Source organism: Deinococcus depolymerans (assembly GCF_039522025.1).
GTDB lineage: Bacteria > Deinococcota > Deinococci > Deinococcales > Deinococcaceae > Deinococcus > Deinococcus depolymerans.
On sequence record NZ_BAAADB010000003.1, the window covers coordinates 365,443 to 422,172 of the forward strand.

General features: G+C 70.0%; 50 protein-coding genes (2 of these 50 cut by a window edge). 28 read left to right on the forward strand and 22 right to left on the reverse strand.

Translation table 11 applies throughout. The features are described 5' to 3' along the window. From ABDZ66_RS02095 to ABDZ66_RS02135, 9 genes are all read left to right on the forward strand, one after another. Nucleotides 1-98, forward strand: the 3' portion of a protein-coding gene (locus tag ABDZ66_RS02095) for an acetylornithine/succinylornithine family transaminase (protein ID WP_343755515.1). The gene continues 1,171 nt to the left of window position 1, outside the view; 98 of the gene's 1,269 nt are visible here — the last part of the coding sequence; its start codon lies beyond the left edge, outside the window; it ends in the stop codon at nt 96-98. A 454-nt stretch (nt 99-552) separates the two neighbouring features. Beyond that, nucleotides 553-2,193 carry a VanW family protein gene (locus ABDZ66_RS02100; protein WP_343755517.1) on the forward strand — a complete coding sequence of 547 codons (1,641 nt, stop codon included), beginning with the start codon at nt 553-555 and terminating at the stop codon, nt 2,191-2,193. A 368-nt stretch (nt 2,194-2,561) separates the two neighbouring features. Further along, entirely contained in the window at nt 2,562-4,262 is a 1,701-nt protein-coding gene (gene ilvB / locus ABDZ66_RS02105) for a biosynthetic-type acetolactate synthase large subunit (RefSeq protein WP_343755843.1), read from the forward strand. Continuing rightward, nucleotides 4,259-4,885 (forward strand): acetolactate synthase small subunit, encoded by a 627-nt coding sequence (ilvN, locus tag ABDZ66_RS02110; RefSeq protein ID WP_343755519.1) that lies wholly within the window; start codon nt 4,259-4,261, stop codon nt 4,883-4,885. The genes ilvB and ilvN overlap by 4 nt, the downstream gene beginning before the upstream one ends. Nucleotides 4,886-5,000: 115 nt before the next feature. Then, nucleotides 5,001-6,011, forward strand: coding sequence for a ketol-acid reductoisomerase (gene ilvC, locus ABDZ66_RS02115; protein ID WP_343755522.1), 1,011 nt, complete (start codon nt 5,001-5,003; stop codon nt 6,009-6,011). 291 nt (nt 6,012-6,302) lie between these two features. Continuing rightward, nucleotides 6,303-8,627: a hypothetical protein gene (locus ABDZ66_RS02120; protein WP_343755524.1), complete on the forward strand. Its 2,325-nt coding sequence runs from the start codon at nt 6,303-6,305 to the stop codon at nt 8,625-8,627. A 315-nt stretch (nt 8,628-8,942) separates the two neighbouring features. After that, complete coding sequence (locus tag ABDZ66_RS02125; protein ID WP_343755526.1) at nt 8,943-10,502, forward strand: 2-isopropylmalate synthase; 1,560 nt, start codon at nt 8,943-8,945, stop codon at nt 10,500-10,502. 608 nt (nt 10,503-11,110) lie between these two features. After that, a complete protein-coding gene (locus ABDZ66_RS02130) occupies nt 11,111-11,434 on the forward strand; it encodes a hypothetical protein (RefSeq protein ID WP_343755528.1) in 324 nt (107 codons plus the stop codon). 20 nt (nt 11,435-11,454) lie between these two features. After that, a complete protein-coding gene (locus ABDZ66_RS02135; RefSeq protein WP_343755530.1) occupies nt 11,455-12,156 on the forward strand; it encodes a metallophosphoesterase family protein in 702 nt (233 codons plus the stop codon). Nucleotides 12,157-12,174: 18 nt separating this feature from the next. Here the strand turns inward: ABDZ66_RS02135 and ABDZ66_RS02140 are convergent, their stop codons facing one another. The 3 genes from ABDZ66_RS02140 to ABDZ66_RS02150 form a co-directional block, all read right to left on the reverse strand. Beyond that, nucleotides 12,175-12,582 (reverse strand): META domain-containing protein, encoded by a 408-nt coding sequence (locus ABDZ66_RS02140; protein ID WP_343755532.1) that lies wholly within the window; start codon nt 12,580-12,582, stop codon nt 12,175-12,177. A gap of 341 nt (nt 12,583-12,923) precedes the next feature. Next, complete coding sequence (locus tag ABDZ66_RS02145) at nt 12,924-14,720, reverse strand: DEAD/DEAH box helicase (RefSeq protein ID WP_343755534.1); 1,797 nt, start codon at nt 14,718-14,720, stop codon at nt 12,924-12,926. A gap of 295 nt (nt 14,721-15,015) precedes the next feature. After that, the gene (locus ABDZ66_RS02150; RefSeq protein ID WP_343755536.1) at nt 15,016-16,005 is read right to left on the reverse strand and encodes an RluA family pseudouridine synthase; all 990 of its coding nucleotides are present in this window, start codon (nt 16,003-16,005) and stop codon (nt 15,016-15,018) included. A gap of 209 nt (nt 16,006-16,214) precedes the next feature. Here ABDZ66_RS02150 and ABDZ66_RS02155 point away from each other — a divergent pair, with 209 nt between their 5' ends. The 5 genes from ABDZ66_RS02155 (at nt 16,215) to ABDZ66_RS02175 (ending at nt 19,618) form a co-directional block, all read left to right on the forward strand. After that, a complete protein-coding gene (locus tag ABDZ66_RS02155; RefSeq protein WP_343755538.1) occupies nt 16,215-16,946 on the forward strand; it encodes a ferritin-like domain-containing protein in 732 nt (243 codons plus the stop codon). Between the two features lie 28 nt (nt 16,947-16,974). Beyond that, the gene (locus ABDZ66_RS02160; RefSeq protein WP_343755540.1) at nt 16,975-17,694 is read left to right on the forward strand and encodes a ferritin-like domain-containing protein; all 720 of its coding nucleotides are present in this window, start codon (nt 16,975-16,977) and stop codon (nt 17,692-17,694) included. A gap of 232 nt (nt 17,695-17,926) precedes the next feature. Beyond that, nucleotides 17,927-18,187, forward strand: coding sequence for a twin-arginine translocase TatA/TatE family subunit (locus tag ABDZ66_RS02165; protein ID WP_343755542.1), 261 nt, complete (start codon nt 17,927-17,929; stop codon nt 18,185-18,187). 78 nt (nt 18,188-18,265) lie between these two features. Further along, the gene (locus ABDZ66_RS02170; RefSeq protein ID WP_343755544.1) at nt 18,266-18,811 is read left to right on the forward strand and encodes an RNA polymerase sigma factor; all 546 of its coding nucleotides are present in this window, start codon (nt 18,266-18,268) and stop codon (nt 18,809-18,811) included. Between the two features lie 63 nt (nt 18,812-18,874). Further along, nucleotides 18,875-19,618 (forward strand): anti-sigma factor, encoded by a 744-nt coding sequence (locus ABDZ66_RS02175; protein WP_343755546.1) that lies wholly within the window; start codon nt 18,875-18,877, stop codon nt 19,616-19,618. A 361-nt stretch (nt 19,619-19,979) separates the two neighbouring features. Here the strand turns inward: ABDZ66_RS02175 and ABDZ66_RS02180 are convergent, their stop codons facing one another. From ABDZ66_RS02180 to ABDZ66_RS02200, 5 genes are all read right to left on the reverse strand, one after another. Beyond that, entirely contained in the window at nt 19,980-21,767 is a 1,788-nt protein-coding gene (locus ABDZ66_RS02180; RefSeq protein WP_343755845.1) for an ATP-binding protein, read from the reverse strand. Nucleotides 21,768-21,814: 47 nt separating this feature from the next. After that, nucleotides 21,815-22,837: a nuclease gene (locus ABDZ66_RS02185; protein ID WP_189065572.1), complete on the reverse strand. Its 1,023-nt coding sequence runs from the start codon at nt 22,835-22,837 to the stop codon at nt 21,815-21,817. A gap of 123 nt (nt 22,838-22,960) precedes the next feature. Continuing rightward, nucleotides 22,961-23,587 (reverse strand): Crp/Fnr family transcriptional regulator, encoded by a 627-nt coding sequence (locus tag ABDZ66_RS02190; RefSeq protein ID WP_343755550.1) that lies wholly within the window; start codon nt 23,585-23,587, stop codon nt 22,961-22,963. 499 nt (nt 23,588-24,086) lie between these two features. Continuing rightward, on the reverse strand, nt 24,087-25,022 hold the full coding sequence (locus ABDZ66_RS02195) for a histone deacetylase family protein (protein WP_343755552.1): 936 nt from the start codon (nt 25,020-25,022) through the stop codon (nt 24,087-24,089). A gap of 236 nt (nt 25,023-25,258) precedes the next feature. Next, nucleotides 25,259-25,435 carry a hypothetical protein gene (locus ABDZ66_RS02200; RefSeq protein WP_168174535.1) on the reverse strand — a complete coding sequence of 59 codons (177 nt, stop codon included), beginning with the start codon at nt 25,433-25,435 and terminating at the stop codon, nt 25,259-25,261. 68 nt (nt 25,436-25,503) lie between these two features. Between ABDZ66_RS02200 and ABDZ66_RS02205 the strand changes: the two genes are divergently transcribed. The 7 genes from ABDZ66_RS02205 to ABDZ66_RS02235 all read left to right on the forward strand — a co-directional run bounded on the left by ABDZ66_RS02205 (nt 25,504) and on the right by ABDZ66_RS02235 (nt 32,771). Continuing rightward, nucleotides 25,504-26,178: a hypothetical protein gene (locus ABDZ66_RS02205; protein WP_343755556.1), complete on the forward strand. Its 675-nt coding sequence runs from the start codon at nt 25,504-25,506 to the stop codon at nt 26,176-26,178. A 221-nt stretch (nt 26,179-26,399) separates the two neighbouring features. After that, on the forward strand, nt 26,400-27,707 hold the full coding sequence (gene purB, locus ABDZ66_RS02210) for an adenylosuccinate lyase (protein ID WP_343755558.1): 1,308 nt from the start codon (nt 26,400-26,402) through the stop codon (nt 27,705-27,707). Nucleotides 27,708-27,805: 98 nt separating this feature from the next. Then, nucleotides 27,806-28,174: a phage holin family protein gene (locus ABDZ66_RS02215; RefSeq protein ID WP_343755560.1), complete on the forward strand. Its 369-nt coding sequence runs from the start codon at nt 27,806-27,808 to the stop codon at nt 28,172-28,174. A 127-nt stretch (nt 28,175-28,301) separates the two neighbouring features. Beyond that, nucleotides 28,302-29,120 carry a pantoate--beta-alanine ligase gene (panC, locus tag ABDZ66_RS02220; protein WP_425544392.1) on the forward strand — a complete coding sequence of 273 codons (819 nt, stop codon included), beginning with the start codon at nt 28,302-28,304 and terminating at the stop codon, nt 29,118-29,120. Continuing rightward, nucleotides 29,117-30,193, forward strand: a complete 1,077-nt coding sequence (locus ABDZ66_RS02225) for a type IV pilus twitching motility protein PilT (protein WP_343755562.1) — start codon at nt 29,117-29,119, stop codon at nt 30,191-30,193. The genes panC and ABDZ66_RS02225 overlap by 4 nt, the downstream gene beginning before the upstream one ends. A 248-nt stretch (nt 30,194-30,441) precedes the next feature. Then, nucleotides 30,442-31,614, forward strand: coding sequence for an ABC transporter ATP-binding protein (locus tag ABDZ66_RS02230; RefSeq protein ID WP_343755564.1), 1,173 nt, complete (start codon nt 30,442-30,444; stop codon nt 31,612-31,614). A gap of 401 nt (nt 31,615-32,015) precedes the next feature. Then, complete coding sequence (locus ABDZ66_RS02235) at nt 32,016-32,771, forward strand: ABC transporter substrate-binding protein (RefSeq protein WP_343755566.1); 756 nt, start codon at nt 32,016-32,018, stop codon at nt 32,769-32,771. Between the two features lie 500 nt (nt 32,772-33,271). Here ABDZ66_RS02235 and ABDZ66_RS02240 read toward each other — a convergent pair whose 3' ends face one another. The 3 genes from ABDZ66_RS02240 to ABDZ66_RS02250 form a co-directional block, all read right to left on the reverse strand. Continuing rightward, a complete protein-coding gene (locus ABDZ66_RS02240) occupies nt 33,272-34,477 on the reverse strand; it encodes an AI-2E family transporter (RefSeq protein ID WP_343755568.1) in 1,206 nt (401 codons plus the stop codon). Nucleotides 34,478-34,708: 231 nt separating this feature from the next. After that, nucleotides 34,709-36,862 carry a TRAP transporter permease gene (locus ABDZ66_RS02245; protein ID WP_343755570.1) on the reverse strand — a complete coding sequence of 718 codons (2,154 nt, stop codon included), beginning with the start codon at nt 36,860-36,862 and terminating at the stop codon, nt 34,709-34,711. Between the two features lie 464 nt (nt 36,863-37,326). After that, entirely contained in the window at nt 37,327-38,295 is a 969-nt protein-coding gene (locus tag ABDZ66_RS02250) for a TAXI family TRAP transporter solute-binding subunit (protein ID WP_343755572.1), read from the reverse strand. A gap of 242 nt (nt 38,296-38,537) precedes the next feature. Between ABDZ66_RS02250 and ABDZ66_RS02255 the strand changes: the two genes are divergently transcribed. Then, on the forward strand, nt 38,538-39,329 hold the full coding sequence (locus ABDZ66_RS02255) for an amino acid ABC transporter ATP-binding protein (RefSeq protein ID WP_343755574.1): 792 nt from the start codon (nt 38,538-38,540) through the stop codon (nt 39,327-39,329). Nucleotides 39,330-39,550: 221 nt separating this feature from the next. On the opposite strand, the gene ABDZ66_RS02260 is transcribed toward ABDZ66_RS02255, so the two are convergent. Next, nucleotides 39,551-40,792, reverse strand: coding sequence for an MFS transporter (locus tag ABDZ66_RS02260; RefSeq protein ID WP_425544386.1), 1,242 nt, complete (start codon nt 40,790-40,792; stop codon nt 39,551-39,553). 209 nt (nt 40,793-41,001) lie between these two features. Continuing rightward, complete coding sequence (locus ABDZ66_RS02265; protein WP_343755578.1) at nt 41,002-42,657, reverse strand: chloride channel protein; 1,656 nt, start codon at nt 42,655-42,657, stop codon at nt 41,002-41,004. Nucleotides 42,658-42,879: 222 nt separating this feature from the next. On the opposite strand from ABDZ66_RS02265, the gene sodA reads away from it, so the two are divergent. Beyond that, on the forward strand, nt 42,880-43,503 hold the full coding sequence (gene sodA, locus ABDZ66_RS02270; protein WP_343755580.1) for a superoxide dismutase [Mn]: 624 nt from the start codon (nt 42,880-42,882) through the stop codon (nt 43,501-43,503). Between the two features lie 60 nt (nt 43,504-43,563). Here sodA and ABDZ66_RS02275 read toward each other — a convergent pair whose 3' ends face one another. The 3 genes from ABDZ66_RS02275 to ABDZ66_RS02285 all read right to left on the reverse strand — a co-directional run bounded on the left by ABDZ66_RS02275 (nt 43,564) and on the right by ABDZ66_RS02285 (nt 46,634). After that, entirely contained in the window at nt 43,564-45,054 is a 1,491-nt protein-coding gene (locus ABDZ66_RS02275; RefSeq protein WP_343755582.1) for a tripartite tricarboxylate transporter permease, read from the reverse strand. After that, nucleotides 45,054-45,590, reverse strand: coding sequence for a tripartite tricarboxylate transporter TctB family protein (locus tag ABDZ66_RS02280; protein ID WP_343755584.1), 537 nt, complete (start codon nt 45,588-45,590; stop codon nt 45,054-45,056). The genes ABDZ66_RS02275 and ABDZ66_RS02280 overlap by 1 nt, the downstream gene beginning before the upstream one ends. A gap of 93 nt (nt 45,591-45,683) precedes the next feature. After that, the gene (locus ABDZ66_RS02285; protein ID WP_343755587.1) at nt 45,684-46,634 is read right to left on the reverse strand and encodes a Bug family tripartite tricarboxylate transporter substrate binding protein; all 951 of its coding nucleotides are present in this window, start codon (nt 46,632-46,634) and stop codon (nt 45,684-45,686) included. A 208-nt stretch (nt 46,635-46,842) separates the two neighbouring features. On the opposite strand from ABDZ66_RS02285, the gene ABDZ66_RS02290 reads away from it, so the two are divergent. From ABDZ66_RS02290 to ABDZ66_RS02300, 3 genes are all read left to right on the forward strand, one after another. Further along, nucleotides 46,843-48,456, forward strand: coding sequence for an ATP-binding protein (locus ABDZ66_RS02290; RefSeq protein WP_343755589.1), 1,614 nt, complete (start codon nt 46,843-46,845; stop codon nt 48,454-48,456). After that, a complete protein-coding gene (locus ABDZ66_RS02295; RefSeq protein ID WP_343755591.1) occupies nt 48,453-49,145 on the forward strand; it encodes a response regulator in 693 nt (230 codons plus the stop codon). Before ABDZ66_RS02290 ends, ABDZ66_RS02295 begins: the two co-directional genes overlap by 4 nt. 70 nt (nt 49,146-49,215) lie before the next feature. Further along, nucleotides 49,216-50,109, forward strand: a complete 894-nt coding sequence (locus ABDZ66_RS02300) for a hypothetical protein (protein WP_343755593.1) — start codon at nt 49,216-49,218, stop codon at nt 50,107-50,109. 25 nt (nt 50,110-50,134) lie between these two features. Here the strand turns inward: ABDZ66_RS02300 and ABDZ66_RS02305 are convergent, their stop codons facing one another. Genes ABDZ66_RS02305 through ABDZ66_RS02315 form a run of 3 tightly spaced genes read right to left on the reverse strand, consistent with a single transcriptional unit; the run spans nt 50,135 to nt 51,844 of the window. Then, the gene (locus tag ABDZ66_RS02305) at nt 50,135-50,545 is read right to left on the reverse strand and encodes an inorganic diphosphatase (protein ID WP_343755596.1); all 411 of its coding nucleotides are present in this window, start codon (nt 50,543-50,545) and stop codon (nt 50,135-50,137) included. Further along, on the reverse strand, nt 50,542-50,916 hold the full coding sequence (locus ABDZ66_RS02310; RefSeq protein ID WP_343755598.1) for a hypothetical protein: 375 nt from the start codon (nt 50,914-50,916) through the stop codon (nt 50,542-50,544). The genes ABDZ66_RS02305 and ABDZ66_RS02310 overlap by 4 nt, the downstream gene beginning before the upstream one ends. Before the next feature lie 31 nt (nt 50,917-50,947). After that, nucleotides 50,948-51,844, reverse strand: coding sequence for an alpha/beta hydrolase (locus tag ABDZ66_RS02315; protein ID WP_343755600.1), 897 nt, complete (start codon nt 51,842-51,844; stop codon nt 50,948-50,950). Nucleotides 51,845-51,986: 142 nt separating this feature from the next. Here ABDZ66_RS02315 and ABDZ66_RS02320 point away from each other — a divergent pair, with 142 nt between their 5' ends. Together ABDZ66_RS02320 and sdaAB are read left to right on the forward strand one after the other, a co-directional pair. Continuing rightward, nucleotides 51,987-53,258, forward strand: coding sequence for a lycopene cyclase family protein (locus tag ABDZ66_RS02320; RefSeq protein WP_343755602.1), 1,272 nt, complete (start codon nt 51,987-51,989; stop codon nt 53,256-53,258). Continuing rightward, nucleotides 53,255-53,920, forward strand: a complete 666-nt coding sequence (sdaAB, locus tag ABDZ66_RS02325; RefSeq protein ID WP_343755604.1) for an L-serine ammonia-lyase, iron-sulfur-dependent subunit beta — start codon at nt 53,255-53,257, stop codon at nt 53,918-53,920. Before ABDZ66_RS02320 ends, sdaAB begins: the two co-directional genes overlap by 4 nt. Before the next feature lie 238 nt (nt 53,921-54,158). Here the strand turns inward: sdaAB and ABDZ66_RS02330 are convergent, their stop codons facing one another. The 3 genes in view from ABDZ66_RS02330 to ABDZ66_RS02340 are tightly spaced (at most 53 nt apart) and all read right to left on the reverse strand, a layout consistent with a single transcriptional unit that may run on beyond the window. Then, the gene (locus tag ABDZ66_RS02330; protein WP_343755606.1) at nt 54,159-54,929 is read right to left on the reverse strand and encodes an IclR family transcriptional regulator; all 771 of its coding nucleotides are present in this window, start codon (nt 54,927-54,929) and stop codon (nt 54,159-54,161) included. 53 nt (nt 54,930-54,982) lie between these two features. Continuing rightward, nucleotides 54,983-56,233 (reverse strand): glycosyltransferase, encoded by a 1,251-nt coding sequence (locus ABDZ66_RS02335; RefSeq protein ID WP_343755608.1) that lies wholly within the window; start codon nt 56,231-56,233, stop codon nt 54,983-54,985. Next, nucleotides 56,230-56,730: the 3' portion of a TetR/AcrR family transcriptional regulator gene (locus ABDZ66_RS02340; protein ID WP_343755610.1), read on the reverse strand. It continues 132 nt past the right edge of the window; 501 of the gene's 633 nt are visible here — the last part of the coding sequence; the start codon falls outside the window, past its right edge — the gene reads right to left on this strand; the stop codon is at nt 56,230-56,232. Before ABDZ66_RS02340 ends, ABDZ66_RS02335 begins: the two co-directional genes overlap by 4 nt.

Genomic DNA, 56,730 nt, shown 5'->3' on the forward strand with positions numbered 1-56,730 from the left:
CGTTTGAACGCGTGCTCAGCGGCGTGAACCCCCGCGCCGGGCGGCAGGCCCAGCTGGCCGCGCAGGCCGCCGCGGGCGAGGCCACCCAGACCGAGTAATCCGGACCCCGGTTGAACGGCCTGCAAAAGCTGTCAACCCGAGCGCCCGCAACTTGCAGAGCGGCCCCGCAGAGCAGGAGAGGAACGGGGTCCGGGCCTGGGGCTGGTTACCCGGCGTCCTTCCGGGTGAAGGGCAGAGCAGACGGATCGGTGTTCTTGCGGTCCGTCAACCGCACACCCGGCGGGCCGCCGAAGTTCCACGCGCCTCCGCTCGGGGTGGTCCTGCCGCCGCGTCCCCCATTGACCCCGGCCCTGGAGGCAGCCGGCGCCTTCTGTGGCGGTGCCTGGAGGCGTACACTGGGCGAACGTCTTCAGGAACTTAATGAACGTGGGTGTGTTCGGGGGAAGGTGACTTTCTTCAAGCACAGCGGCGTGAATTTCCTTACACTGTGCAGCGATGAAGTACTGGGTGGCAGGGATAACGGCAGTCGCACTCCTCGGCGGAGCGCTGGCCATGGGCGTCGCAACGCAACCGGACGGCACCATCGCGCCGGGCATCCGGATCGCCGGCGTGGACGTGGGCGGCATGAACCGCGAGCAGGCCCTCGCCGCGCTCGGGGAACGGACGGCCGCCGCGCCGCAGGTCACCGTCAGCGCCGGCAAGAACAGCTGGACCGTCAGCGCCGCGAAACTCGGCTGGCGGGCCGACGCGGCCACCAGCGTCGAGGCCGCGCAGAAGATCACGGCCGAGCGGGGCGTCCTCGAACGCCTGCAGGGCATGGTCGGCGCGGCGCAGGTGCAGGACATTCCCCTGACCGCCGCCGTGGACGCCACGCAGGCCAGGGCGGCCCTGACCAGCCTGACCGCCGGCCTGAACGCGGCGCCCAGGAACGCCAGCGTGTACTTCGACAAGACCACCCGCAAGTACGCCGTGAAACCCGCCGTGACCGGCGTGAAGGTGGACGTGGCCGGCGCCGTGAACACCTACGTCGCCAACCCCGCCCTGACCGCCCTGACCGTCGCCACGGCCGAGCAGGCACCCCAGTACACCACCGAGGCCCTGGGCGCCTACGTGAAGCAGGGCAACGCCCTGGCCCGCCCGTTCACCGTGAAACTCGCCGGCACCAACCGCACCGCCGCCCTGAGCGCCCTGCAGGTCGCGGACCTGTACTGGGTGCGTGAGACCGGCATCGTTCCCGATGAAGCCACCCTGAAAGCCGCGTTCGGCCGCCTGACCAGCGCCGTGGACCAGCCCGCCCAGAACGCCCGCTACGCCCTGCAGGGCGGCAAGCTCGTGAAGGTCAGGGAGAGCGCCGGGGTGGTCACGGACCGCGCCGCCGCGTACGCCATCTTCCGCAAGACTGTTCTGGACATCACGCAGAAGGCGGCCGTGTTCCCCAGCCGGGCCGACAAGCCCACCCTGACCCTGGCGAGCCTGCCGGACGCCGGCAAGCTGCAACTGATCGCCGTCGGCAAGAGCACCTACTACCACTCCAGCGCCGCTCGGCGCACGAACGTCGCGAACGCCGCCGCGAAGATCAACGGCGCGGTCGTTCCGGCCGGCGAGGTCTTCTCGTTCCTGAACGCCCTGGGCGGCATCAACGCCGAGAACGGATTCGTGGGCGGCCTGATCATCAGCGGCGGCCGCACCGTGGACGGCCTGGGCGGCGGCGTGTGTCAGGTCAGCACGACCACCTTCCGGGCGCTGTACCAGGCGGGCCTGCCGGTCGTGGAGCGTAACCAGCACTCCTACCGCGTCGGGTACTACGAACCGCAGGTGGGCTTCGAGGCGGCCGTGTACGATCCGGGCCTGGACCTGAAGATGAAGAACGACACCAGCGCCCCCATCCTGATCAAGACCGTGAACGACAACAGCCGCAGCACCCTGACCGTGGAGGTCTGGGGCGTGAAACCCCAGCGGACCGTCACCATCAGCCCGGCCGTCATCACGGCCCGCGTACCCCACCCCGGCCCGAAGTACGTCGTGAATCCTGGCCTGCGCCCCGGCACCATGCGGCAGGTGGACTGGGCCGCCGACGGGTACAGCCTGTACATCTCCCGCACCATCAGGGACGCCAGCGGTACCCGCACGGACCGGGTCAGCACCGTGTACAAACCCTGGCAGGCGGTGTACGAGACCGGCCCCAGGAGTTGATGGTCGACAGGTGATGGGTGATGGAATCGAACTCCATCACCCATCACCTTTTGACCTTCAACCCTCCACACGAACGCCCGTTTGTTCCCGGCGCCGGAACGCCCCGCGGTCTAGACGCTCCTTGCGCCGGGTTCAGGTGGGGGCCTATGGTGGGAGCCATGAGTGCGCAGATTGTGGTGGTACTTCTTAGCATCGGGGGTTTCCGAGGCTAGGCGTCCGCGCCACTTCGCACACCCCCGCCCACCAGCGGGGGTTTTTCATTCTCGACAGGGCACGGCAGTCCAGCAGGCAGGTAAGGAGGAGTCATGAGTTCAGACAGCGCGAACGACCAGACGAAGCAGGAACCCGGCCAGTCCGGGCGCGGTGACATGAACGGCGCCAGGGCCCTGTGGGCCACGCTGGCCAGCCACGGCGTCAGCACCGTGTTCGGCTACCCCGGCGGGGCGATCATGCCCGTGTACGACGCCCTGACCTACTACCCGGAAGTCCGGCACGTCCTGACCCGCCACGAGCAGGGCGCCGCGCACGCCGCAGAAGGGTGGGCCAAGGCGACCGGCGAGATCGGCGTGTGCATGGCCACCAGCGGCCCCGGCGCCACGAACCTCGTGACCGGACTGGCCGACGCCATGCTCGACAGCGTGCCGCTGCTGGCCATCACCGGGAACGTCGCCTCGCACCTGATGGGCACCGACGCCTTCCAGGAAGCCGACATCACCGGCATCACGCTGCCCATCACCAAGCACAACTACGTGGTCCGCGACGTGCAGGACCTGCCGCGCATCGTGGCCGAGGCGATCCGCATCGCCCGTTCGGGCCGGCCGGGCCCCGTGCTGGTGGACATTCCCAAGGACATCCAGCTTGCCCCCTACCACGGCGAGATTCCCGTCCCGCACGCCCGCCCGGAAATCCCGGCGCCCAGCCAGGACGCCATCGACCGCGCCCTGGAACTGATCCGCGCGGCGCAGCGGCCCGTGATCATGGTGGGTGGCGGCAGCCTGGACGCCGCCGCCGAGGTCACCGCCCTGGCCCGCGCGTGGGACATCCCGGTGATCACGACCCTGATGGGCCTGGGCGCCTTCCCCAACAGCGATCCCCTGTGGCTGGGCATGCCCGGCATGCACGGCAGCGTCGCCGCGAACCGCGCGATCAGCGAGGCGGACGTCCTGATCGGCATCGGCCTGCGCTTCGATGACCGCGTGACGGGCCGCGTGAACGGCTTCGCGCCGAAAGCCAGCATCATTCACGTGGAGCTCGACGCGGCCGAGATCGGCAAGATCATCCGCACGCACGTCCCGGTGCGCGGTGACGCGAAGGTGGCCGCGCAGATGCTCGCGCAGGGCGCCTCCCCCCTGGACCGCCCCGAATGGAAGGCGCAGCTTGAGGAGTGGAAGTCCCGCACCCAGCTGCCCGACCACTGGGGCGCCGGGTACGCCGTGAAATCGGTCGTGGACCGCCTGCGCCCGGACGACATCCTGAGTTCCGACGTGGGCCAGCACCAGATGCTCGCCGCGCAGCTCGCCCGTTTCGAGAAACCCCGCCGCTGGATCAACTCCGGCGGGCTGGGCACCATGGGCTTCGGGTTCCCCGCCGCGATCGGCGCCGGCATGGCCGAACCCGGCGTGCGCAGCGTCGTCATCGCCGGGGACGGCGGGTTCCAGATGACCGCGCAGGAACTCGCGACCCTCAAGATGTACGACGTGCGGAACGTCAAGATCTGCATCATCAACAACTCGTTCCTGGGCATGGTCCGCCAGTGGCAGGAGATGTTCCACGGCAAACGCTACTCCGAGGTCTGGCTGGGCGACAGCAACCCGGACTTCATCAAACTGGCCGACGCGTACGGCGTGCCCGGCTACCGCGCCAGCAGCGCCGAGGACCTCCCGGCCGCCATCGACGCGTGGCTGGCCGACCCGAACAGCGCCCTGCTGGAAGTCGTCGTGCCGCACGAGCACGCCGTGTTCCCCATGGTCCCGGCCGGCGCGGCGCTGTACGAGATGCTGGAAACCGAACCCGCCCGCACCCCCCAGCCTGAGATGGCCGAGGTGGCCGAGGAGGCCCGCAACGCATGACACAGGCAACCATTCCCCACCAGCGCGAACCGAACCCCGAGCAACTGCTGTCCATCCTGGTCCGCGACGAACCCCGCGTCCTGACCCGCATCACGGCCCTGTTCGGCCGGCGCGGCTACAACATCAAGAGCCTGTCGGTCGGCAGCACCGAGCACCCCGGCGTGTCCCGCATGACCATCGTCGTCAGCGGTGACCGGGGCGTGGTCGAGCAGGCCATCCGGCAACTGGAGAAACTGCACGACGTGGTCCGCATCATCGACCACAGCCTCGAGAAGTACGTGGACCGCGAACTGGTGCTCGTGAAGGTCGCCATCACGCCCGAGAACCGCGTCGAGGTCCGTCAGATCGCCGAGGATTTCCGCAGTCGCATCGTGGACGTGGGCCGCCACGCCCTGACCTTCGAGGTCACGGGCGACGAGGGCAAACTGACCGCCTTCATCGAGCAGATGCGTCCCTTCGGCATCCTGGAAACCATGCGTACCGGCCGCATCGCCCTGACACGCGGCAGCAACGCCGACATTCCCGGCCACGTGTACCACGGCGAGACGCAGGCCCTCCGGCCCGCCGTGCAGATCGAACAGCCCCGCGAGGAACGCGCCCGCGAAGTCCCCAACCTGTTCTAGCGATGGTCGATGGTCGAAAGAAAACCCATCCACCTTCAACTATCAACCATCTCCCCCTTGAACCCGCCTAGCCCACACCCTGCCCCCACCCACTTTCTGTAGGAGAATCCCCAACATGGCTGCAAAAATGTACTACGACCGCGACGTGAGCACCGCCCCCATCGAGAACCGGCTGATCGCCATCATCGGCTACGGCAGCCAGGCGCACGCGCACGCGCAGAACCTCCGGGACAGCGGCTTCAATGTGGTCGTGGGCCTGCGTGAAGGCAGCGCCAGCCGCGCCAAGGCCGAGCAGGCCGGACTGCGCGTCGCCAGCATCGAGGACGCCACGAAGGAAGCGGACGTGGTCATGCTCCTGATCCCCGACGAGCAGCAGCCCGCCGTGTACGAGCAGAGCATCGCCCCGAACCTCGCGGACGGCAAGGCGCTGGCCTTCGGGCACGGCTTCAACGTTCACTTCGGCCGCATCACGCCCCCCGCCGGCGTGGACGTGTTCCTCGTGGCGCCCAAGGGCCCCGGTCACATGCTGCGCCGCGTCTACGCCGACGGTGCGGGCATGCCCGGCATCTTCGCCGTGCAGCAGGACGCCACCGGCAAGGCGCGCGACATCGCCCTGGCGTACGCCAGCGGCATCGGCTGCACCCGCGCCGGCGTGCTGGAAACCACCTTCAAGGAAGAGACCGAGACCGACCTGTTCGGCGAGCAGGCCGTGCTGTGCGGCGGCGTCACCCACCTGATCCAGGCGGGCTTCGAGACGCTCGTCGAGGCCGGGTACCAGCCCGAGATCGCGTACTTCGAGACGCTGCACGAGGTGAAGCTGATCGTGGACCTGATCTACGAGAAGGGCTTCGAGGGCATGCGCCACAGCATCAGCAACACCGCCGAGTTCGGTGACTACGTGACCGGCCCCCGCGTCGTGACCGCCGAGACGAAAGCCGAGATGGGCCGCGTCCTCCAGGACATCCAGACCGGCAAGTTCGCCGAGCGCTTCATCGCGGACGCCGAGGCCGGCTTCCCGTTCATGGAGGAGCAGCGCGGCAAGATGCGCGGCCACACCCTGGAAGTCGTCGGGAAGGAACTGCGCGACCAGATGCCCTTCATCACCAAGAAAGCACTCGAAGTCTAGGCGTCATCAGGGTGGGCCGGGCACTCCGTGAGGGGAGGCCCGGCCTCCTTCTGCTGCGCCACCGTGCCCCCGGCGGGGGAGTGCTCATACGGACTGCCGTTTGTTTCATTCACAGATCGGAACACCACCGATCTGTCAACTCCACGTCCGGAACCCGCCCAGCTCCTGCTCGCTCTGCTGCGCAGCTCTACGGGTCCGCTCGGATTGAACGGCCTTTGCAGCCCATTCAATCGGAGTCCGTATCGGATGTGAGGAATTCGACATGCGCCGCCGCTTAAGGTGAGAGCCACCATGCGACCGCCACCACGCCTCCCGAGGACCCTGCCGCCCCTGCTGGGAACGCTGCTGAGCCTTCTGGCCCTGCTGGGAGGTGCGTCGGCGCAGCAGGCCTTCGGGACCCGATACGCGAACACCGCCACGAACGGCGACATCGTCCTGATCGGGAACGTGAACTTCCACTGCCTGACAGTCGCGCCCGCCACAGCCACGCAGATCACGGCCTGCAACACGGCCCGGTCGGGCGGAACCGCCACCAACAACGGCGTGTACATGCAGGCCATCGACACCGACACCGACGCCGCCACCAGCAACTCCAGTTCCGCCACCCTGACCCTGGGCAGCGGCAGCAGCGTCCTGTTCGCCGGCCTGTACTGGTCGGGCATCAGTACCAGCGCCACCAACCGCGCCGCCGTGCGCCTCGCCACGCCCGTGACCGCCGGGAGCAGCGTCGCCCTGACCGCCACGCGCACCAGCGTCATCGGCAGCAACTACCAGTCCTTCGCGGACGTCACTGCGCTCCTGCAGGCTGGTGGCAGCGGCACGTACACCGTCGGGAACATCGCCAGCACCGCCGGAACGAACAGCTGGGCCGGGTGGACCCTGGTCGTCGCGTACCGCAACGCCACGCAACCCACCCGCAACCTCGCCGTGTTCGACGGCTTCCTGCAGGCCAGCGACCCCGCCGCCCCCGTGGACATCGCCGTGAGCGGCTTCATCACGCCCAGCGTCGGCACGGTCAGGAGTACCATCGGCGTCGTCGCGTACGACGGCGACCGCGGCTCTCAGGAAGGGTCGGCCGCGACCCCGCAGGGCAGCCTGCGCTTCGGGCCGACCACCGCCACCCTGAACACCGTGTCGAACACCGTCAACCCGGTCAACGACGTGTTCAACTCCACCATCTCCACCACCACGGGCGTGGCGGGTGGCGGCACCGACGTCACGGGCGGCCGCACCCCCGCCTTCACGAACACGCTGGGCGTGGACACCGACACCTTCACGCCGAACACACCCCTCCCGAACGGCAGCACCTCCGCCGTGGTCCGCGTGATCGGCACGGGTAACGACGTGATCTTCCCCGGCGTGATCACCCTCGCCACCGAGATCTTCGTCCCGAACATCAAAGACGCCCTGACCAAGACCGTCACCGACCTGAACGGCGGCCCCCTTATTCCCGGTGACACCCTGGAATACGAACTGGTGATCCGCAACCAGGGCAACGACGGCGCGCTGAACGTCATCCTCACCGACCCCATCCCGGCCGGCACCACCTACCTGCCCGGTTCCATGACCGTGACCGGTGCGAACGCCGGCACGAAAACCGACCTGGCCGGCGACGACCAGGCCGAATTCGACGCTGCCGGCAACCGCGTGGTGTTCCGGGTGGGGACCGGCGCGAACGCCACCCTGGGCGGCTCGGTCCTGCCGAACGAGGAGAGCCGCGTGCGCTTCCGCGTCACCGTGAACGCCGGCACGCCCGGCGGCACGGTCATCGACAACACCGGCACCGTCAACTACCGCCAGCAGACCCTCGGGACGGCCGTGTCGGACACGAGCGACAGCGACCCGGTCGCCGCCGGGGACCAGCCGGCCCGCGTGACCGTCGCCGGCCCGGACCTCGGCCTCGACAAGAGCCACACCGGGACCTTCCGCACCGGCCTGCCCGGCACCTTCACGCTGCGCGTCTCGAATGCCGGTCCCGCGCCCACGGCCGGCACCGTCACCGTGACCGACACGCTCCCCGCCGGCATGACCGCGCAGGGATTCACCGGCAGCGGCTGGACCTGCACCCTGTCGCCGCTGAGCTGCGTCCGCAGCGACCCCCTGAGTGCCGGAAGCAGCTACCCGGACCTCACGCTCAGGGTACTGGTCAACGCGGCCGGCACGTACACCAACGCGGCCAGCGTGTCCGGCGGCGCAGAGATGGCCGCGCAGACCGGGAACAACGGCGACACGGACGCCGTGACCGTCACGGCCCTGCCGCCCGAGGTGCTGCTCAGCAAGACTGTCCGGAACGTCACGCGCGCCGACCCCTCCGGCACCACGTCCGTCGCGTTGCCGGGCGACACGCTGGAGTACTGCATCGCCTACCGTGTCAACGGTGGGGACGCCGTGAACTTCGTCCTGCGGGACACCGCGCCCGCTCAGACCGACCCGCTCGCCGACGCCTACGGTGCGGGCCGCAGCCTCCGCCTGACCCGCGCGGGCGTCGTGACCGACCTGACCGGCGCGGCCGACACCGACGCCGGCAGTCTCGGCGGTCAGAACGTCACCGTCACGCTGGGCAGCGCCGCCAGCGGCGAGACCGGCAGCCTGTGTTTCCAGGTGCGGGTCCGCTGAGGTGCGTGGCGCTGGCCCCTGCGGTTCCGGCCGTCACGCGGTCCGACGCGCCCCCCGCTCCGGGCTGTGAACGCAACAGACGGAATCCGCGTCACCCAAACGCCCGTATTCCAGACAACTCTTGCACCGGGCCTCGGCGGACGCTTACACTCCGGGTCATGAACGCGTTCGGTCTGCTTCTTCTTACCCGTCCTCCGGTGGAGTGAACGGCAAGCAGCACATGCCTGGAACGCCCCCGGAGGAACGCCCTCCGGGGTTTTTTCATGCCGCCCCCCGTCGCCCACGCCCCGCCCGCCACCCCACAGGAGCCGCGCCATGACCCAGATCACCGACCCGAACCGCATCATCATCTTCGACACCACCCTGCGCGACGGCGAACAGTCGCCGGGGGTCGCCCTGAACCACTCGCAGAAACTGGAGATCGCGCACCAGCTGGCCCGCCTGGGCGTGGACGTCATCGAGGCCGGATTCCCCATCGCCAGCCCCGGCGACCTGGAAGGCGTGAGCCGCATCGCCCGCGAGGTGCGCGGCCCCATCATCACCGGACTGGCCCGCGCCGCCCGGCCCGACATCGAGGCCGCCGCGAAAGCCGTCGAGGCCGCCGCTAAACCCCGCATTCACACGTTCATCGCGACCAGTCCCATTCACATGCAGAAGAAACTGCAACTGGAACCCGACGCGGTCGTGGAGCGCGCCGTGCAGGCCGTGACCTACGCCCGCACCTTCGTGGACGACGTGGAATTCAGCGCCGAGGACGCCACCCGCAGCGACATTCCCTTCCTGATCCGCATCTTCAGGGCGGCCGTGGAGGCCGGCGCGACCACCCTGAACATCCCCGACACCGTCGGCTACACCACCCCCGAGGAGATCCGCGCGATGTTCAGCGAGATCCGCGCCGCCATTCCCGCCCACATCATTCTGAGCGCCCACTGCCACGACGACCTGGGCATGGCCGTCGCGAACTCCATCGCCGCGGCCGAGGGGGGCGCCCGGCAGATCGAATGCACCATCAACGGCATCGGGGAACGCGCCGGGAACGCCAGCCTGGAAGAACTGGTCATGGCCTTCCACACCCGCCGCGACCACTACGGCCTGGAGACCGGCATCCGCACCCGCGAACTGTACCGGGCCAGCCGACTGGTCAGCCGCCTGAGCGGCATGCCCGTGCAGCCCAACAAGGCCATCGTCGGTGACAACGCGTTCGCGCACGAGAGCGGCATCCACCAGGACGGCGTGATCAAGGCCCGCGAGACGTACGAGATCATGAACGCCGAACTGGTCGGCCGCGAGGCCGCCGTGCTGGTCATGGGCAAACACTCGGGCCGCGCCGCGTTCCGCAAGGCCCTGACCGACCTGGGGTACACGGACCTGCCCGACGACAAGGTGCAGCACCTGTTCACCCGTTTCAAGGACCTCGCCGACCGCAAGGGCCAGATCTTCGCCGAGGACCTGCGCGCCCTGGTCGACGCCCGCACCGACGTCCCGCAGACCTTCACGCTGGAAGCCTTCCAGATCACCAGCGGCATGAACATGACCCCCGTCGCCTTCGTGCGCCTCACCACCCCCGACGGATCCGTGGAGGCCACCGCGCACGGCGACGGTCCCGTTGAGGCGGCCGTGCAGGCCATCAACCGCATCACGGGCATCGCCCCCACCATGGAAAGCTACCGGATTCAGGCCGTCACGGGCGGCGGCGACGCACTCGGCGAGGTCAGCATCAGCGCCCGCCACGGCGAGACCCTGCTGCACGGCAGCGGCGTCTCCACCGACGTCGTCGAATCCAGCGCCCGCGCCTGGATCCGCATCCAGAACATGATCGTCGCCGGCATGGGCGCCGAACGCCGCCAGGGCGAATTCGCCCCCGGCCGCATCTGACACGGACTCCGATTGAATGGGCTGCAAGGCCCGCTGGGTCCGAGCGGATGCGACTCGGAGAGCTGCTCCGCAGAGTAAGAGAGAGACGGGTTCCGGACGTGGAGCCGGCAATCCGGTGAAGTTCCGGATTGTTGGCGAAACAAACGGAATCCGTATGAGGTGATGGTAGAAGGGTGATGGGTTCGCCGCTTCGCGGCTGAAGGACGGGGAGACCGGGTGCACTGGTCTCCCCGTGGTATGCAGGAGGTCACATGATCCTGGAAATCGCCATGCTTCAGATCCGCCCCGGCCGGACCTCCGCGTTCGAGCTTGCCTCCGCGCAGGCGCAGGCCATCATGGCGGGCACGGGCGGGTAATCCAGCTTCCGGTTGCAAGGGTTGCAACTCTTCCCGGGCGGAATTGCAGAGCGTGCAGGAGAGAAACGCTCCTCCGGGCGTGGAGTTGACAGATCGGTGGTGTGTTCCGATCGCTTGACGAACCAGACGGCAGTCCGGATACAGGTGTCTTTATCCCGGCGGGTCGTTTGGTGCGGCCGGGCGTGGCAGCATGGGCTCGTGAAGACTCCGCTCCTGAGGACTGCATTGATCACGGGTCTGGTGATCGCTGCTGTGAATATCGTGTTTGCCGCGCTGGATTACGGTCTGGACCGGCTGCCGTGGTGGTTCTACGCCGCGCAGTTGCTGCTGCTGCCCGCCATGCTGCTGCCCATGCGGTACTTCCCGCAGGCGAGCGTCACCCCGGATTACCTGCGGCGCACGGGCCTGTTCGCGCTTGGGTGGGCGGTGCCGTACGCCATCTACAAGTTCGCGGATGACGTCCTGAGCCCGGTGTTCAGTCCCGGTGCGTCCCTGGTGGGGTACGTGGTGACGGTGGCGCTATTCTCGCTGATCTTCGCGGCGGTGCGGCGTCCCGGCGCAGGTGGTCGGCGCTGAGAATCGCCGTCCTGTCCGACGTGCACGGCAACGCCTTCGCGCTGCGGGCCGTGCTGAACGACATTCGCGCGGCCTCGCCGGACCTGATCCTGAACCTGGGGGATACGGTGTGGGGGGCTGCCGATCCGGCCGCCGCGTGGGCGTTACAGGCGCAGTTCGCGCCGCCCAGCGTGCGCGGCAACACCGACGAGCGCGTGGCGGGCCTGCGGGACGGGCGGGAGGGCATGCGTGAGTGGCTGCGTTCGCAACTGCCCCCGGACCTCCCCGTGCGACTGGCCGACCTGCCTGTGCGACTGGACGTGGCCGGAGGAGAGGTGCGCGCCGCGCACGGCAGTCCCCGCAACCCCTGGGAGGACCTGATGCTGACCGGGACTCCGGCTGGCCGGACCCGCCCGGCGCGGTTCGCGGAGTTGCGCGAGCGACTGGACGGCTTCACGGCGGACGGGGGAGGGCAGGTCTGCGTGGTGGGTCACACGCACCGCGAGATGCTGACGGTCGTGGACGGCGTGACGGTCATGAATGTCGGTCCGGTGTCCCGTCAGAAGGACGGGCTGCCGCTGGCCCGCTGGGGGCTGCTGACCCGCCGCGCCGGGTGCTGGACTCCGGAGTTCCGCCGCGCTGCGTACGACGTGGCCGGGGCGGCCGCCTGGGCGCGGGCGCACGCGCCGCAGCCGGTGGGTGCGTTCGAAGCGGCGTGGCTGAGTGCTGGCCGGGAACCCTGAGCCCTGCCTGACCGGCGTTCAGGGGGCCTGGATGGTCATGCGGCGGATGTTCAGCATGCCGGCCCCGGTGTCGAGGGTCAGGCTGTCCTGCACGCGCGTGGCGGTCAGGGTGCGGCCGGAGAGCGCCTTGAGCAGCGCCTGTTCCTGGGCGGCGACCGCTTCTGGGCAGGCCATGCGCGTGGTGTTGATGGCGCTGAAGGTGAGCCTGTTGCCGTTCAGGCGCAGCGTGCCGTTCAGGCGGTTGCAGCCGGTGGTTCCGGTCAGCCGACTGCCCTGGATGTTCAGCTGCGGCAGGCGGTTCTTGACGGGTACGGCGTCGGGGAGGGTCCAGCCGACGATCTTCCAGCTGCCGTTCAGGTCGGGGCTGAGGGCGATCTGGGCGGTGCTGGAGCCCAGCAGCAGCAGCGCGAATGTGAGTTTCTTCATATTGCCAATTGTCCTTCTCTGATGGCGGACGAAAGTGGCGGCCACTGCTTTTGCGGCTGCCGGGACTCCGGGCACCGAATAATACGGACTCCGATTGAATGGGCTGCAACGCCCGTTCAATCCGAGCGGATGCGACTCGGAGAGCTGCTCCGCAGAGAAGGAGAGAAACGCCCCTCCGGACGTGGAGCTGGCAATCCGGTGAAGTTCCGGATGGTCGGCGAAACAAACGGAATCCGTATAAGCCCCTGTTCTCCACAGGGAAGAACAGGGGCTTGCAGATTCGGGTTTTCAGGTGCGGGTCATACGGATTCCGTCTGTCCCGTTCACAACATCAGCGGAACTCAGCGTCCGGCAGGAACGAATTCGCGGTCCGCGAAGTCCTCGCGGGGACGGCCACCACGGTCGTCACGGTCACGGCTCCAGCGACCCTGGCCGCCTCCGCCACCCTGACCGCCACGGTTGCCGCCCTGGTACCCGCCACGGCCGCCGCCCTGACCCTGGTACCCGCCACGGCCGCCGCCACGGTAGCCGCCCTCGTCGCGGCCGCTGCGGCCGCCGCCCTGGTAGCCGCCTTCACGGCGTTCACGGGTGGGCTGCTCGAACAGTTCCGGCAGTTCCTGCGCGATCTCGACGGTCACTTCGCCTTCCAGCGGGCTGGCGCTCATCAGCTTCTGCACGAGTTCGCTGGGCACGTCGGCCACCGCGCCGCCACGCCACTGACGGATCTTGCCCAGTCGGCGGGTGTCGATGTCGGCGTTGCGGGCCAGCAGCGCCACGGCGCGGGCCACGCTCATGCGCTCGGCGTGCAGGATGATGGTCGTCTGGCCTTCCTCACCGCTGAGGAGGCTGGCGGCCTTCACGGGTTCGGTCACGCCGCTGATCTTGGCCAGCGCGCGGGCCAGGGCTTCCAGGCCCAGTTCGCTGAACAGACGCTCGGCTTCCGCCTGGAAGGTCTGCGCGACGCCGCTGTCGACCTTGCGGACCATCTCGGCGCTGCTGCGGGCGCTCGCACCCTGCACTTCCTTGGGGGTGGGCAGGGGACGCTCGATGAAGCGCACGCCGGTCACGCGTTCCAGGCCCATCACCTCGCGCTGTTCGCGGTCGCCGTACATGATGATCGCGGTGCCGGTGCGGCCCGCGCGGCCCGTGCGGCCGGAGCGGTGCACGTAGCTCTCGGGATCCTGCGGCAGGTGGTACTGCACGACCAGGTCGACTTCCGGGATGTCCAGGCCGCGGGCGGCCACGTCGGTGGCGACCAGCACGTTGGCGCGGCCGTTGCGGAAGGCACCCAGGGCGCGTTCACGCTGGCTCTGCGCGAGGTCGCCGTGCAGCGCCTCGGACTCGATGCCGCGGTGGATCAGTTCGTTCGCCAGTTCGTCGGCTTCACGCTTGGTGCGGGTGAAGACGATGGCCTTTTCCGGGTTGTAGATGGTGAGCAGGTCGGCCAGCACGCGGGTGCGGGCGCGGCCCACGCGGATCTTCAGGTGCTCGACGGTCTGCGCGGCCTGGCTCTTGCCCTCGCCGACCATGTCGATCACGATGGGGTTGTTCAGGTACTTCTTCGACAGGCGGTGAATGTCGTTCGTCAGCGTGGCGCTGAACAGCAGCGTCTGGCGGCCCTCGGGGGTGCGCTGGAGGATCGTCTCGATGGCGTCGGCGAAGCCCACGCTGAGCATCTCGTCGGCCTCGTCCAGCACCGCGAACTCGACGGCGGTCAGGTCGATGTTGCCACGGTCGATGTGGTCGATCAGGCGGCCGGGCGTGCCGACGATCACGTCGACGCCGCGGCGCAGCGCGTTCTCCTGGGGGGCGTAGGCGGCGCCGCCGTACACGGTGACGGTGGTCAGGCCCTGGCCGCTCTTGCTGAATTCCTCGGCGACCTGCTTGGCGAGTTCGCGGGTCGGGGCGACCACGATGGCGCGGGGCAGACGGCCACGTTCGCGGCTGGGTTCCAGCTTCGTGATGATGGGCAGCGCGAAGGCCAGGGTCTTGCCGGTCCCGGTACGGGCGCGGCCGATCATGTCGCGGCCCTGCAGGGTGTGGGGCAGGCTCTCGGCCTGGATGGGGCTGGCTTCCGTGATACCGCGCTCGGCGAGACGCGCCGCGAGTTCGGGCGCAATCAGTTGGTCAAAGTTCATTTGTGGTCCTTTCGGGAAAGCACAGCCCCAGTGACCAGCAAACGCCTTGAAACCCGGCATCACGCATGTCCTGAAAGTGGGGGCACTCTCCAGCCGCCCGGGTATCTCCCGCTGCGGCGCACGAATTGAAATACTACAGGCTTTCTCGCCTGATTGCAAGTGCCGCGCAGAAACACCAGCCAGTCGCGCAGGACTCCCCGGGGCACCGCCGGGCCGCGCCCGGACTGAAGTGATGTGCCGGTCAGTCTAGCGGAACACCGGGCCGTCCGGAAGTCCGGCGCGACCGCGGCCGGCGCTACCCGGCGCCCCGGACGTCCGGACGGCGCTCCAGGCCCTCGGGCAGCCGGCCGCCCAGTGTCACCCAGGCGCTCAGCATGTCGTCCGGAACCGGGGCGTGCAGCTGCAGCGCCCGCCCGGTCACGGGATGCGGAATGGTCAGAAACTGCGCGTGCAGCGCGTGCCGCGCCATCAGCTCACTGGGGCGGCCGTACACGGCGTCTCCCAGGATCGGGCTGCCCAGGTGCGCCAGGTGCACCCGGATCTGGTGGGTGCGGCCCGTGCGCGGCTGCGCCCGCACCAGCGTCAGCGTGCGCCCATGGCCGTCCGGGAGGGTGTCCAGCGGCGTGAACAGCGTCTGCGCGTCACGCGGCTGCGCGCCACCCACGGTCATGCGCTGCCGCTGCACCGGGTGCCGGCCCACCGGGGCGTCCACCTGCACGGCCTCCAGCGCCTTCCACTGGCCGGCCGCCAGCGCCAGGTACACCTTGCGGGTCTCGCGGTCCTTGAAGGCCGCCGCGAGCCGCGCGTGCGCCGTGACCGTCTTGGCGACCACGATCACGCCGCTCGTGTCGCGGTCCAGGCGGTGAACGATGCCGGGGCGGTAGCCGTCCGGGCCGTCGTGCCCGTCCTGCTCCGGCAGACTCATGCGGCCCAGCAGCGCGTTGACCAGCGTGCCGGTGGTCACGCCCGGCGCCGGGTGCGTGATCATGCCCGCCGGTTTGTTCACGGCGATCAGGTGCTCGTCCTCGAACAGCACGTCCAGCGGCACGGTCTCGGCCACCACCGTCGCGTCCGGCGGGGGCGGCACCGTCACCGTGAGCGCCTCACCGCCCCTCAGTTTCAGGGCGGGTTTCAGGGCTGCCTGTCCCGCCACCTGCACGAACCCGCCCGTGATCCACGCGGCCACCTGCGAGCGGCTCGCGCCGGTCAGGGCGGACAGCACCGCGTCCAGCCGGCCGGGCGCGGCGGTCAGGGTCCGGGAATCGGGGCGCGGCGCGTCATTCACGGCGCGCAGTGTACTCCAGGCCCCCGCCGCCCGGCGGGCTTCACGCGGCCTTCACGGTCCGGCGCACCCGTGATCCGATCCGCCGGTCCCCGCATATGGCTGTTCGAGCGAGGAAGAGGGTCGGGCGCACCGCGCCCCCCGACGCCAGATCAGGTTCCCACCCAGGAGGGAAGGACCGGGCAAGCGCGCACCGCTCAAGGGAGGCTTCAATGCCGGAGGACACCCAGAACACACCCGCCAACAGCACCTCACGCCGCCAGTTCATGGGATACGCCGCACTGTTCGGTGGAGGCATGACGCTGGTCTCCTGCGGGGTCACCTTCCCGGACCTTACCGCCGCCGAGAAACAGGACATCGACATCCTGAACTACGCGCTGACCCTGGAGTACCTCGAAGCCGAGTTCTACGCGGCCTTCGACACCGGGGCCTACGCCAGCAAACTGCTGAACCCCCGCGCCAAGGAGTACGCCAAGGAACTCGCGGCGCACGAGGCCTCTCACGTGCAGGCGCTGATCCAGACCATCCGCGACATCCGCGGCACCCCGGTCGCCAAGCCCACCTTCGATTTCAGCCCCCTGATCGGCAGCGCCACCGTGAACGACGAGCTGTTCCTGCAGCTGGCCGCCACCCTCGAGCCCATCGGCGTGCGCGCCTACCTCGGGCAGGTCGCGCGTCTCAGCAACCCCCAGCTGATCGCCGCGGCCGCCGCCATTCACGCCGTCGAAGCCGACCACGTCTCCGGTGTGCAGGAACTCCGCGTCAAGCTGGGCTTCAACCGCGCCCCCGAACGGCAGACCGACATCGCCCCGCAGAGCGCCGCCAAGCCCACCAGCACCAGTGCCGCCGACTTCGACGCGAACTACTCGCCGACGCCCACGGCGTTCTGGAAGCCCCTGACCATGGCGGAAGTCCTCGCGATCGTCAAGCCCGTCATCAAGTAAAGCGGCCCCGCACGGAAAGGAGACCACCATGACCACACCCAACCGCCGTTCCTTCCTGAAATTCGCCGGTGCCAGCGCCGGAGCCCTGACCCTGGGCGGCCTGAGCCTGCCCGCGCTGGCCGCCACCAGCGTCAGCACCAAGAGCGCCGCGCAGGACCTGACCATCCTGAACTACGCCCTGACCCTGGAGTACCTGGAAGCCGAGTTCTACACCGCCTTCTCCAGCGGAGCGCTGGCCGGCAAGCTCACGGACGCCCGCGTCAAGTCCTACGCACGCCAGCTGGCAGCGCACGAGGTCGCGCACGTGGACGCCCTCAAGCAGACCATCACCAGCCTCGGCGGGACCCCGGTCGCCAAACCCACCTTCGACTTCAGCCCCCTGATCGGGGACGGCAGCACCCAGAACGACCGCTCGTTCCTGCAGCTCGCCGCCACCCTCGAACCGGTCGGCGTGCGCGCCTACCTGGGCCAGGCGGACAAACTCATGAACGGCGCGGTCCTGACGGCCGCCGCCAGCATCCTGGCAGTCGAGGCCAACCACGCCAGCGGCATCCAGGAACTCCGGACGCAGATGGGCTTCAACACCAAACCCACCCGCCAGACCGGCCGCGCCCCGCAGAGTGACGCGAAACCCAGCAGCACCAGCGTCGCGGACTTCGACGCGGACTTCTCGCCCACGCCCACGGACTTCTGGGTCCCGCTGAGCATGGACGAGGTCCTGGCGATCGTCAAACCGTTGATCAAGTAATACGGATTCCGTTTGTTTCGCCGACAATCCGGAACTCCACCGGATTGCCGACTCCACGTCCGGAACCCGCCAAGCTCCCACTCGCTTCGCCCGGACCCAGCGGGCTTTGCAGCCCATTCAATCGGAGTCCGTATAAGGCCCGGTCAGGGCCAGCCTGACCCCCCCCGGGTGCAGAGGGGACGGGACGCCAGCGTCCCTCCCCCGGCCCCACCCCTGAACGAAGGAGAACCCCATGCCCAACATCGGCGCCCCTGAACTGATTGTGATCCTGCTTGTCGCCCTGGTCGTCTTCGGACCGCGCAAACTCCCGGAACTCGGCAAGAGCCTCGGGCACGGCCTGCGCGAATTCCGGAAGAGCACCCAGGGCCTCAAGGACAGCATGAACATCGACGCGCCTGCCCCGCAGGTAACCCAGCCCGCACCGGTCGCGGTCGCGGCGGCCGTGCCCGCGTCGGCCGCCGTGCCGGCCACCAGCGTCACCCCGCAGGCCTGACGGAAGAACACCACGGCGCGAAGGGGGTATTTCAGACCAACCGCCTCCCGGCCCGCCTGATAGGCTGACCAGCAACCCATGAGCCTGCCTTCCCTTCATCCAGACCTGCCCGACGAGGCCCTCATCCAGTCGATGGCCCAGGGCCGCGAGGACGCCCTGCAGGAACTGCACCGCCGCTACGCACGGCTGCTGTACTCGCTGGGGCACCGCATGCTCCGTCAGACCGACGACGTGGAAAGCTGCGTGCAGGACGCCTTCATGAACGCCTGGCGGCACGCCGCCCGCTTCGACGCGCAGCGCGCCAGCGCCAAGACCTGGCTGGTCAGCATCGCCCACCACCGCTTCTTGCAGGAACTCCGCGACCGGCCCGACACCAACCTGGAAATCGAGGACTGGGACGCCCCCACCACCGCCGCCGATCCCGCCGACCGCATTCTGGCCGAACGCGCCGTGCAGGGCCTCGAAGGGCCGCACCGGGAACTGGTCGAACTCGCGTACTACCGCGGCTACTCGCACAGCGAACTCGCGATCATCACGGGCCTTCCCGTCGGTACGGTAAAGTCTCGGTTGCGCTCGGCGATCGACCGGATGCGCACCCACCTGGGTGCCGGCGGCCCCGCTTGACCGCCGCTGCACGCCAGCGCCCCTCCCGCTCCCCCCACCATGATCAAGGCAGGTGAATAACACGTGACCATAAACCGAGACGACCTTCTGGCCCTGGCATTGGGCCTGTTGACCCCCGAGGAGGAGGCGCGTGTCCAGGCCGCCCTGAACGCCGATCCGGCCCTGCAGGCCGAGTACCGCGCGGACCTGGAAGCCCTGCACCGCCTGCCGGACGACCTGCCCGCCGCAGACGTGCCGGACGGGGCCGAGGAGAGGCTGCTGGCCCGCCTGCAGTCCGAGCGTCTGACCACCCACCCGCAGGCGGCCCCGCCCACGGCGAACGTGCCGCTGTTCCCCGCGGCCTCCGGGCCGGACACGACCGCGCCGGGACGCCCGGCGGCCCCGGTCACCGCCCGCTCCGCGTGGGGGAGCTGGCGCGGCGGCCTGCTGGGGCTGGTCGCGGCCATCACGCTCGGGGTACTGCTGCTGCGTCCGGCGCCCCCCACCGACACCCTCAGCGAGTTCGCGCGGACCCCCGGCGCGGTCACGCAGGAACTGTCGACGGCCGGGCAGCCGCTCGGACAGCTGATCCGCCTCCCGGACGGCCGCGCCTACCTGCACCTGACGGCCGCCGCTCCCAGCGAGCGCGCCTACCAGCTCTGGCGTATCCAGGGAGGGCAGCCTGTACCGGCCGGCATGTTCGACGGGCAGGGCATCCTGATTCCGGCCGCACAGACCGGCGCCGGGCAGACCATCGCGGTCAGCGTGGAACCCCCGGGCGGTAGCCCGCAACCGACCACACAGCCGATCCTGGTGCACTCCCTGTAGAGCACTGGCCATGAATACTGCCTCTTCATGGCCGGACGGACTGATACGGACTCCGATTGAATGGGCTGCAAAGCCCGTTCAATCCGAGCGAAGCGAGTAGGAGAGAAGCGGGTTCCGGACGTGGAGCTGGCAATCCGGTGCAGTTCCGGATTGTCGGCGAAACAAACGGCAGTCCGTATGGCACAGCGGCGAAGCAGCGAATGGAGGCATCGGAACAACAGACTTCCGATGCCTCCATTTCGGAGAACGGCTCCAGGCCGCTGCGTACCGCGGGGGCGGGTCCGGAGCAGGTTCTCCCGGCCCGCCCCCGCCTCATGGAACTCCGGTTGAGCCGTCTTCGCAAACCACTCAACCGGAGTCCTCAGTACAGCCAGTCCTCGCCGACCTCCTCGACCTTCTTGCCTTGCAGGTCGTCCACCTCGTCCAGGCGGGTGGCCCAGGCGGGGAAGGGGTAGTTGACCAGCACCGGGTTGGGCACGTCCGGCTGGCTGACCAGCATGGTGCCGGGTTGCAGGATCCCGGCGCGCGCGCGGAAACTCTGCGGCAGGAAGCGGTACTCGGGCCGCTCGGCCTCCGCGAGGTCCAGGCGGCCCACCACGCGGATCGCGGCGTTCGACACGATGCGCCGCTCGACCTCGCTGGCCGTCTGCTGCGCGCCGATCAGGATGATGCCCAGGCTGCGGCCACGCTCGGCGATGTCCAGCAGCACGTCCTTGATGGGGCTGTCGCCGTCGCGGGGGGCGTACTTGTTCAGCTCGTCCAGGACCACGAACACCGTATCCTGCCGCCCCACGCGTTCCTTGTGTTCGAACAGGTCGCGCAGCAGCACGCCCACGATGAACATCTGCGCCGTGGCGGACAGCGTGTGGATGTCCACCACGGTCGTCTGCACGCCGGGCTTCAGCGGGTCCGGGCGGAAGCGGGCGGCCTGATCGGCACTCACGTCGCCGCGCACCAGCGGCGTCAGGTGCTTCTGCACGCCCCGCAGGCGGCGGATGAAGGCCTGGAGGGTGGCCGGGGACTGCTTGCCCACCCATTTGCGGTCGCCCTCGCCGTCGTTCGCGTCGAGCAGTTTGTACTCCAGGTACGCGACCAGCTGCGCGAAGGTGCTGATGCGCACGCTGCCCATCTCGTCGAAACGCACGTCCTCGTCCAGCACCTGCTCGGTGTCGGGCTGCCAGTCCTCCACGGTCAGGTACGGTGTGTCGGCCGTGCCGCCCGCGCTGGGCTGCGCCATGCGGTACAGGCGCTCCTCGATGCTGCCGATCACGAAGCCCAGGTTCACGCTCGCGTCCCGGTCCACGAACACGTACGGCAGCATGCGGCGCGCACAGAACTCCCGCAGCGAGTACAGGAACGGCGTGACCCCCTCGCCGCGCTGCTCGACGTGCGGCACGATCGCCGCGCCCGCACTGCCCGGCCGGGGCGGCGCGAGGAACTGCACGTCCCGGAACGCCTCGACCGGCAGGCCCATCAGCGCGTAACGGTGGTCCGGGAGGCCCTTCTGCGCCTGAGCCTGCGCCTCGCGGGACTCGACCTCGCGGTTGCGCTTGTCCAGGAACAGCAGGTCCTCGCCCTTCACGTTGAAGATCAGCGCGCGCCCCGCCGACGCGCCCGTGCCCATCACGCCACTGCGGAAGATGGAATGCAGCAGGAACAGCGCATAACTGGTCTTGGTCGCCACGCCCGAGATCCCGCTGATGTTGATGTGCCCGCCGTTCTCGCCGTTCACGAAGCGGTAGTTGACCGGCAGCACCTGCCCGTCTGCCAGCAGCCCGCCGGGGAAGGCCTTCTCGCCCATCTTGTCGGCACTCAGGGCCATGCGCAGGTCGTCGCCCCGCGCGTGCCGCACCCCGTCGCCCGGCTGCGGCGGAATGAAATTCTCGGGGTTCACGCGCGTCACCAGCACCCGCGCCGCGTAACTCACGCTGGCCGGCAGCAGGCCCGCCGCGACATCCTGCACGTCACTGTCGAAGGTCACGCCCTCATGCCGGGTCCGGACGTGATCCACGATCCCGTAGAAGTTCACGAACGACCCGTCCGGTTTGCGCGTCTGCACGGCCACCAGATCGTCGAGTTGCACGCTCGCGCCGGGCAGTACCGCGAACCAGAAACTCACGGGTGTCACGTCCTGCGTGCCCAGCACCATGCCCACCTGCGCGCCCGTCACGTCCGGGCCGCCGAACTTCCGGTTCGTCACGCGACCCCCTGCAGGCCCGCGATGTGCGCCCGGATGCGGCGCGTCACGAGGTCCGCGCTGCCCATGCTGCGGCCCATCGCCTGTTCCAGCGCCGCCGTGGGAATCAGGTTCTGCGGCGCGCGCGGGTCCTTGTGCGCGTGACTGCCCAGCCGCCGCAGCAGCGTGCCGCTGAGGTTCGCGACCTGCCGGACGATGGGCGGCAGGAAACTGGGATCGTCCGGCGCGAACATCTCCAGGCGCATGACGCCCGCCATGGGATGCTGGTAGAACGCGGCCTCGCACAGCCGCACGTACCAGATCAGGCGCGTGAACTGCCCGTTGCTGTACGTCATGCGCATGACCGGGGTGCGCTCGCCGGGTTTCAGTTCGCTCAGCAGCGAGGCCCGGTCGGCCGGCAGGTACATGGTCTCCATGGTCTTCACGCAGCCGACCACCGCGCCGTTCAGGTTCCGGCCGCGCAACGTGCCGTCCTGCACGGTCAGGGCACTCAGCCACTCGCGGTCATCCTGATCGTCCGCCGGGACCCTGGACGCCAGATCGTGCGAGAGGTTCTGCTCGGCGGCCAGCATGTGCTGTTGCAGGACGTTCAGGGCGGCCAGGGCGTCCGTGCCGGTCATGGGCACGGGCGTGTACTCCAGCTGCCCGGTATGCGGGTGGCGCGGTGAGAGGGTCATGGGGTCGATCCGCAGGTCCGGGGCGTGCGCCAGGATGCGGGCGGCCTTCACGGCCCGCAGTTCCGCCTGCCGGGTGCCGTGCGGGCACAGTTCGACGGCGCCCACCACGTACGCGCCGAAGCCGCCCAGGCCGCTCTGGCCGTGGTCGTCCTCGATGAACAGGCGGGATTCCATGCGGCGTTTGCCGTCCACGACGAACACCTGCCGCAGCCGTTCCGGGATGGGCCGTGCGGGAATGGCCGCCCAGCGCGGCGTTTCGACGTCTTGAATCTCACCGTTGAAGTCCTTAAGGGTCAGTTGCCCGCCCTCGATGTCCACGGGCCAGGGGTCCAGGCGAATACGCATGCCCGCAATTCTACGCGCCGGACAGAATGTCTGACCGTTGCTCTGGTGCGCCGTGGCTCCGGTGACGCGAGAACGCCGCCAGTCCTCACTCGGACGGGCGGCGCTGGTGGGGTGATGCGGTGTTCAGCCGTGGTAGCCGCTCAGGAGGCGCAGGCCGTCCTCGTCGGTCAGGGTCAGGCAGCGGTAGGCGGGGCTCAGCAGGCCGTCGTCGCGCATCTCGCCGATCAGTTTGCTGACGCTCTCACGGGTGGCGCCGGTGCCCTCGGCGATCAGTTCGTGCGTGGCCCGCACGAAGCGGGTGCCGTCGCTGTGGGCGCCGCCCAGGGTGCTGTCGGCGAGGTTCAGCAGGTAGCGGGCGATGCGTTCGCGCAGGTCGCCGTCCTGGATGTGCACGCCGTCGGTCATCATGCGCTGCAGCTGGGCGCTGAGGCTGCGGGTCAGGTCCCACAGTTCGGCGGCACTGAGGTGCTGCGGGTGGATGGGGGTCAGGACCGTGTCGGTGAGGGCGACGACCTGGTGGCCGCGTGTCTGGCCGTGCAGGCACTCCTCGCCGAAGATGTCGCCGGGGCGGATGTGCCGCACGGTCAGGTTGCGGCCCTGGGGGGTGAGGCGCACGGCGCGCATCAGGCCGCTTTCCAGGCGGTAGAGGCTGGGGGCGCTGTCTCCGGCGTAGTACAGGGTCTGGCCACGGCGCACCGTGCGGTTCAGGTCGTGGGTCTGGGGCAGGGTGGTGGGGGCAAGGTACGTCATGGCGACTCCTGTGTGCTCGGGGGAGGATGGAGGGTGGCTGGTCCTGCTCGTGTGACCGGAGTGTACAACCCTTGTACAACCCTGAAACGTTCATGGCTCACAGTGTGAAATGTAAATCAATACAGATCGGAAAGTGCCGTCATTCTGACCCCGCGCGGGTGGGTTGCCAAACCCCTCCACTCCAAGTGAAGCGACCCAGAGAGCAGCGCCGCAGCGCGGGAGCCCAGAGGACTGCCAGGCATGAAGTCGGCAATCCGGCGTTTTTCCGGGCTGTCAACGGGACAGATGGCCGTCCGTATCGGGCACGGCTCGCCCCTTCCACCCCGCCCACCGCCGCGCCCCTCATCCGGACTCCGATCGACTGGCTTACAAAGCCGTTCCATCCGAGCGGATGCGACTCGGAGAGCTGCTCCGCACAGGAGGAGCAAACCGGGTTCCGGACGTGGAGCTGGCAATCCGGTGAACTTCCGGGTTGTCAGCGAAACAAACGGAATCCGTATCAGACCAGCAGGTCCAGCGCGTCCAGCACCACGCTCGCGTGCGCCTCGACCGTCAGCGCATGATCCCGGTTGTACCCCCCGGCCATCATGGTCACGACCGGCACCCCCGCCCCGCGCGCCCAGCCCAGCACCGCGCGGTTACGCTCGCGCACGCCGCCCAGCGTCAGCGCGAAGCGCCCGAACCGGTCCCCGGCCAGCACGTCCGCTCCCGCGAGGTACAGCAGCAGGTCCGGCCGGAACGCCTCCAGCGCCGGCAGCACCCGCTCCCGCAGCACAGACAGGTACTCGGCGTCCGTCACGCCGTCCCCCAGCCCGATGTCCAGCGAACTGACCTCCTTGCGAAACGGGTAGTTGCGCTCGCCATGCACGCTCAGCGTGAAAGCCCGCGCCTCGCCCGCCAGCAGCGCCGCCGTGCCGTTCCCCTGATGCACGTCCAGGTCCACGACCGCCACGCGCCGCGCCAGTCCGTCATCCAGCGCGAGGCGGGTCAGGATCGCCGCGTCGTTCACCAGACAGAACCCCTCGGCGCGGTCCCGGAACGCGTGGTGCGTGCCGCCCGCCAGATTCGCGCCCCACCCGACCCGCCGCGCGTCGTGCAGCGCCGCCAGCGACCCCCCGGCCGCCCGCCGCGCCCGCTCGACCACGCCCGGCGACCACGGCAGCCCGAAGGCACGTTCCTCGTGCCGGTCCACCTCACCGCGCCGCCAGCGCCGCAGCCAGTGCGGGTCATGCACGCGCGCCGCGTCCGCCCAGCGCAGCGCCGGGGTGTCCAGCACCGGCAGCAGCGGGGACAGGCGACGCCGCACCCCCTCGTACTTGTAGTACGGGAAACGGTGCCCGTCCGGCAGCGGGAACCCGTAATCCGCCGGCGAGTACGCACGGAACGCGTGCCGGAATGCCGGCTCTGCCGGGAGAAGTTCTGCGGCCTCACTCACGCCCCGCAGTCTGCCGCAGCCCGCCCCGCCGCACGGCAAGCGAAGCCACAGCCCACGCCCCGCCTGTCGCTGGCCCTTCATACGGACTGCCGTTTGTTTCGCCGACCATCCGGAAGTTCACCGGATTGCCAGCTCCACGTCCGGAGAGGCGTTTTTCTCCTGCTCTGCGGAGCAGCTCTCCGAGTCGCATCCGCTCGGATGGAACGGCTTTGTAAGCCAGTCGATCGGAGTCCGTATCAGTCCTGCCCGCGCAGGCCGCGCAGTACCCGGAAGCCCAGCGCGTCCACCACGATCAGCGTCACCAGCGAGCCCAGTCCCGCCAGCCACTCGCCTCGCCCGAGTTGCAGGATCACGCTCATCAGGCCGCCCAGGTTGATGCTGAGCAGCATCAGCACGACCAGACCGATCAGCACGCCTGCCCCCCCGCACACTTCCACCCGTTCACGGACCGCAGTGTACCCGCGTCCCTCACACTGGAGGGGTGACCCTGCGCCCCCCCACCCGTCTCGCCGCGCTGCCCCTCATCTGCGCGCTGCCCGTCCTGCTGTCCGGGTGCCTGCCCGCGCCGGTCGGCCCGGACCTGGGCCGCCTCGCGGCCGTTCCGGACGCCGCGTGGCAACCCGCCGACCTGACCGACCGCTCGCTCCTGCCGCAGTCGCGGGTGCTGCCGCTGCCCGAGGCGATCCGCCGCGCCCCGGTCGGCAGCGTGATCGTCGCCTGTCAGCACACCGGAGCCGTCTGGGGCGCCTGCACGCACCTGACCCGCAAGGTCAGCGCCGACAACCTCAGCGAGGAGACCGGCGTGGTCGGCACCGGCGCGCGCCTGCGCCCGGTCTCCAGCCTGCTCGAACGTGACCTGATCCTGGTCATCGACGCGGGTGTCCGGGAGACGCACCTGCGCGCACTGAACGCCGAGATCCGCCGCCTGAGCGGCGCGCCGTACCAGCTGAACGGGCAGCTGAACGCCTTCGACTGCGCCACCTACCAGAACGCCCTGCAACGCGCCGCCGGCCTGCCGGACGCCGTGCCCTTCGACCCGCGCTGGCGGTCCTTCCTGCCGCTCGGGGCGCTGCACGTGCCCGGCCACCGCCTGCTGTGGGCGGGGATCAGTGACCGCGTCACGCTCACGTCCCCCGGCCCCGCCCCGGCCCGCTGATACGGACTGCCGTTTGGTTCGCCGACCATCCGGAAGTTCACCGGATTGCCAGCTCCACGTCCGGAGGGGCGTTTTTCTCCTGCTCTGCGGCGCAGCTCTCCGAGTCGCATCCGCTCGGACCCAGCGGGCTTTGCAGCCCATTCAACCGGAGTCCCTATGAACGGCGCCCGGACTGGACACCGTGCGGCGGGCGGGGACGCGGGCGTGTTAGCGTCGGGGGCGTGATTGACCGTTACCTGACCCCCGAGATGAAGGTCCTCTGGAGCGAGGCCAGCAAGTACCGCGCGTGGCTGCGCGTCGAACTGGCCGCCATGCACGCCCAGGCGAACCACGGCGAGGTGCCCGCCGAGGCGCACGCCGCCCTGACCGCCCGCAGCGAGGCCGACCCCCTCGACGAGGCCTTCGCGCAGAAGGTCGCGGAGATCGAGGCCGTCACCCGCCACGACATCGTCGCGTTCACCCGCGCCCTGACCGAACGCTACGGCGAGGAAGCCCGCTTCGTGCACCACGGCCTGACAAGTACCGACGTGGTCGACACCGCGCAGAACCTGCTGCTCGACGAGGCACTCGGCATCATCATCACGGACGCCGAGGCGCTGCGCGAGGTCTGCCGCACGCAGGCCGTGGCGTTCAAGCACACGCCCACCGTGGGCCGCACGCACGGCATTCACGCCGAACCCATGACCTTCGGCCTGAAATTCCTGAACTGGATGGCCACCCTGGACCGCGACCTCGAACGCCTGCACGCCGCCCGCAAGCGCGTGCAGGTCGTCATGCTGTCCGGCAGCGTCGGCACGTACGCGCACGTCTCCCCGAAAGTCGAGGAGGAAGTCGCCGCCGCGTGGGGCTGGCAGGCCGCGCCCGTCACCAACCAGACCCTCGCCCGCGACCGTCACGCCGAGGTGCTCTCGGCCCTGGCGATCTTCGGCACGACCCTGGAACGCATCGCCGTGGAGATCCGCCACCTGCAACGCAGCGAGGTCCGCGAGGCCATGGAACCCTTCGGGAAGGGCCAGACCGGCAGTTCCTCCATGCCGCACAAGAAGAACCCCATCCTGACCGAGAACGTCACGGGCTTCGCGCGGCTGCTGCGCGGCTTCCTGACCACCGGCCTGGAGAACGTGGCCCTGTGGCACGAACGCGACATCAGCCACTCCAGCGCCGAACGCGTCATCCTGCCCGACGCCACGAGCGCGGCCAGTTACGCCGCGCGCCGCCTGACCGGCGTGCTGCGCGACCTCGTGGTGTTCCCGGACCGCATGCTGAAAAACCTGAACGACCTGGGCGGGCTGGTGTTCAGCCAGCGCGTCCTGCACGCCCTGATCGACGAGAAAGGCATGACGCGCGAGGCCGCCTACACCCTGGTGCAGCGCAACGCCCTGCAGAGCTGGGAGACCGGCGAGGGCCTGCGCGACCTGCTCAGGGCCGACCCGGAAAACCCCCTGAACGACGCCGAACTCGACGCCGCCTTCGACCTGGCGTGGTACCTGCGGCACGTGGACGACATCTACGCCCGCTTCGGGCTGTAACGCCCGCCCACGTTGTCCGGCGCGCAGGGAGATGGGGGAGAGGCCCCCTTCCTGCGCGCGTTCCCATTCCGGCGCGGCGCATCCCGTATCCTGCGGGCATGGGTTTCATTCTTCGGTTGCTGGTGAACGCACTGGCCCTGTACCTGCTGGCCCGCGTGTACGGCGGCGTGAGCTTCGAGCCGGGCGCGGACATCGTGAGCATCCTGATCGCGGCCGTGGTCATGGGCATCGTGAACGCCCTGATCCGCCCGGTGCTGCTGCTGCTGTCGCTGCCCGTGAACATCCTGACGCTGGGCCTGTTCACCCTGGTCGTGAACGGCGTGGTGCTGTACCTCGTGGCGGCCGCCACCGCCCTGAACGTCGCGGGGTTCGGCGCGGCGATCATCGGGGCGATCATCCTGGCCGTGATCTCCTGGGTGCTGGACGCCGCAGCGGGCGCCCTGAAACTGGACGGTGGCCGGAATTAACGCCGTGACCCTCCCACCCGAGACGGATGCCGACCAGCAACCCGCACCCGCCACACCGACCCTGATCACGGACCCCGCCGACCTGCGCGCCGCGCTGCGCGGGCAGACGGTGGCCTTCGTGCCCACCATGGGCGCCCTGCACGAGGGGCACGCCGCCCTGATCCGCGCGGCGCGGGCGGCCGTGCCCGGCGGGCGCGTGGTCGTCAGTGTGTTCGTGAACCCCCTGCAATTCGGGCCGAACGAGGACCTCAGCCGCTACCCCCGCGACCTGGACGGCGACCGGCGCGTGGCAGGCGAGGCGGGCGCGGACCTGCTGTTCCACCCGGACGTGCCCACCATGTACCCGGACGGCTTCAGCACCAGCGTCAGCGTGTCCGGCGTCAGCGAACCGCTCGACGGCGCGGCGCGGCCCGGTCACTTCACGGGCGTGGCGACCGTCGTGCTGAAACTCCTGAACCTCGTGCGCCCGGACGTGGCGCTGTTCGGCGAGAAGGACTGGCAGCAGCTGGCCGTCGTGCGCCGCATGGTCCGCGACCTGAACCTGAACGTGGACGTGCGCGGCGTTCCCACCGTCCGCGAGGCCAGCGGGCTGGCACTCAGCAGCCGCAACGCCTACCTGTCGGCCGACCAGCGCGCCCGGGCGGCCGTGCTGTCGCGGGCGCTGCGGGCCGTGCAGGCCGCGTACGCGGGCGGGGAACGCCGCAGCGCCGCGCTGCGGCAGGCCGGGCTGGACGTCCTGAACACCGACCCGGACCTGAGCCTGGATTACCTGAGTGTCGTGGGCCGTGACATGCATGAAAGGGAAATCGTGGACAATGATCCCATGAACCGCGTCCTCGTGGCCGCCCGCCTGTCCGGGGTGCGGCTGATCGACAACATGCCCCTCGCCCCCCACGCTGCGGCAGGCCAGTCCACGGTGAGCCAGTCCACGGTGAGCCCCGAGTGACCCTCGACGAACTGCTGCGCGAGATGGTCACCCGCCGCGCCTCGGACGTGCACCTGCAGGCCGGCAGTCCCCCCATGGGCCGCATCGACGGACAGCTCGTGCCGTTCGGCACGCAGCCGCTCATGCCGCCCGACACGCAGATGCTCGCGCAGGCCCTGATGACCGCCGACCAGTGGGACGACTTCACGTACCGCAACGAACTCGACCTCGCGTACAGCGTCTCCGGGCTGGGCCGCTTCCGCTGCAACGTGTTCCGGCAGCGCGGCGCGGTCGGCATGGTCATGCGCATCGTCTCGGACGCCATTCCCGGTTTCGACGCGCTGGGCCTCCCGGCCGACGTGCTGCGGCAACTGGCCGACGCGCCGCGCGGCCTGATTCTCGTGACCGGCCCCACCGGCAGCGGCAAGACCACCACCCTGGCCAGCCTGATCGACCACGTGAACCGCTCGTTCGCGTACAACATCATCACGGTCGAGGACCCCATCGAGATCCTGCACAAGAACAAGAAGAGCATCGTCGTGCAGCGCGAGATCGGCAGCGACACCCGCGACTTCCGCACCGCCCTGAAGTACGCCATGCGCCAGGACCCGGACGTGATCATGATCGGCGAGATGCGCGACAAGGAAACCGTGGAGGCTGCCCTCTCGGCCGCGCAGACCGGTCACCTCGTCCTGAGTACCCTGCACACCCAGGACGCCGTGCGCAGCGTGAACCGCATCATCGATTTCTTCCCGCCCTACGAGCGCGATCAGGTGCGCCTGCAACTGGCCGAGTCGCTGGTCGGCATCATCAGCCAGCGCCTGCTGCGCCGCGCGGACGGCGTGGGGCGCGTGCTGGGCCTGGAAATCATGATGAACACGCCCCTGATCCAGGAGTACGTGAAAGACGAGAACAAGACCCACCTGATCAAGGACGCCCTGATCGAGGACAACATCCGCGGCATGCACACCTTCGACCAGCACCTCGCGCAGCTGTACCGCAACACCCTGATCACCATGGACGAGGCCCTGGCCGCCGCGACCAGCCCGCACGAACTGAAACTGATGCTCACCCGCAGCGGCGTCGCGTACTGAACCGGCCCGCTCTGGCGCCACGCCCGGAACGCCCCAGCCGGACCTGCCCTTGAGGACGCTGTCTGGACGCCCGTCCCGCCGCGCGTTTTCCGTCGGGGCAGGCGTGATAAACTGCGGGCTGTCAGCAAGGCGTCAGCGTAAACCCCGGGCATTCTCGTTCGTGTACCCCGGTTACCCGATCTTCAACCTCCGCGGCGCGGGCGTTGAGCCACTCACGGGTAAGAGTAGGGGCAAAAGGTAGGCATACCATGGCAGAAGTCATCCTCGAGCACATCAACAAGCGCTACGGCAGCAAGCACCACGCGGTGAAGGACTTCAACCTGCACATCCAGGACCGTGAATTCATGGTCTTCGTCGGGCCGTCCGGCTGCGGGAAGTCCACCACGCTGCGCATGATCGCCGGCCTCGAAGACATCAGTGACGGCATCCTGAAGATCGGCGACCGCGTCGTGAACGACGTGCCGCCCAAGGACCGCGACATCGCCATGGTGTTCCAGAACTACGCCCTGTACCCGCACATGAACGTGTACGACAACATGGCCTTCGGCCTGAAGCTCCGCAAGACCCCCAAGGACGAGATCGACAAGCGCGTGCGCGAGGCCGCCAAGATCCTCCAGATGGAGCACCTGCTGGGCCGCAAACCCAAGGAACTGTCCGGCGGTCAGCGCCAGCGCGTCGCGATGGGCCGCGCCATCGTCCGCGAACCGAAGGTCTTCCTGATGGACGAGCCGCTCTCCAACCTGGACGCCAAGCTGCGCGTCGAGATGCGCTCGCAGATCAGCCAGCTGCACCGCCGCCTGGGCGCCACCATCGTCTACGTGACGCACGACCAGGTCGAGGCCATGACGCTCGGCAACCGCATCGTCGTCATGCGTGACGGCGTGATCATGCAGGTGGACACGCCCATGAACCTCTACGACTTCCCGCAGAACAAGTTCGTGGCCGGCTTCATCGGCAGCCCCAGCATGAACTTCGTGACCGCCACGATCCAGAACGGCGAGTTCGTGATCGGCCAGAACCGCGTGGCCCCCATGGGCCGCCTCGCGCAGAGCGTCAAGGCGCACGAGGGCAAGGACGTGTTCATGGGCATCCGTCCCGAGCACGTCGGCGTGGTCGGCATGACCGACCTGCCCCACGGCACCAACGTCCTGAAGGGACAGGTCGTGGTCGTCGAGCCGCTGGGCGCCCAGACCGACCTGATCGTCGACGTGAACGGCCAGCACCTGACCGTGAAGGTCGAGGGACAGGCGACCGTGCTGCCCGGCGATCCCATCGAACTGCTGATCGACCAGACCCGCATGCACGCCTTCGACACCACCACCGAGGCCGCCATCGACCGTGGCACGCCCGCCGGCACGCGCGGCCAGGCCGACACCCCCGGCCTGGGCTACGAGTACGCGCACGCCGTCAGCGGCGACTGAGCGGACCCCGTCCGTTCCATTGGCAACCCGGGACATCACCGGGTTGCCAACTCCACGTCGGGAACCCGCCCAGCTCCTCCTCTGCGGAGCAGCTCTACGAGTCGCATCCGCTCGGATGGAACGGCTTTGTAAGCCATTCAATCGGGGTCCGTATGAGGGATGGCCGCCCGCTCCAGTCAGCCGGCCCGCAGCCCGCGCCCGTCCGCTGCCCTGAAGGCACCCCCCCCTCCGGCTCCACGTGCAACGCGCCGCTTCACGGATAGAAGCGGCGCGTTGCACGTGGAGGCACGGGATCCTGCCTGCACGCGGATCCTGTAGAATCGTGTCATCCACCACTGGAATCTGCGTCTGATGAGGCCCGCCCCGGCGGGACCGCAGCTGAACCGGAACAAGGAGTCCTGATGAAGAAAACCCTGCTGACCCTGACTGCCCTGGCCCTGCTCGCCACCACCGCCCAGGCCCGCTCCTGGGAGGACATCAAGAAGTCGGGCACCATCAAGATCGCTACCGAGGGGGCCTTCCCGCCGTTCAACCTCATCAAGGGCAAGGAACTGACCGGCTTCGAAGTTGACCTTGCCAACCAGCTGGCCAGGCAGCTGGGCCTGAAGGTCCAGTGGGTCACGCAGCCCTTCGACAGCCTGCTGATCGGGTTGCAGCAGGACCGTTACGACTTCGTGATCGCCAGCCACGGCATCACGCCCGAACGCGCCAAGGCCGTGGACTTCAGCAACCCGCACTACTGCACCGGCGGCGCGGTCGTCAGCCGCGTGGGCGGCCCGAAGAGTGGCAGCGACCTGAAAGGCAAGACGGTGGCCGTGCAGGTCGGCACCACGTACCTCGAGAACGTCCGCAAGGTGCCGGGCGTGAAGGAAGTCAAGACCTTCCCCAAGGACACCGACGCGCAGGCAGCGCTGCTCGCCGGCCGCGTGGACGCCTGGGTGGGCGACAAGTTCACGGGCCTGGACCTCGTGAAAGCCCAGAAGGGCAAACTGGGCGCCGGGGAACTGCTGTTCAAAGAACGGATCGGCATGGCCGTCAAGAAGGGCAACACGGGGCTGCTCAAGGAACTGAACTCGGCGCTTGCCAAGTCCCTCAGCGACGGCAGCTACGCCAAACTCAGCGGTCAGTACTTCGGCACGGACGTCCGCTGCCGCTGATACGGACTCCGGTTGAATGGGCTGCAAAGGCCATTCAATCCGAGCGGAGCGAGCAGGAGAGAAACGGGTTCCGGACGTGGAGTTGGCAGATCGGTGGTGTTCCGATCTGTCAACGAAATAAACGGAATCCGTATGATACGGACTCCGGTTGAAAGGGTTGCAACCTCGTTCAATCCGGGCGTGGCGTTAGAGTCGTTCTCCGAAGGGAGGCATCGGAACAACAGACGTCCGGTGCCTCCCTTCTCCGCTTCGCGGCTGTTCCAGTCCGTCCGGCCCGTCCACAGTCACCCGCTCTCGTGCGGAGCGTGACAAGTCCGCCCGGCCAGACAGACGGCCTCTTCATGGCAACTGCTCTGACGCAACAGACGGCAGTGTGACCGGCCGCCCCCTGCGCCGAGTCGGGCCACCTTCAGGGCTGGGCGGGAGACACGTGCTTCCGCCCAGCCGCTGCGTCTGTTCGCGGCCACCGGGCTCCTCCGCTGCGGGACAGCCCGGCGTGCCTACGAACCGGGCGTTTCGGGCGGCAGGGCGCCGCTTTCGCTGCTGCCACGGTAGGCCGGGCTGGTCATCCAGTAGCGTTCCATCCAGCGTTTGAGCAGCGTGGTCAGCGGCACGGCCAGGATTGCGCCCGCGACGCCCGCGACGGCCAGCCCGGCCAGCAGCGCGATCAGGATCGCCGCCGGACTCAGCCGGACGGTGCGGCCCATGATCAGCGGCCCCAGCACGTTGCCCTGCAGCTGGTTGATCACGAAGTACAGCAGCGCGACCAGCGCGACAGTGGTGACCCCCTGCCCGAGCGCCAGCAGCATCGGAACGGCGGCCGCCACGACGATCCCCACGTAGGGAACCAGGGTCAACAGGCCGCTCAGCACACCCAGCGCCAGGGCATTCGGGACGTGCAGCGCGATCAGGCCGGCGCTGGCCAGCACGGCGCTGCTGAGCATCAGCAGCAGCTGGCCGCGCAGGAACCCGCCGAAGGAACCGCTCACGTCTTCCGAGAGGCGCAGCAGGGTCGGCTGCCAGCGGCGCGGAAAGACCCGCAGCAGGCCGTGCCCGACCCGGTCGTAGTCGAGCATGAAGTACATGGCGAGCGTCACGATGAACCCCGCCTGACCCAGCCAGCCGAACAGGTTGGTCAGGGTGCCCAGGACGTCCGGACCGGCGCTGACCAGCCGTTCGAGCAGGGCGCCCGTGTTCATGGTGAGGGTGCCGGTCTGCTCGTCGATGTACCGCGAGAGGCTCTCCTTGACGCCCTCGGCTCCCTTGATGCTGTCCAGGCGGTTGAGGCTGGTGTTCACGAGTTCCTTGAGGTTCCGCGCGAGGTCCGGCAGCCCGTTGATCAGGCCCGTCACCTGCGCACTGACGGTCATGAACAGCAGCGTGGTGATGGCCAGTGTCACCACGACCAGCAGCAGCACGCCCACCATGCGGCTCACGCGCCGGCGTTCCAGCCAGGACAGGACCGGGTTGGCCAGGAAGGCCAGGCCGTAGGCGACGAGGACAGTCACGATCACGCTGGTCAGCAGTTGCGACCACCACAGCAGGACCCGCAGCCCCACGATCAGCAGCGCGGCGTACACGATCAGCCGGACGGCCGGAATATGCCACAGCGCGCGCAGCAGCTTCGGGACCGTGCGGGCCTGACGCCAGTCCGGCGGGCCGGGAAGGTCGGCAGGGGAGACGGGGCGGGACGGAGGGAGGCTCACGCTCTCATCCTGTCATCCGCGCGGGGCCAGTGGAACGCCCCGGAACGGCTGTCCGGGGCGTGAATGCTTGGGTGTTCCTTCAGGCGACCCTGAAGTCAGTTCTCGCGGGGCGTGCAGGGCGCGCTGCCCGGGGTGCGGCGGTCAGCCGGGCGAGCGGGTGGCGGGTTCCGGACGTGGACCGGGCAACCCGGTGTCCTTCCGGGTGGAGGGCGCACCGGACGGCAGTCCGGATCACTGTGCGGCGAGGGGTGGCGGGCCGGCGCGGCTGCCGACCTTCTGCCAGAAGTACACCAGTGCGATCAGTGCCAGCGCCGCGAGGTTCCACACGATCTGCGTGGGAATAATCAGGATGAACGACGCGAGCAGCAGCAGCAGCGTCTGCAGCGGGTTCGTGCGGCGGTGCAGGAAGCGCAGCGTGGCGGCGCTGAAGGCCACCAGGCCGATGAACGCGAAGACCACCATGAAGACCGCCTCCCCGAACGGCACGCCGTTCAGGCGTCCCCCGGCGATCAGCAGCAGCTGCGGGTTGAAGAACATCATGTACGCCAGCAACGCCGTGCGCAGCTCGTACTGGAAGGCCTGCACGCCGGTCGCGACCGGGTTGCCGCCGCTGATGGCGGCCGCCGCGAACGCCGCCAGCGCCACCGGGGGCGTGCTGTCGGCCATGATCCCGAAGTAGAACACGAACATGTGCACGGGCAGCATCTGCGCGGGGTTGCTGGTGTCCAGGCCCGCGACCTTGGCGATGATCGGGACGATCAGGGCGCTCATCAGGATGTAGTTCGCGGTGGTGGGCAGACCCATCCCGAGAATCAACGCGATCAGCTGCGCCATGGCCAGCACCACCACCACGGCCGCGAATGACGCCACCTGCGGTCCGGCGAAGGCCAGCAGCGAGCGCACACTGTCGCTGGCCAGCTGCACGATGTCCGCCAGGCCGAAGCCCAGGCCGGTGATGGTCACGATGCCCACGATGATCCCGGCGGCAGCGGTGGCGATGGCGATCCCGATCATGGAGCGCGCGCCGCCCTCGAAGGCCTCGACGAGCTTCTTCAGTCCGTCGAGCACGCCGCGCGCCGCGCCGCGTCCGTCCCGGCCGGCAAAGAAGCCTTCCTGCAGCAGCATCATGCCCATCATGACCACGATGGTGTTCAGCGCCACGCGCTCCGGGTTGGCGTCCGGGTTGATGGTCAGCGTGCCGATCAGGTAGCCCAGCGGCAGCAGGTAGTACCAGCCGGACAGCAGGGTCTGACGCACGCGCGGCAGTTCGCTTTTCGGCAGGCCCTTCAGGTTCAGTTTCAGGGCCTCGATGTGCGTGACGACCAGCAGCGCGCCGTAGCACAGGAATGCCGGAATGGCCGCCGCGAGAATCAGGGTGCGGTACTCGATGTTCAGGTTCTGCGCCATGATGAACGCCGCCGCGCCCATCACGGGCGGCATCAGCTGTCCGTTGCTGGAGCTGGCGACCTCGATGGCTCCGGCCTTCTCGGCGCTGTACCCGACACGTTTCATGGTGCCGATGGTGATGTTCCCGCCGGTCACGACGTTACTGACCGCCGATCCCGAGATGATGCCGTTCAGGGCGCTGCTCAGGACGCTGGCCTTGGCCGGGCCGCCCCGGAAGCCGCCCAGCAGGCCCTGGGCGATGTTCATGAACCACTCGCCCGCCCCGAGCTTGTCGAACACCGCGCCGAACAGCACGAACAGGAACACGATCTGGGCACTGACGCCGATGGCCGTGCCGAAGATTCCCTCGGTGTTCGCGAACAGCTGCCCGACCACCTGCGGCCAGGTCTGCCCGGCGTGCAGTTGCAGCTGCGGGCCCAGGTCACCCTGAATCAGGCCTTTCGGGCCGGTCAGGGCGTACAGCATGAACACGCCCGCCACGATGGGCATGGCGATCCCGATGGTGCGCCACGCGGCGAGCAGCAGCAGGATCACCATGGCGCTGCCCACCCACACGTCGGTGGGGTTCAGGACGCCGCCCTGCTCGTTGGCGATCTTGGGGTACTGGGTGATCAGGTACGCGGCGGTGCCGGTCGCGCCGATTCCCAGCACCCAGTCGTACCAGGGCACGCGGGTCTGGGGGGCGCCCGGCGTCTTGCGGAAGGGGAAGACCAGGTACGCCAGGAAGAACGCGAAGCCCAGGTGGGTGGCGCGCAGGGTGAGGGTGTCGATGTTGCCGACCTGCGCGGCGTACATCTGGTACAGGCACCAGGCCACGGCGACCACCGTGACCAGGGTGCGCTGCCAGCTGAACAGTTTGCGTCCGCCGGTCTCGGCGGCCTCGACCATCTCGATGGCGCGGCGTTCGCCCTCGGTCATCTCGGTGCCGGGCGGGGTCAGGGTCGGGTCGGTGCTGATGGGTCGGGTTGGATCACTCATGTATTCCTCATGCAGGGTGCGGCTGCGGCGCCGGCCAGCGGACGCAGCGACAGGGGGGGCTGATACGGACTCCGGTTGAAGGGCTTACAAAGCCGTTCCATCCGAGCGGATGCGACTCGGAGAGCTGCTCCGCAGAGAAGGAGCTGGGCGCCCCTCCGGACGTGGAGTTGACAGATCGGTGGTGTTCCGATCTGTGAACGAAACAAACGGCAGTCCGTATGAATCCACGCGGGGCCGGGCAGCCGTTCAAGGCGAGGGGGCCAGCCCATGTTGACGGCAGCTGGCCCCGATCGGTCCTGCGGCGGGCTCATACGGTTTCCGTCTGTTCCGCCCGCTCCCCGGACAATGGCCGGGTTCTCAAGTTCACGCCCGGAAGGGACGCCTGGCTCTCACCCTGCGCCGCGCCACGGGGCGTCCGGCCCGGCGTGAGCGGCATGACGATGCCACTCACGCCCGGGTCCGGGTCACTTGACGTTCAGGCCCTTTTCCTTGAAGAACTTCAGGGCGCCCGGGTGCAGCGGTGCGGGCAGGCCCTTGACGGCCTTCTCGTAGTTGAAGTTGTTCGCCAGGCTGGGGTGCAGGCCCTTGACATCGCCCTCGCTGCCGAAGATGGCCTTCATGGCCTTGTACACGGCGTCCTCGCTCAGGGCCGTGCTGGTCACCAGGGTCGCCTGCACCGCCACGCTGGGCACGGTCGCACCCACGCCCTTGTAGCTCTTGGCGGGAATGTTGAAGCGCACGTAGAAGGGGTACTTCTTGATCAGGCTGCTCGCCTGGTTGCCACTGACCGGGACCATGTTCACGTCCACGGTCTGCGCGATCTGGCTGATGGCGCTGGCGCCCACGCCCACCGTGTAGAACAGCGCGTCGGCACGCTTGTCCTGCATCAGGGTGATGCCCTGCGCCGGCGAGACCCTCAGCGCCTGCCCGAGGTCGTCGAAGCCCAGACCGTAGGCGTCCAGCACCTGCTTGGCCGTCAGTTCCGTGCCGGAACCCAGGTCACCGATCACCACGCGCTTGCCCTTGAGGTCCGCGATGGTCTTGATGCCGCTGTCCTTGCGCGCCACGACGTGCAGCACTTCCGGGTACAGGACCGCCATGCTGCGCAGTTTGCTGTTCGCCTTGCCCTGGAAGGCCTGCAGGCCCGTGCCCTTGTAGGCGTAGTACACGACGTCGTTCTGCGCGACGGCCGCGTCGAGTTCGCCGCTGGCGATGGCGTTCATGTTGAACACGCTGCCGCCGGTCGAGCGGGCGTTGGCGCGCAGGCCCGCACCGGAATCGTTGACCAGTTTGGCCATGCCGGTCGCGACCGGGAAGTACACGCCGGTGGTGCTGCCCGACCCGATGGTGAGGAAGGTGGTGCCCTGCGCGAGGGCGGCGGCGGCAGTGCCGAGAATCAGGACAGCGGTCAGCTGACGGGAACGGTTCTTCATGGGGTCCTCCAGGGGTGGTCCGGCAACCAGGGCTTCCGGAACCGGGTTGAGAATAGCCCTGATGCTACCATGCACCGCCTGAACCCACGCCACCCGTCGCCTCCCGAACGCGCGGCAGACACGCCTCCCACCTGGCAGATGCCATCCGGCGGGCCGCTCCGCGGAGCCGGATCAGGTCCGCCGGACGGTCTGCGTGACCCCCGGCGGAACCCGGCCCGTGCGGTCGGCGCTACACTGCCGGCATGACCCGACCCGGCCAGCCTTCACCCACCGGACCGACCCCCGCTCCCCACCCGGACGGCACGCCGATCATCGAGGCGGTGGGGGTGGAGAAGCACTTCGGGTCGTTCCACGCGCTGCGGGGAGTGAACCTGCGCGTGCAGCGGGGCGAGGTGGTCGTGATCATCGGGCCGAGCGGCAGCGGCAAGAGCACCTTCATCCGCACCCTGAACGCCCTGGACCCCCACGACGCCGGGTCCATCACCGTCGACGGCATTCCCCTGAACGGAAAAGGCAACCTCGACGCGATCCGCCGCGAGGTCGGGATGGTGTTCCAGTCGTTCAACCTGTTCCCGCACCTGACGGTCCTGGAGAACATCACGCTGGCACCCACGCGGGTGCGCAAGGTCAGCCGGGCCGACGCGGAGAGACGCGGGCTGGAGTTGCTGCGGCGGGTGGGGATCGAGGAGCAGGCGCACAAGTACCCGGCGCAGCTGTCGGGCGGTCAGCAGCAGCGGGTGGCGATCGCGCGGGCGCTGGCGATGGAGCCGAAGGTGATGCTGTTCGACGAGCCGACCAGCGCGCTGGATCCGGAGATGATCAAGGAAGTGCTGGACGTGATGAAGGAACTGGCGCGGAGTGGAATGACGATGCTGGTGGTGACGCACGAGATGGGGTTTGCGCGGGAGGTGGCGGACCGGGTGCTGTTCTTCGACGGGGGGAACATCGTGGAGGACACGACGCCGGAGAACTTCTACCTGAATCCGCAGCATGAGCGGGCCCGGCAGTTCCTCAGCAAGATCCTCGGGCACTGAACGCAGAATCAACCCAGTGCAGGCGAGGCGGCCGGTTTCCCAGAGGAACGGGCCGCCTCGCCTGTGGTCGGCACGGGCGGTCGCCTCATACGGACTCCGATTGAATGGGCTGCAAAGGCCATTCAATCCGAGCGGAGCGAGCAGGAGAGAAACGGGTTCCGGACGTGGAGCCGGCAATCCGGTGAAGGTGCGGATTGTCAGCGAAACAAACGGAATCCGTATCACGCGTCGCGGCGCAGCTTCCCGCACTGCCACCACGCGGCGGCGCACAGCAGTCCACTGACCGCGAACACCGGCGCGTACCCCACCCGGTCAGCCAGCAGGCCCCCCAGGACCGGCGTGAACAGGGCCGCGCCGACCAGGGTGTTCAGCGTACCGATGTAGCGGCTGCGGGCGTGTTCCGGCGCGATGTTCAGCAGGTGGTTGGTGTGCCCCAGGTTGAAGCCCTGCGTGGCGACGCTGGACAGCACGAACACCCCCAGGTACGCCCAGGCGTTCAGACCCAGCGCGCCGACCGCAATGGCGTACAGCGGGGCCAGACCGTAGAACACGCTGGCGTAGCGGATGATGCGGCGCGAACCCTTGCGTTCCGCGACCCGCTGCCACACGACGTTCGACAGGGGCGCGGCGCCGGTCAGGGCCATCACGAACACCCCCAGCGTGGCCGCGGGGTAGTGCAGGTCACGCAGGGCGTTCACCGCGAAGAACGGTTCGCTCATGCTGGCCGCAGCCAGCAGCAGCCGCACGGTCAGGAACGCCCGGAAGTGCGGGTCGCGCAGCGTGCCGGGAATGGCCCGCAGTTCCCCCCGGAACCCCTGTGAGAGCAGCGGCGGGTCCGGGGGTTCCTTCACCAGCCCGAACACCCAGTACCCGAACGTGAACGCGGCGGTGCCGAGCGCGAAGATCAGCGCGTAGTTCAGCGGGAACGGCAGGTCCGACGCCAGAATCCAGCGGACCAGCAGCCCCGCCACGAAGGCCAGCAGGCCGCCGTACAGGTTGCGGGTGCCGAAGAACCGGGGCCGACGCTCGGCCGGGACGGTCTTGCTGACCACCTCCAGGAACGGCAGTCCGGACACGCCCGACGCCAGCGCATTGAGCAGCATCGCCAGCACGAACAGCGTCAGGCACAGCCCGGGCGAGTCGGTCAGCAGCGCGGCCACCGCCACCATGCTGAGGTACGTGCCGGTCCGGACCAGCGCCGCCGAGCGGTACACCGGCAACTTGAACGGCAGGCTCCGGACCCGCGCGGCCACCAGCAGCTGCGGCAGCATCCAGCCGCCGGCCGCGATGGCGGGCAGCAGGCCGATCACCCAGTTGGGGGCGCCCAGCCGCGCCGCGAAGCCCACCACGACCACCGACACGTTCAGGAACCCATCACCGGTGAAGACCGCCCAGCCGTTCAGGATGCCCAGGCGTTCGTTGCGGTCCCAGGAGCGGGCGGGGGCGGGCGTCATGGGGGGCATTATCCTCGCCGCGCCACGCTTCTCCGCCGGTCAGTTCCGCATGCCCGGACGGTGGCCCGGGCGTCCTCATACGGATTCCTTTTGTTTCGCCAACAATCCGGAACTTCACCGGATGGCCGGCTCCACGTCCGGAACCCGTTTTTCTTCTACTCGCTTCGCTCGGATTGAACGGGCTTTACAGCCCATTCAATCGGAGTCCGGATCAGTCCTCAGCTTCCCGGCAGGCGCAGGATGCCTTCCAGGGCGCTGTACGCGTCCGGGCGGGCCAGGAATACCAGTTCGTCCTGCGAGGTCAGGCGCAGTTCCGGCCGTGGCAGGCGCACCGCGCCGTCCCGCACGACGCCCACGACCTCCACGCCGGGCGGCAGGCTCAGCAGGTTCAGCCGCGCCCCGCGCCAGCTGGGCGGCACGCCCCGGCGGTACAGTTCCCGCTCGGCGGTGGGGGAGGGCAGCAGGTCCGTGTCGAGCGGCACGTCCGTCCCGGCGAGCGTGGCCGGCGCGTCGAAAGGCACGCCCGGCTGGACCGGCACGCCACGCCGGATGAACCGGACATTGTCGGGCAGCCACGCGGGACCGGCGTGAACGGCGCTGTCACGCCGCGCCTGAATCTGGGACGGCACGATGCCGCTGGTGCCGCTCAGCAGGTGCGCGACGCCGCTCGCGACGAGCGCCAGCGGCAGCAGCGTCTCGCCGCCCCACGTGACCGCCAGCAGCGCGGCCGCCAGCGGCACGTTCAGCGTGACGGTCAGGAACGCGACCGCGCCGACCATGCTGCCCGTGGCGGTATCCACGCCCAGCAGGCTGCCCAGGCCGGCGCCCAGCAGGCCGCCCACCCCCACGGACGGCAGCACGCCGCCTCCCAGCGCGATCTGCGCGCCCAGCGCCAGCAGCAGCCAGCGCCAGGCGCTCTGGCCGAGGCCCTCGGCACCCACGAAGCCGGCGGCGCCCAGCTGCATCCAGCCGCTCCCGTCACCCAGCACGGCGGGCGTGCTGAGCAGCGCGGTGGCGGCCGTCAGCGCCCCGAAGGTCAGGCCCAGCAGCGGCCGGAACCGGCCCTCTGCCCAGGCGTCCGGCACGACCCGGCAGGTGAGCAGCGACAGCCAGCCGAGCAGGGTGGCCGCCAGGGCGATCAGGCCGAAGGACAGGACCTGCGAACTGGCCGGCACCTGCACGTCCGGGAAGGACAGCAGCGGCGCGAACCCGAACGCCAGTCCGTACACGGCCGTGCCGGCCACGGCGGCCAGCACGCAGGGCATCAGCACCTCGAACTCGAACTCGAAGCGGCGGTACAGGACCTCGGCGATCAGCACGGCGGCCGCCAGCGGCGCGTGCAGCACGGCGCCCAGCGCGGCCGCCGCGCCGGCCAGGGTCAGGGTGCGGACCTCCACGGCGTCCAGGCGGGTGACGCGCTGCATCAGGCGCGCGCCGAGCTGCCCGGTCATGGTGAACGCCGAATCCCGCCCGATCAGCAGGCCCGACCCGTACGCGAGCAGGGTGGCCGCCAGCGTCCGCAACTGCGTGAGCGGGCCGGGCCACTGCCCGCGGGCGTGGTAGCCGCGGACCAGTTGCGTCAGCGGGTCGCCGCTGCGGGCCGGGACCAGCCACGCGTACGCCGCCCCGACCGCCGGCAGGATCAGCAGGCCCCAGGGGGCGGCGGTGCCGAAGGCCATCATCAGGCCGCCCTCGCCGGTGGTGCCGGGCGGCGCGTAATCGGTGATCAGGGTGCCCAGGCGCGCGGCGGCGTCCAGGATCAGGCGCAGGATGATACTCAGGCCGCCCACCAGCGCGCCCAGCAGCACACTGAGCACCACCAGCCGCCCGGTTTCCAGGCGGTTGAGGACGGCGCGGGGCAGGGGCGAACGCATTGCCCGCCATGCTAGAGCATTTGCCCCGCTCTGCGTCCGGCCGTGCATGCCGGCGCGCCTGGCCGCCACCCATGAAGGCGTCCACATTAAGCCCACATAAATGTGCCTTCCCTGCCTTCACGCCCGGACGGGCGCGTAAGATACACAGCGGTCGCCAGGGGGCGGCCTGCGCGCCCGCACCGTGCGGACGCGGCCACCCCCGGCCGGAAAAGGAGCTAGAACATGGCCTACGAACTGCCCCAACTGCCCTACGCCTACGACGCCCTCGAACCCCACATCGACGCGCGCACCATGGAAATCCACCACACCAAGCACCACCAGGCGTACGTGGACAACGCGAACAAGGCCCTCGAAGGCACCGAGTTCGCCAGCCTGAGTGTCGAGGAACTGATCACCAAACTCGATCAGGTGCCCGCCGACAAGAAGGGCGCGCTGCGCAACAACGCCGGCGGCCACGCCAACCACAGCCTGTTCTGGACCGTCATGGGCCCCCAGGGCAGCGGGCAACCGGGCGGTGAACTGGCCGACGCCATCACGGCCGCCTTCGGGTCCTTCGACGCCTTCAAGGAGAAGTTCGAGGACGCCGCCAAGACCCGCTTCGGCAGCGGCTGGGCGTGGCTGGTCGTCAAAGGCGGTCAGCTGGCCGTCGTGAGCACCGCCAACCAGGACAGCCCCCTGATGGGCGAGGCCGTCGCCGGCGTCAGCGGCACCCCCATCCTGGGCGTGGACGTGTGGGAACACGCCTACTACCTGAACTACCAGAACAAGCGCCCGGACTACCTGAAGGCCTTCTGGAACGTCGTGAACTGGGACGAAGTCGCGCGCCGCTACACCGCCGCGAAGTAACCTCTTCCCGGCATGACAGCGCCCCCGGCCATCACGGTCGGGGGCGCTTGTCTGTGTGTATCAGACCCGGCGGGCCGCGCGGGCTTTCAGGACGGGCGGCACGATCAGGGCAGCCAGGACGGTCAGCAGGATGAAGACGGTCAGGGGGCTCTGCAGGAAGATGGCGGGGTTGCCGTTACTCTGCTGCAGCGCCGTGCGGAACTGACTCTCCGCGACCGGGCCCAGGATCACGCCGATGATGGCGGGCGTGACCGGGAAGTCGAAGCGGCGCATGCCATAACCGATCACGCCGAAGATGGCGAGCAGCACCAGGTCGAACACCGAGTTGTTCAGGGAGTACACGCCGACCGTGGAAAAGACCAGAATCCCGGCGTACAGGAACGGGCGGGGAATCAGCAGCAACCGCGCCCACACGGGAGCGAGCGGCAGGTTCAGGGCCAGCAGCATGACGTTCCCGATGTACAGGCTGGCGATCAGGCCCCACACGAGGTCGCCGTTCGTGACGAACAGCAGCGGCCCCGGTTGCAGGCCGTACTGCTGGAACGCGGCCAGCAGGATGGCGGCCGTGGCGCTGGTGGGCAGGCCCAGCGTGAGCAGCGGCACGAGCACGCCCGCCGCGCTGGCGTTGTTCGCGGCTTCCGGCCCGGCGACGCCCTCGATGGCGCCCCTGCCGAACTCTTCCGGGTGCCTGCTCAGGCGGCGTTCCAGGGTGTACGACAGGAACGTGGGAATCTCGGCGCCGCCGGCGGGAATCGCGCCGAACGGGAAGCCCAGCGCCGTGCCGCGCAGCCAGGGTTTCCAGGAGCGGCGCCAGTCGTCGCGGGTCATGCTGGCGTTCCCGTCCAGCTTGATGACGCTGGCCCTGTCCTTGCGCAGGCGACTGGCGACGAACAGCGTTTCACCCACGGCGAACAGGCCGATCACGACCGTGACGAACTCGATGCCGTCGAGCAGTTCCGGGCGGCCCAGCGTGAAGCGCGCCTGCCCGCTCTGCAGGTCCGTGCCGATCAGGCCGATGGTCAGGCCGAAGAACAGGCTGATCAGGCCGCGCAGCGGGGACGCGCCGAAGGTGGCGCTGATGGTCACGAACGCCAGCATGATCAGCGCGAACTTGGCGCTGGGCGGAATCATGACAGCCACGTTGGCAATGGCGGGCGCGGCGAAGGTCAGCAGCACCGTGCCGATGGTTCCGGCCACGAACGACCCGATGGCAGCCGTGGCCAGCGCGGCGGCCGCCCGCCCCTTGCGGGCCATCCTGTTGCCCTCCAGCGCCGTGATGATGCTGCTGCTCTCGCCGGGTGTGTTCAGCAGGATGCTGGTGGTGCTGCCGCCGAACATGCCGCCGTAGTAGATCCCGGCGAACATGATGAACGCACTCACGGGCGGTAGTTTGGCCGTGACGGGCAGCAGCAGCGCGACCGTCAGGGCCGGGCCGATGCCGGGCAGCACGCCCACCAGGGTACCCAGCGTCACGCCGATCAGCGCCCACAGCAGGTTCAGGGGCGTCAGGGCCGTCTCGAAGCCCGCGAGCAGGGAGGTGACGGCCTCCATCACAGCACGCCCTTGAGAATGCCGGGCGGCAGGGTCAGGCCCAGGCCGCGCGTGAACACCACGTACGTGACGAGCGCCACGGCCAGCGCCACGCCCGCCAGCAGCGGCGCGCGCCGCTCACCGAACGCGAAACCTACGCTGAAGTACATCAGGGCCGTGCCGATCACGAACCCCAGCGGTTGCAGCAGCGCGGCGCCCAGCAGGAACCCGCCCAGGATCAGGCCCGGCTGGCGCAGGTCGGGCTGGGCGTCCGGGTCGGTGTCCTCCTCGGCGGCCGGTTCGGCCCGGCCGCCGCGCAGGACGTTCACGGTCAGCAGGGCGCCCAGCAGCAGCGTGCCGACCGACACGATCAGCGGAAACACGCGCGGGCCGACCACGGCATTGATCCCGAAGGGAATCCGCAGCGTGCCGGCCAGCAGCAGCGCGCCCAGCAGGACGACGCCCAGCGCGACCAGCAGGTCCGGGACGCTCAGGCCGGGCCGCGCGGAAGGGGCGGCAGGAGCAGGTGGGATGGGGGGGACGGTGGAGTCAGACATTCAGGGCACCTCGAAAGCAGAAGGGGGGAACACGACAGAGCCGGGCGGGGCGAAGGAAACTCGCCGCCGCCCGGACTGCCGAAACTGTCGGGATTACTTGACGAGCCCGATGTCCTTGAGGATCTCGCGGGTGCGGACCGCTTCGAGTTTCAGGAACACGTCGAACCGGCTGCCGCTCATGTACAGGTCCGTCCAGTTGCGGGTCTTCAGGGTGTCCTTCCAGGCCTTGCTGGCGTGCAGTTTGTCCATGGCGCTGACCAGCGTGGCCTTCTGGCTGCCGCTGATGCCGGGAGGGGCGACGATGCCGCGCCAGTTGGCGAGGTCAACGTTGAAGCCCTGTGACTTCATGGTGGGCACCGGAATGCCGGCCTGCGCCCTGGGGGCGCTGATGCCCAGGGCGCGCAGTTTCCCGGCCTTGATCTGCGCCTCGAACTCGCCGTACCCGGCGACGGCCGCCGCGACCTGGTTGCCCAGCACGGCCGCCAGGGTCTCGCCGCCGCCGCTGAACGGCACGTAGTTCATCTTTTTGGTGTCCACGCCCGCCGCCTTGGCGAACAGGCCGACCAGCATGTGATCGGTGCCGCCGGCGCTGCCTCCGGCGAAGGCCAGGGCGTTGTTCGCCTTCCAGGCCGTGGCAAGGTCGCCCAGCGTCTTGTAGGGGCTGCTGGCGGGCACCACGATGACCTCGTACTCGCCGGTCAGGCGGGCGATGGGCGTCACGCGGCTCAGGTCCACCTTGGAGGAGTTCGTCTGGATGGCGCCGACCATCACGAGGCCCATGGTCATCAGCAGGTTGCCGTCGCCCTTGCTGTTGTACAGCTGCGCCAGCCCGATGGTGCCGCCCGCGCCGGGCACGTTGAACACCTGCACGGGCTTGGCGATGCCCTCGTCCTGCATGACGGTCTGGATGGCGCGGCTGGTCTGGTCCCAGCCGCCGCCGGGGCTGGCGGGCGCCATGACGCGCAGGTTCAGGTTCTGCGCGGCGGCGGGGGTGGCGGCGCCCAGCAGGGCGGACAGGGCAAGAGCAGCAGCTTTCACGTTCATGGTGAACCTCCGGGGGTGGGCTGCCGCTTCGGGTGGGCAGCCGGTCTGGGTTGTGAGTACCCGGTCACCCTACCCTCACGCGCCCTTCACTTCAAGGCGTTTGTTGCGTGCAGCACGGTGTTCTTCGCGAACGGAACGCACGTGCGTGAACAGAATGAACACAACCGGCCCCGCCCCGGCCCGCCCCCTAGAATCAGGGCCGGTACCCATGCCCGTGTTCTCCCGACGCCCTGACCTGCAGGGCCGCCTCGTGCGGCTGCACCTGCTGGTGCTGTGCGCCATGACGCTGCTGCTGGTCGCCGTGCAGACCGCGCAACTGTACGGCGAGGCCCGCGAACGCCTGGGCGAACGCGCCCTGACCGCCAGCCGCATCGTGTCGCGCCTGCCGGACGTGATCGCCGGAGCGACCCGCGCCGTCCCGGACGCCACCCTGAACGCCCGCGTGAACGCCCTGCGCGCCGAGGCCGAAGCCGACTTCATCGTGGTCGGGGACCGGCGCGGCGTGCGGCTGGCGCACCCGCTGCCCGAACGGCTGGGCCGCCCCATGGAGGGCGGCGACAACGCCCTGCCGCTGGCCGGGCAGGAGGTCGTGAGCGTGGCGCGCGGCAGCCTGGGCCTGAGCGTGCGCGGCAAGGTGCCCATCTGGGCGGGCGGCGTGCGCGGCGGGCAGGTCGTGGGCGTGGTCAGCACCGGATACCTGATGCCGCAGGTGTGGCACCTGGTGCTGGGCGCGCTCGTCAGCCTGCTGCCGTGGTTCGTGCTGGCGCTGGCGCTGGGCACCCTGGGGGCCGTGTGGGCCGCGCGGCGCCTGCGGGCCGAGATCCTGAACCTGGAACCCGAACAGATCGCCGCGCTGGTCAGCGAGCAGCGGGCCGTGCTGGCCGCGCTGCGCGAGGGCGTGCTGGCCGTGAACGCCGCCGGTCAGGTCACGCTGGGCAGCGACCGCGCCGCGAGCATGCTGGGCCGCGCCGACCACGCCCCGCTGGCGCAACTGTGGCCGGAACTGGCCCGCCTGACCGACCCCGGCGCGCCGGGCCGCCATCAGAACCTCGAACTGACCCTGCGCGGCCAGCCGGTCCTGGTGAACCTCGAACCGCTGGACGGCGGCGGGTTCGTGGCGGGTTTCCGGGACCGGGCCGAGGCGCTGGCGCTGGCCGAGGAACTCACGCACGCACGCGGGTTCGTGGACGTCCTGCGCGCCCAGACGCACGAGTACCAGAACCGCCTGCACGTCCTGTCCGGCCTGCTGCAACTCGGGCGGGGCGAGGAGGCCCTGCGCGTCCTGAACGCCGAGATTCACGCCGACTCCCAGTTCCGGCAGCTGCTGCGCGACGTGCAGGTGCCGCGACTGGTCGCGCTGCTGGCCGGGAAACGCGAGCGGGCGCAGGAACTCGGCATCGACTTCCAGGTGGCCGAGGGCAGCAGCCTGGGACCGCAGTGGGAACGGCACGCGGACACGCTGGTCAGCGCCGTCGGGAACCTCACCCAGAACGCCTTCGAGGCGCTGGGCGGCCAGCCCGGACAGGTCACGGTCCTGATCGGCGAGGACCCGGAAGGCATGCAGATCGAGGTCGAGGACAGCGGCCCCGGCGTGCCCGCCCACCTGGGCGCGCGGCTGTACGGGCGCGGCGTGAGCAGCAAGGGCGAGGGGCGCGGCTACGGCCTGCACGGCGTGACCGTGCGCCTGCACGCCCTGGGCGGCGAACTGCGCCACACCCGCCGGGACGGGCGGACCGTGTTCCTGCTGAGCCTGCCGCTGCCCGCCCCCCTGCGCTCAGCCCCGCACGCCCCCACCCCACACCCCGCCGGAGAGACCCCATGAACCCAGCCGCCCCCACCCGAGTCCTGCTGGTCGAGGATGACCTGCGCGTCGCCCGCGTGAACCGCGACCTGCTGGAACGCGACCCGGACGTCCACGTCGTCGGCAGCGCCGCCACCTGCGCCCAGGCGGACGCCCTGGCCCGCGCCCTGAGCCCCGACCTGATCCTACTGGACGTGCACCTGCCCGACGGCAGCGGCCTGGGCCTGCTGCGCCACTGGCGCACCCAGGGCCTGACCACCGACGTGGCCCTGATCACCGCCGCCGACGATGAGGCCAGCGTGCGGCTCGCCCTCGCGCACGGCGCGTTCGACTACCTGATCAAGCCGTTCACCGGCGCGCGCCTGAACGACCTGCTGGCCCGCCACCGCGCCCGCCACCATCCCCACCACCGCCGCCTGGACCAGGGCCGCCTGGACCGCCTGCTGGGCCTCGGCCCGACCCTGCCCAGTCTGCCGCGCGGCATCGACCCGAACACCCTCGAACGCGTCGCGCAGGCCCTACGGGTCGCCCCGCACCCCGTCAGCGCCGAGGACATCGGCGAGCAACTCAACCTCAGCCGCGTCACGGCGTGGCGGTACCTCGAACACCTCGTGCGCAGCGGCGCGGCCCGCCTGGACCACCAGTACGGGCAGGCCGGCCGCCCCGCCAAGCTCTACCGCGCCAGCGGCCCACCGGACCCGCCCCCCTGACCGCCCCGTCCGGCCGCGCTGACCGTCCGCCCACCAACCGGGGCCACCCGCCTCCTACACTGGAAGGCGAATGCGCGCCCTGTTCCTGCTGCTGCTCACGGCGTGCGCCCCCCGGCTCACGCCGCAGGCCGCGCACACCCCTGCCCTGGACCTGACCGACCCGCCCGACGTGGTGATCCTGTCGGTCTCCGGCCGGTGCGCGCCCCCCTGCGCCGCCCCGCGCGACAACTGGGACTACCTGGGGTCGCGCGGCACGGTGGACGCCGTCGCGAACCTGTTCTCCGCCCGTGGCCTGAGCGTCCAGGCGCGCGGGTACGCCAGTCACCCGGCCCACACCTTCACGCCCCCGGCGCTGGACGTCCCGCAGCGCGGGTACGCCGCGCTGCAGGATGACCTGAACGCCCTGAAACCCTGGCTGCGTGGGCCCCGGCCGCCCCGGCTGGTCCTGCTGGGTCACTCGCAGGGCGCGGTGTGGCTGCATCACCTGACCCGCGTGAACCCGGACGTGACCTTCGACGTGCAGATCGATCTGGACGGCATCTGCCTGGGCTGGCGCGGCGACTTTCAGGACGCGCTGCGCGGCGTGAGCGCCGGGCCGTCCCCGCTGGAGGCCTGCGACGTGATCCGCGTGGCGGGCCGCAACCTGAACATCAAGGACGTCGTCTGGCCGAACGTGAAACTGAACCTGGAAGTGCAGAGCAAGCGCCTGCCGGCCCGCACGCAGACACTGGGACTGCCCGTGAACTACCTGTTCGAACTGACGCCGAACACCCGCCTGGACGGGACCCGCAGCGGCCTGGAACGCTTCGTGTCCAGCCGGGAGGACCACAGCGCCGTCTCCTACCCCCGCAGCGAGGCGCTCGGCTGGGTCACGCGCCGCCTGGAGGTCCTCACGCTGGACTGGGCGCCGGCCCTGCCCGCGCCGACCCCCGACGCCCCGCCCCGCCCGGCACGCACCCCGTGACCTCCCCGCCGCCGGGCCGGTCAGGTCAGCCCGGACACTGCTCGCCCAGCCACGCGGCGGCCTCGTCGGGACCGAGCAGCCGCGCGCCCCGTTCCGGCGGGAACCAGTCCAGCAGCGCCTGCACGGCCGCCGGGTCCGGCACGCGGTCCGGCGCCGCACTGAAGATGACCTTGTGATCACCGTCCAGCAGGTGCAGCAGCCCGGCCGGGCGCAGCGTCAGGTGGGTCCCGACCGGCAGCGGCCCACCCAGCCACACGGCGTCCACCTCGGCGTCATCGGCGGGATTCAGCGTGCCGGGCAGGCAGCCGTAATTGACGGGCGCCGCCCAGCGCTCGGTCCGTAGCGGCTCGAGCGTCTGCCCGCGCCACACGAACCGCTCGCGGGTGCCGGCCGACCACTCGACCACGCCCGGCCAGGCGCGCGGTTCGGCGCTCACGGCGCGACCTCGTACAGTTCGACCTGCCGCAGCACCGCCCCCCCGAACGACAGCGTCGCGCGGTACGTGCCCCTGGCCGGAGCGCTCAGCGTGAACGTCGCGAGGCGCTGCCGCTCATCGAGGAACACGCTGTCGGTGCCCAGTTCGCGGCTCCCGTCGAACCAGCGGACACTCAGGTACCCCGGCTCGAAGCGGCCGTCGAGCCGCGCGCTCACCCGCAGCTGCTCGCCGTCCCGGGTCAACGAGGCGGCCGTGACGCGCGCCGGCAGCGCCGCGTTCACCTCGCCGGGAATCAGCGGCACGAAGTTGTAACGGCAGCCGCCCAGCAGCGGCGCGCAGGCCAGGGCGAACACCAGCAGGGCACGGGACACCCCCCCAGTCTACCGCCCCTGCCGGGTCCGGTCAGCGCAGGCGGCGCTCCTCGATGAAGCGGATCACCTGCGCGCGCGTGTCGCCCAGGAACGTCAGGGGGCGCGCCATCGCCGCGATGACCGTGATGTGCCCCACGCGTGGCACCACCGAACGCGTGACCGGCACGCCCGCCGCGCGCAGCGCCGCTTCCATGTTCAGGGCGTTCTGCGGCGCGACCGTGTCGTCGTTCTCCGCGACCAGCAGCAGGTGCGGGGGCGCGTCGCGGCGCACGTGGCGGTCTGGCATGACCTCGTCGGGCGTCGCGTCTTTCGGGAACGCGACCGCCGACTGGAACGCCCGGAAGTCGAAGGAGTACGGGCCGGCGACCCCGATCACGCCGCGCACACTGCCGACCGGCACGTTCACCCCGGCGAGCCAGCGGGCGTTGTCGACCAGTTCGGCCGCGTTGAACGCCCCGGCCGAGTGACCCATCACGAACAGATTGTCCGGATTCCCGCCGAAACGGGCGGCCTCGTCACGCAGCAGCCGGAGCGCCTGCGCACCGTCCTGCACGTACGACGGGTACACGTTCCGGGGCGCCAGCCGGTAACTCATGACGCCCGTCACGTACCCGGCGCGCGCCAGGGACTCCCCGACGAACTTGTGACCGTCCTTGTCACCGCCCTGCCAGGACCCGCCGTGAATGAACAGCACGACCGGCGCGCCCTTCGCGTCCCCGGGCGCGTAGATGTCCAGAACGTTCCGGGCGTCCGGCCCGTACGGCACGTCGCGCTGCACGGTCAGGCCACCGGTGCTGGTCACGTTGTTCAGGACGCCCTGCGCGCCGTCACGGGAGCAGGCGGCCAGCGACACGCCCAGGACCAGCGCACCCACCCCCAGGCGCAGGTGGCGGGCAGCGGCACGTCGGGCATCGGAGGGAACCTTCATGCCCCCAGGCTAGAGTCCCGCCCGGCCGCCCCGCTGCGTGCCGGGGCACACTCGCACTTCACGGCCCGTTCAGGCACCGGACGGCCGGGCGGGTGCGCCGCCACACTCGCCGCGCCACGCGCCGCGCTAGCCTGCCCGTCAGATGACCGCCCCCCCGGACCCCGCCCCTCCCGGCCCGAGCGCCACCGACGCCCTGATCGTCGGGGCCGGCCCGGCCGGACTGGCCCTGGCCGCCGAACTCGGGGCCCGCCACCTGAACGTGCGGGTCCTCGCGCCGGACCCGCACGCCCCCTTTCCCGCCACGTACGGCGCGTGGCTGGACGACCTGCCCGGCTGGGCCGCCCGGTCGTGCGTGGCGCAGGTCTGGACCGACGTCCGCGTGTACACCGCCACGCCGCCCACCCCGCTGCTGCGGCCCTACGCCCTGCTCGACAACGCCGCGCTGCGCGGGGCGCTGCTCGGACGGGCCGGCCCGCACCTGACGCTGCAGGCCGCGCAGGTGACCCGCGCCGAGCGGCACGCACGCGGCTGGACCGTCCACGGAACGCACGCCGGCCAGCCCGCCTCGTGGAACGCGCCGCTGGTCATCGACGCCAGCGGCCACCGGCCCGCGCTGCTGCCACACCCGGACCGGCACCCGGACGGCGCGGCCCTCCAGACGGCGTACGGAATCGTGGCGACCTTCGACCGGCCCCCCAGCGCGCCCGGCGCGGCGGTATGGATGGACTACCGCACCCCGCACGGCCCGCACCGGGACGCGACGTTCCTGTACGCCATGCACCTGGGCGGCGACCGGTACTTCGTGGAGGAAACCAGCCTGATCGCCCGGCCCGCCCCCACCCGGCAGGCCCTGGAGGCCCGCCTGCACGCCCGCCTGCGCGCACAGGGAACCCCGCCACGCGAGATTCTCAGTGACGAGTGGGTCTCGTTTCCCATGAACACCGCCGCGCCCGCCCCGGACGGCGTGCTGGCGTTCGGGGCGGCCGCCGGTCTGGTCCATCCCATCAGCGGATTCCAGGTGAGTGGCGCGCTGCGGGACGCGCCGGCCGTCGCCGACGCCATCGCTGGGGCTCTGCGAGATGGCGGCGACCCCGCACAGGCCGGCTGGGACGTCCTGTGGACCCCGGAACGCCGCGCGGCCCGCGCCGTGCACCTGCTGGGCGTGCAGGCCCTGCTGAACCTGCCCGCCAGCGCCCTGCCCGCCTTCTTCGGGGCGTTCTTCGCGCTGCCGCCCACGCGCTGGCACGCCTTTCTGGACCCCCGCACGCCGCCCGGCCCGCTGGCGCGCACCATGCTGCGCCTGTTCGCGCACGCGCCCGCCCACGTGCGCCTCCCGCTGGCCCGCGCGGCCCTGGGGCACGCCGGGACCAGCCTGCACGCCCTGAACGCCGCCGCGCGTACACTGACGGCATGAGCCTCCTGGACATGATCGGCCCCGTCATGATCGGCCCCAGCAGCAGCCACACGGCCGGCGCCTGCCGTCTGGGCCTGGTCGCGCACCACCTGCTCGGCGAGGCGCCCCGGCGGGCGGTGATCGACCTGCACGCCTCCTTCGCCAAGACCGGCCGCGGGCACGGCACGCACCTCGCGCTGATCGCCGGCCTGCTGGGCATGCGGCCCGACGACCAGCGCCTCCCGCACGCCTTCGCGCAGGCGCAGGCGGCCGGACTGACCTTCGACTTCCGCGACGCGGACCTGGGCGACGTGCACCCCAACACAGCCCGCGTGACCGTGCAGGGCGACACGCAGACCCTGACCGTGCAGGGCAGCAGCACCGGCGGCGGCGTGATCCAGGTGGCGCAGGTGCAGGGCCTGGGTGTGAACTTCAGCGCCGCCAGTCCCACCGCCCTGCTGCGCTACCAGGACGCGGTCGGCATGATCGCCCGCATCGCCAGTACCATCGCTGCCGACGGCGTGAACATCGCGACCCTCACCTGCACCCGCGAGACGCGCGGCGGTCAGGCGCTGCTGGCCATCGAACTCGACCAGCCGCTGAGCCCCGAGGCGCTGGCGTTCCTGAACCGCTGGCCCGACGTGAACTGGGTGCGGATGCTGCCCAAACTCATGGACGGCTAGAGCCGTTCCCCATTCTCTGCTTCGCGGCTGTGCCATACGGACTGCCGTTTGTTTCGTTCACAGATCGGAACACCACCGATCTGTCAACTCCACGTCCGGAGGGGCGCCCAGCTCCTTCTCTGCGGCGCAGCTCTACGGGTCGCATCCGCCCGGATTGAACGGCTTTGTCAGCCATTCAATCGGAATTCGTATGACAAGTCCGCCCGGCCATACAGACTGCATCTTTATGGCAAACGCTCTAGGACGCTCCCCGGAGGCGGCCGGTCGTGACGGCGCGGTACCCCAGCTCCCAGCTGACCGCGTCCGCTGCGTCCTGCAGGGCGCGCAGCAGCGCCTCGCGCTCGCGCAGGTGCCGGGTGGGCAGGCTGACACCCAGCGCGGCCAGCACGCCGCCGTCCGCACCCCGGACCGGGACGGCAAGGCTGGCCGTGCCGGCCGCCCACTCGTCCGCCGTGACCGCGTACCCCTCGGCGCGGATCGCCTGGGCCTGCGCCGCCCAGGTGCCGGCGTCCGTGACGGTGCTGGGCGTGAACGTCACGGCCGGGCGCGGCAGGGGCTGACCGGCGTGGGCCAGCAGCAGCTTGCCGCTGGCCGTCGCGTGGGCCGGCAGTTCGAAATCCAGTTCGCCCGCCACGGGCGGCCCATCTCGGCCCTGCACGCTCCTCGCGATGCACAGCACCCGGCCCGACGCTGCGTCCAGCACGCACAGGAACGCCAGTCGGTGCGCGGCCCGCGCGACCCGTTCCATCGCCGCGTGCGCCGGCGCGTACCAGGGCAGGCTGCCGTACAGGGCGCTCGACAGCTTCAGCAGCCGCCACCCCAGCCGGTAGCGGCCTCTCGCCACGCGCACCAGCAGGCCAGTCTCGACCAGCGCCAGCAGCTGCTCGTGCAGGGTGCTGGTCGGCACGCCCAGGTGCCGCGACAGGTCCGACAGGCGCCACTCGGTGTGATCCGCGTCGAAGGCAGTCAGTACGTCCACCGCGCCGGATAGCAGGGAAGAGGAGGCCATGCGCGCAGTCTGCCACGTTTCCGGCTGAACCGGAAAGACCGGGCGCGTGGGGTTCACAGCGCCAGTCCCGAGATCACCTCCGCCGCGCGCGCCACCCCGTTCTCCGCCCGGATGCGGGCGCCCAGGGCCGCCGCCCGTTCCTTCATGCCGGGATTGGTCACGGCGCGCGTCAGGGCGTCTGCCAGCGTCCGCTCGTTCAGGGCGCGGCGGGGCACCGGGGCAGGGCCCACGCCCAGCCTCTGCACGCGGTCGCCCCAGAACGGCTGATCCCCGAAGAACGGCACGATGACGTTCGGCACGCCCGCCGCGAGGCCCGCCGCCGTCGTGCCCGCCCCGCCGTGATGCACGGTCGCCGCCACGCGCGGGAACAGCCAGTCGTGCGGGACGCTGTCCGTCACGAACACCGTGTCCGGCACGTCGGCGGCACTCAGGCCACCCCAGCCGCTCAGGAGCACCGCCCGCTGCCCGCTGCGCGCCAGGGCCGCCACGACCGCGCGGGTGGTCGCCTGCGGGTCCGGGGTGGTCATGCTCCCGAACCCGATGGATACCGGGGGCGGCCCGGCGTTCAGGAACGCCTCCAGCGCGGTCGGCGGCGTCCAGGCCTCTTGCGGGAGGAACCAGTAGCCGGTCAGGTGCTGTGCCACGTCCCAGTCGGCGGGGCGCGGCAGGACCGCCGGACTGATGCCATGCAGGGTCGGTAGGGGCCGCAGCGGGCGTGGGCCGAGTAGCGGCGCGGGGGAGAGACCCAGCACCTCGCGCCGCGCGCGCGAGTCGGCCGAGCGGAACATCTGCCACATTACCTGCCGCGTTAGGACGTGCGACAGGCGGTTCGCCCAGCCGCCCAGCCGCGCGGTGGCCGGTGGAAAGATCGCGCCCGGAAATGCCCGCGTGGGATGGAACGGCACCACGTGCGCCTCCACGAGCGGCACGCGCAGCTTCTCCGAGAGGGCCTGCGCGACGTTCATGCCCCCGATGCCGGCCACGAGCAGGTCGGCGTCCCGCGCGGCCACGAGGCCGTCCTCGGCCCACAGCAGCGCCCCCTGCTGCGTGGCGCGCGCGGACACCCGGTTGATCGCCAGCATGTTCCCGCTCGCCAGCGCGGCGCGCATCTCGGGGCTGTTCACGACCTCCTGCACGTCCCCGCGCATCGGGGCGAACTCCAGACCCGCGCCCGTCACGAGCGCGCGGAACGCCTCGTGCGAGGCGAGCCGCACCGCGTGCCCCGCCCGGCGCAGCCCCAGCCCCAACGCCACGTACGGCTGCACGTCCCCGCGCGACCCCAGCGCGATCAGCGTGATCTTCATGCCCGCTCCGCCGCCACCAGGGCCAGCAGCACGTCGGCCACGCGCGCCGCTGTCACCTGCGGATCTGGGAGAGGGTCGCCCGACAGTGCGCCCTGCACGCAGTGGCCCAGCACCAGCGTCAGGCCGGCGCGCAGCAGCTCGCCGGTGTCCACGCCACGCAACTCGGGCCGTGCCGCGAGCGCCTGCGCGCCCAGGTCCGCCGTCCCGGTCAGACCGTCGGCGAAAGCGCGGCCCAGGTCGCGGCGGATCAGGCCCTCGGACAGGATCACGCGCAGCAGCCCCGCCTCGTCCTGCGCCAGCGCCGTCAGGGGCGCGGCCAGGAACGCCCGCAGGAAGTCCCGCAGGTTCAGGGCCGCCAGCGCCGCCGGATCGAGCGAGTCGCGCGCCTGCTCTCCCAGCGCGCCGAACAGGCCCAGCAACAGGTCGTCCTTGCTGCGGAAGTGGTGGTAGAGGGTGCCCTCGGCCAGTCCCGCCTGCCGCGCCACCGCGCGCATGGT

What these genes read in the sequence shown, in the direction of transcription:
- ABDZ66_RS02170 (WP_343755544.1), top strand. Translation starts at nt 18,266, where the DNA reads ATGAGCCTGCCTTCCCTTCATCCAGACCTGCCCGACGAGGCCCTCATC.
- sodA (WP_343755580.1), top strand. Translation starts at nt 42,880, where the DNA reads ATGGCCTACGAACTGCCCCAACTGCCCTACGCCTACGACGCCCTCGAA.
- ABDZ66_RS02265 (WP_343755578.1), bottom strand. Translation starts at nt 42,657, where the DNA reads ATGCGTTCGCCCCTGCCCCGCGCCGTCCTCAACCGCCTGGAAACCGGG.
- ABDZ66_RS02335 (WP_343755608.1), bottom strand. Translation starts at nt 56,233, where the DNA reads ATGAAGATCACGCTGATCGCGCTGGGGTCGCGCGGGGACGTGCAGCCG.
- ABDZ66_RS02100 (WP_343755517.1), top strand. Translation starts at nt 553, where the DNA reads ATGGGCGTCGCAACGCAACCGGACGGCACCATCGCGCCGGGCATCCGG.
- ABDZ66_RS02215 (WP_343755560.1), top strand. Translation starts at nt 27,806, where the DNA reads ATGGGTTTCATTCTTCGGTTGCTGGTGAACGCACTGGCCCTGTACCTG.
- ABDZ66_RS02245 (WP_343755570.1), bottom strand. Translation starts at nt 36,862, where the DNA reads ATGAGTGATCCAACCCGACCCATCAGCACCGACCCGACCCTGACCCCG.
- ilvB (WP_343755843.1), top strand. Translation starts at nt 2,562, where the DNA reads ATGAACGGCGCCAGGGCCCTGTGGGCCACGCTGGCCAGCCACGGCGTC.
- panC (WP_425544392.1), top strand. Translation starts at nt 28,302, where the DNA reads ATGGGCGCCCTGCACGAGGGGCACGCCGCCCTGATCCGCGCGGCGCGG.
- ABDZ66_RS02280 (WP_343755584.1), bottom strand. Translation starts at nt 45,590, where the DNA reads ATGTCTGACTCCACCGTCCCCCCCATCCCACCTGCTCCTGCCGCCCCT.
- ABDZ66_RS02155 (WP_343755538.1), top strand. Translation starts at nt 16,215, where the DNA reads ATGCCGGAGGACACCCAGAACACACCCGCCAACAGCACCTCACGCCGC.
- ABDZ66_RS02320 (WP_343755602.1), top strand. Translation starts at nt 51,987, where the DNA reads ATGACCGCCCCCCCGGACCCCGCCCCTCCCGGCCCGAGCGCCACCGAC.
- ABDZ66_RS02190 (WP_343755550.1), bottom strand. Translation starts at nt 23,587, where the DNA reads ATGACGTACCTTGCCCCCACCACCCTGCCCCAGACCCACGACCTGAAC.
- ABDZ66_RS02165 (WP_343755542.1), top strand. Translation starts at nt 17,927, where the DNA reads ATGCCCAACATCGGCGCCCCTGAACTGATTGTGATCCTGCTTGTCGCC.
- ABDZ66_RS02250 (WP_343755572.1), bottom strand. Translation starts at nt 38,295, where the DNA reads ATGAAGAACCGTTCCCGTCAGCTGACCGCTGTCCTGATTCTCGGCACT.
- ABDZ66_RS02145 (WP_343755534.1), bottom strand. Translation starts at nt 14,720, where the DNA reads ATGAACTTTGACCAACTGATTGCGCCCGAACTCGCGGCGCGTCTCGCC.
- sdaAB (WP_343755604.1), top strand. Translation starts at nt 53,255, where the DNA reads ATGAGCCTCCTGGACATGATCGGCCCCGTCATGATCGGCCCCAGCAGC.
- ABDZ66_RS02330 (WP_343755606.1), bottom strand. Translation starts at nt 54,929, where the DNA reads ATGGCCTCCTCTTCCCTGCTATCCGGCGCGGTGGACGTACTGACTGCC.
- ABDZ66_RS02235 (WP_343755566.1), top strand. Translation starts at nt 32,016, where the DNA reads ATGAAGAAAACCCTGCTGACCCTGACTGCCCTGGCCCTGCTCGCCACC.
- ABDZ66_RS02120 (WP_343755524.1), top strand. Translation starts at nt 6,303, where the DNA reads ATGCGACCGCCACCACGCCTCCCGAGGACCCTGCCGCCCCTGCTGGGA.
- ABDZ66_RS02180 (WP_343755845.1), bottom strand. Translation starts at nt 21,767, where the DNA reads ATGGTGCTGGGCACGCAGGACGTGACACCCGTGAGTTTCTGGTTCGCG.
- ABDZ66_RS02160 (WP_343755540.1), top strand. Translation starts at nt 16,975, where the DNA reads ATGACCACACCCAACCGCCGTTCCTTCCTGAAATTCGCCGGTGCCAGC.
- ABDZ66_RS02260 (WP_425544386.1), bottom strand. Translation starts at nt 40,792, where the DNA reads ATGCCCCCCATGACGCCCGCCCCCGCCCGCTCCTGGGACCGCAACGAA.
- ABDZ66_RS02275 (WP_343755582.1), bottom strand. Translation starts at nt 45,054, where the DNA reads ATGGAGGCCGTCACCTCCCTGCTCGCGGGCTTCGAGACGGCCCTGACG.
- ilvC (WP_343755522.1), top strand. Translation starts at nt 5,001, where the DNA reads ATGGCTGCAAAAATGTACTACGACCGCGACGTGAGCACCGCCCCCATC.
- ABDZ66_RS02295 (WP_343755591.1), top strand. Translation starts at nt 48,453, where the DNA reads ATGAACCCAGCCGCCCCCACCCGAGTCCTGCTGGTCGAGGATGACCTG.
- ABDZ66_RS02300 (WP_343755593.1), top strand. Translation starts at nt 49,216, where the DNA reads ATGCGCGCCCTGTTCCTGCTGCTGCTCACGGCGTGCGCCCCCCGGCTC.
- ABDZ66_RS02255 (WP_343755574.1), top strand. Translation starts at nt 38,538, where the DNA reads ATGACCCGACCCGGCCAGCCTTCACCCACCGGACCGACCCCCGCTCCC.
- ABDZ66_RS02315 (WP_343755600.1), bottom strand. Translation starts at nt 51,844, where the DNA reads ATGAAGGTTCCCTCCGATGCCCGACGTGCCGCTGCCCGCCACCTGCGC.
- ABDZ66_RS02185 (WP_189065572.1), bottom strand. Translation starts at nt 22,837, where the DNA reads ATGCGTATTCGCCTGGACCCCTGGCCCGTGGACATCGAGGGCGGGCAA.
- ABDZ66_RS02290 (WP_343755589.1), top strand. Translation starts at nt 46,843, where the DNA reads ATGCCCGTGTTCTCCCGACGCCCTGACCTGCAGGGCCGCCTCGTGCGG.
- ilvN (WP_343755519.1), top strand. Translation starts at nt 4,259, where the DNA reads ATGACACAGGCAACCATTCCCCACCAGCGCGAACCGAACCCCGAGCAA.
- ABDZ66_RS02125 (WP_343755526.1), top strand. Translation starts at nt 8,943, where the DNA reads ATGACCCAGATCACCGACCCGAACCGCATCATCATCTTCGACACCACC.
- ABDZ66_RS02140 (WP_343755532.1), bottom strand. Translation starts at nt 12,582, where the DNA reads ATGAAGAAACTCACATTCGCGCTGCTGCTGCTGGGCTCCAGCACCGCC.
- ABDZ66_RS02285 (WP_343755587.1), bottom strand. Translation starts at nt 46,634, where the DNA reads ATGAACGTGAAAGCTGCTGCTCTTGCCCTGTCCGCCCTGCTGGGCGCC.
- ABDZ66_RS02230 (WP_343755564.1), top strand. Translation starts at nt 30,442, where the DNA reads ATGGCAGAAGTCATCCTCGAGCACATCAACAAGCGCTACGGCAGCAAG.